A 57,671-nucleotide genomic window follows, 5' to 3' on the forward strand; every position below is an offset into this window, starting at 1 on the left:
TGAAGCTAAAGTTGGTATTATGCCAGGTTTCGTTTTCAAAAAAGGAACAGTTGGTATCGTTTCTAAATCAGGAACTTTAACTTACGAAGCTGCTGACCAGGTTGTAAAACAAGGTTTAGGAATCACTACAGCTATTGGTATTGGTGGAGATCCAATCATTGGAACTACAACTAAAGAAGCTGTTGAGTTATTAATGAACGATCCTGAAACTGAAGCTATCATTATGATTGGTGAAATCGGTGGTCAACTTGAAGCTGATGCTGCAAGATGGGTAAAAGCTGATGGTAACCGTAAACCAGTTATTGGATTTATCGCTGGAGAAACTGCTCCTGCTGGTAGAACAATGGGTCACGCAGGTGCTATTGTTGGAGGTTCTGATGATACAGCTGCTGCTAAAAAACAAATCATGAGAGACAACGGAATTCACGTTGTTGATTCACCAGCTGAAATTGGTAAAAAAGTAAAAGAAGTACTTGGATAATCTCCAAATTTCAAAATAATAAATTCCAAAAAAGTCTCAATATCTTGTTGAGACTTTTTTACATTTTAAAAACTGAGCAGTAAATAGAAAAAACTTAGCATCTTAGTTCCTCAGTATCTTAGAAGCAAGAAAAGAAAATATGAGTAAAGAATTAGAAAAATTTAAAGTAAGCAACAGTTTTACTTTTACAGTTGAAGATAGTTTAGAACAAGTTTGCAATGCTCCGGAAGGAAGTTCTGGAATCTTTATTGTTTATGCAGTTGAAGGTGATGCAAAAGAATTGATTATGGTAGGGTCTACTGGAACTGTTCAAAACGACGGAACACTAAAAAGCAAAAATGGCGGTTTGTATGATAAAATCGTAAACGGACATCAGTTTGCAAAAACAGGAAGAAAATATTCATGGCCGGCACAAATGAAATTAGAGAACATTTCTGAACTTGAAGTAGTTTGGTACGAAACTTTTACCGGAGATGTAAAAGCAATTCCAACTGCTGTTGAGGGACAGGTTTTGCAGAATTTCTTAGATGAGAATACTAAATTACCTAGATGGAATGTAGCTTTTTAAAAGCCATTTTCATTTCAAAGTATATTAAAAGCCTTGCTGATTTATTAGTAAGGCTTTTTTTATGAAACTATAGGTTTTGATTTGTTGTTTTTATATATTTAGAATCTAAAAACACCCCAAGTCTATGATGAAAAACTACCTAATTTTATTGATTTTGTGCTTTTTTTCTTCACTAAATGCTCAAATCATAAATTTTCCTGATCCAAATTTTAAGCAAAGATTAGTGAGTATAGACCGCGCTAGTAATAAAGCTAAAGATAAATTTGGAAATTATACTGCAGTAGATTTAAATGGGAACCGTGAAATTGAAGTTTCAGAAGCTGAAAATTTAATATCATTAGATGTTTCTACCGGGAATATTCTTAATTACATAACGAGTCTAGAGGGTATATCAAATTTTAAAAATCTAGTGACCTTAAATTGTAGTATGAATAGTATTGCAAATTTGGATATAAGAAGTTTAACGGTGCTAATGAATTTAAATTGCTCTAATAACAAGATTACATCTTTAAATGTTTCTGGTTTACTTGCCCTTCAGGATATTGATTGCGCATATAATGAACTACAATATTTGGATGTTAGTAATTTAACCGGACTTAAAATATTGAGTTGTTATAAGAATAAATTAAGTTCTATCAATTTGGATGGATGCAGTGAACTTTTCAATTTGAATGTAGAGCTAAATGAACTTACTGTCTTAGATTTAAGTACTATTACTAAATTAGACAGACTTGAATGTGCTTCTAATGAATTATCTTCTTTAAATTTTGACAAATGTCCAAAACTTGGTTATTTGAGTTGTGAGAAAAATTTCTTGACTACATTAAATTTAAGTCATTTAAAAAGACTTATGAGTTTAAAATGCGATTATAATGATGCACTAGTAAGTATTTTTGTAAAAAATGGATATACAGGTGGGGGAAGTCTAACCTTTAATTATTGCCCAAATTTAGAATATATATGTATTGATGAAAATAGTATATCTAGAGTGCAGACTCTAATTAAACAGTATAATTACACAAAATGCAATGTAAATTCCTATTGTACATTTGTTCCAGGAGTTGAGTTTTATACAATTCAAGGTAATAATAAATTAGATTTGTATAATGATGGTTGTGATGCTTCAGATCCGTATATGTCTAGTTTAAAGTACAGTATTTCAAACGGTACTGTTACAGAAGATTTATTTCCAAATAATACAGGCAGTTATAATATTGCGGTTCAGGCAGGCACTTACATCATAACACCTGTTTTGGAAAATCCGGATTATTTCAAAGTTTCGCCTGCTTCTCTTAAATTTACTCTTTCAGCTACAAATAATCTGAATGTACAAGATTTTTGTGTTTCGTTAAAAAGTCCTAAACCAGATCTGGAAATTATCATACTACCTTTGGAGGTAGCTCGACCGGGTTTTGATGTATCTTATAAAATTATTTACAAGAACAAAGGGAATGTTATACAATCGGGTGATGTGATTTTTAGTTTTGATGATGCTATTTTAGACTTGTTGATTGCTAAACCTCAGGTTTACAGTAAAAAAGAAAACCTGTTGTCTTGGAATTTTGTTGATCTTAGGCCGTTAGAAACAAGAGAAATTTTTGTCAATTTAAATTTAAACTCACCAACGGAAACACCACCAGTTGTAAACAATGATATAGTAAAAATTAATGTTTCTATTAATTCTTCACAAATTGATGCAACGCCAAAAGATAATTCTTTTACTGTGAGTCAAACAGTAGTAGGTTCTTTTGATCCAAATGATAAAACCTGTTTAGAAGGGTCCGTTATAACACCTTTATTGATTGGTGATTATGTTCATTTTCTAATTCGTTTTGAAAATACGGGAACGTACTTTGCGGAAAATGTTGTCATAAAGGATTTGATTGATTTATCGCGATTAGATATTTCTACATTAGTTCCAACTGGTGCAAGCCATGATTTTATAACCAAAATTTCAGATAAAAATAAAGTAGAATTTATTTTTGAGAATATAAATCTTCCTTTTGATGATGCTAATAATGATGGTTATATTGCATTTAAAATTAAAACATTGCCTAATTTAAAAGTTGGTGATTCTTTTACGAATGAAGCAAACATTTATTTTGATTATAATTTTCCAATCCTCACTAATAAAACTTTATCTGTTTTTAAGACTACTTTAGGAACTCAGGATTTTACATTTGACGAGTATTTTAAAATTTATCCGAATCCTGTTAGGGATTTTCTAAATATAGAATCAAAAAATGATATGTTAAAAGAATCCGTCAATGTGTATAATGTTTTAGGTCAATTAGTTTTAGCAATTCCAATCGCTGGTAACACCACAAAAATAGATGTCTCAAAATTTCAATCAGGTACTTATTTTTTACAGGTTAAAAGTTTAAAAGGAACTTCAGCTGTAAAGTTTGTGAAAATATAAATTTATAGTTTTATCTATTTGTTGAAAGCCTTACTTAAGTGAGTCTTTTTTTGTTGAAGTGATAATCTATTTTATTTATTCCTAAGTGAGATTCTAAAATTCCAAATTTCATTTAGTATATCAAATTTGTAGGAATTAATGAAAATGCCGCAATCGGTATTTTAAGAGATGAATACATAGAGCTGTTTAGTTAATTAAAATTTAACATATAGTAAATTTAAGATTAAGTAAAAAAAAGACCGCAATTACTGATGAATTTAGAAAAAGCCTTATTTTTTTTGTAATAATTGGGTTTTTATCATTTGCTTTTCTATATTTATCACACAAAAACAAAAAATAATGTTAAAATTTAGTTCATTTTGTATGAATTAGAGCTTCTGTTTGTGTAAAAATCTTGTTTAATTTTTGTTAAAATAAGGTTTGAGAATTAAGAAGTCTTTTCTTAAAAAGAATTAAATAGAAAGTCAATTTTAATTAATGTAATTAATTCGTTTTGTTTTAAAAAGTTTTCCTTTTTTAAATAATTTGATTTTTACGCCTCAAAGTTTCTGCATTATGAGCCACATTTTAAAAAACAAAGTGTTAGACGATTTTATTCTTTGGAATAATTTGAAAAATGGTGATGAAAGATCCTTCTCTTTACTTTTTGAAAAGTATTATAGAGATTTAATCAATTATGGAAATTCGCTTTGTCCATTTGCCGAAAAAGTTCAGGATTGTATTCAGGATGTCTTTGCAGATATCTGGCTTTATCGTGATTCATTGCAGGATAATGTAATAGTAAAAGCTTACCTTCTTTCTAGTGTCAGAAAGAGGATAGCCCGTTTACACGAAAGAGATTATGTATTTAAAAAAGCAACAACTACTGATGTTTTAGAGTTTTTATTTGATTTTTCTATAGAAAATGCTCTTGTTGAAGACGAAGTGACTGCAGAACGTGTTTTGCACTTAAATAAATTATTGAATGATTTACCAGGACGTCAGAAAGAGGCATTGTATCTTCGTTATCATCAAGGTTTAAGTGTTGATCAGATTGCAGAGCTTTTAGATGTCAATTATCAATCTGCAAATAACTTATTACACCGTGGTTTGTTAAGTCTTCGTAAAGAATGGAAGGGAAGTATACCGCTCTTAATCCTTATATCTGCAGGGGTTTTGTAGTTTTTTAAGAAAAAATCAAAAAAAAATCTTAAAATGGTGAGTATATAATATAAAAACTGTCCTCTATGTTTTTGTAACCTTAATAATAAGATGCAAAAACGTAACAATTATATCGAAATAGAAGACTTCTTAGCTAATGAATCTTTTCAATTATGGATTTTATCTAAAGTTGATGAACAAGGCTGGGAAGAATGGACGTTAGAAAACCTCGAAAGGGCAAAATTAGTAGAAGATGCAAGACTTTTACTTTTAGCCATGCGAGTTCCTGATTCTAAATTATCTTCAAACCAGGTTCATGAAGCTTTACAGGAAACCTGGAGAAAAATTGAACAAAGAGAAGCACTTTCTCAAAAAACTTCAAAAATTAAAAAACTAAGAACACAGCGATACTGGATAAGTGGTATTGCGGCAGCTGTTTTGGTTGGAATATTCTCTGTATGGTTTTTCAAAAACGATATTTTACCCAATGATAATGTGGTAACTTATAATGAACTGGTAGAAGAGAATAACGAAGGTTTGGTTGAACAAACTAATAATACCGAAAAATCTCAAATTGTCACTTTATCAGACGGTAGTTCTGTCTTATTACAGCCAAATAGTAAATTAAGTTATCCTAAAATCTTTACCGGAAACGAAAGAAAGGTGTATTTATCCGGCGAAGGTTTCTTTGAAATTAGTAAAAATCCTAAAAAGCCTTTTTTTGTTTACGCTAACGAAATTGTGACACGTGTTGTAGGGACTAGTTTTAGAATTAAAGCTTATCCGGACCAACAGAATGTTGAAGTTCTTGTTCGCACCGGTAAAGTAAGGGTAAAATCTAACGATCTGGCTCGTTCTGTTGAAAACGAAGAAATTGTATTGCTTCCAAATCAGGCAGTAAGATTCGCCCGTAAAGAGTTTATTTTTAATAAAATTACAAATATAACTGCAGATCCTGTTTTGGTAAACAGTGTTACAAATATTGAGCAGTTAAGTTTTGAGTTTACAGATATTCCGGTCGCTCAGATTCTTGAAACAATTGAACAGGCTTATTTAGTAGATATCGATTTTCCTCACGATAAATTAAAAGACTGTCGATTAACCACTTCGTTAAGTGATCAGCCATTGGCAGAAAAGTTAAAAATTATTTGTAAAAGCATTGGTAATGAGACCAGCTATGAAATGAATGGAAATCAAATTGTAATTACTACTTCCGGCTGTAACTAGAACTAGATAATTCAATTAAAAAATAAAATAAAAAAACCAAAATTAAACCGATTGTCTAAAACTAAAAAAAAGAATTAAGTGCCTATGTAAAAAATGAATGCATAAAAAAAGTGCCGAAGATGCTGTAACATTATCGACACTTAAATTTAGTAAATCACTCTCTGTAAAGAGTAATTTATGATGTTTCTTAAAATACACTCGAATAGTATTAATCAAAACAAACCAAAATTATGAAAAAACCTGTTGTCAAGCAACGATTACTTCACCAAATCATGAAAATAACGCTGTTTCAATTTGTGTTAGCACTTATATTTTCAAGTGTCACTTTCGCAAATAATGTAAATGGGCAGAAAAAACTAGATACTAAAGTTACAATTACAGTCGAAAATCTAACTTTAGACAATGCATTATCTAAAATTGAAAAATCTGCTCATGTAAAATTTTCTTACAATTCAAGACTTCCTCAGCTTACGCAAAAGGTTAGTATTGAAGCAAATCAGGAAACTTTATCAAGTATTCTAAGCAGAGTATTAGTACCATTTAATATCACTTTTTCTGAAGTTAGCAATCAGATTGTGCTTCAAAAAAGTGCTGTTAATTCGTTTTCAAATACCAATAATCACGATTCTTTGTTTGAACTGCTAACTTTTGGACCAATCATCAAAGGTAAAGTTACAGATCAGACAGGAAGTCCTCTTCCAGGAGCCACAGTTATGGCAAAAGGAACGAAAACGGCAGTTTTGACCGATTTTGATGGAAATTTCGTGATCGAAATGCCAGCTAACGTAAACCGTTTAGTTATTTCTTACGTTGGTATGGAATCTAAAGAAATTGGTATAGAAAACAATACACCAACTATCGTTTTAACAGAAGCGGGACAAAATCTTAAAGAGGTTGTTATCACAACTGGATATGAAAAAACTTCTAAAAGAACATTTACCGGAGCAATCAGTAAAATTTCTGGTGCTGAATTAAAGGTTGATGGAGTAGTAGACGTAAGTAGAATGATCGAAGGAAAAGCAGCTGGGGTTACTGTACAAAACGTAACAGGATCTTTTGGTTCTACTCCTAAAATTACAGTTCGTGGATCTTCTTCTATTTTTGGAGATACAAAGCCTTTATGGGTTATTGATGGTGTGGTTCAGGAAGATATCATCAACGTAACATTTGCAGATTTAGCTTCTGGTAACTCTGCAACATTATTAAGTTCTGCTGTAGCAGGATTAAATGCAAATGATATTCAAAGTATTGAAATACTTAAAGATGCTTCGGCTACTTCTATCTATGGTTCAAGATCATTAAATGGAGTTGTGGTTGTAACAACTAAACAAGGGCGTAGAGATGCTCCTTTAAAAATTACTTACTCTCTTGAAAATACAGTGAGAGCTGTACCAAGTTATACACAGTATGATGTTTTGAACTCTCAGGAATCAATGAGTGTTTTCCAAGAGATGAGAGAAAAAGGATATTTAACCCAAAGCTCATCGCTAACATCTAGATTTAGTGGTGTTTATGGCATTTTAGCAAAACAGGTTAATCTTTACGAATCTTCAAATGGTTTGTATGGCGTAAAAAACGATCAGCCTTATGTAAATGAATTCTTGAAAAAATACGAATTAGCCAATACAGATTGGTTCAAGGTATTATTCAGACCTGCTATCACTCAAAATCACTCATTAAGTTTTTCAGGTGGAGGAAAGAACAATACTTTTTATGGCTCTTTAGGATATTATACAGATCCAGGATGGACTATAGCGGATAATGTAAAACAATTATCATCAAACTTAAAAGGGACATTCTACATCAATGACAGATTGAATATTACTTTGTCAACACTTGCTTCTGCTCGTGATCAGGAAGCTCCTGGTACTTATGAAAGTAAAAATGATGTTGTATTTGGAAAAGTTACCAGAGATTTTGATATCAATCCTTTCAATTATGTTTTGAGTACAAGTAGAACATTGAGACCTTATGATGAAAATGGGAACTTAGAGTACTACCAAAACAACTGGGCTCCAATGAATATCATTAATGAGTTAAGAAATAATACTTTAGGTATTAAGGTTAAAGATATTCGTTTTCAGGGTGATTTAGAATATAAAATCAATAAAAATTTAACTTATAATTTTACAGGTTCAGCTCGTTATGCTACTACATCGAGAGAGCATAAAATTTATGAAGGTTCAAATGTTGTAGGAGCTTATAATGCTGGGGTGGGAGACAATCCAAATACACAGATTCAAACTGCTAACGTTTTCTTATATCAGAATCCAAATGACTTAACTGCTCCTAAAATTTCAGTATTACCAAATGGAGGATTCTTAAGAAAGTACACTAATGATATGACTTCATACAATGTTAGAAATAGTGTGAATTATAGAAATACATTTAATGATAAACATGAATTAGAAGGTTTCTTTGGAACAGAGTTTAGATCTGTAGATAGAAACAATGACAATTTTACAGCAGCAGGTTTACAATACGAAAAAGGTCTTAGTGCTTTTATTGATCCTAAGTTGATTGAAAAAATGGTTAACGAAGGAAATACATATTACGATTTTGGTGCAGAAAGAGAACGTACTGTTGGTTTCTTCGGAAAAGTGGGTTATACATACGATCGTCGTTATACAGCATCTGTTACAGGACGTTATGATGGTTCTAACAGACAAGGAGATACAGGTTCTTCAAGATGGTTGCCTACTTATACAGTGAGTGGGAAATGGAACATTAAAGAAGAGAAATTCATGAAAGATGTAGAATCTGTAAACAATTTAGCACTTAGAGCATCTTATGGTTTAACTGCAACTGCAGGTCCGGCAACTAACTCTTTAGCGATTTATAAAAGTTATATTACAGATCGTTTCGCAACAACAGATAGAGAAAATGCAATACGTATTCAGGATTTACAAAACCAGGATTTGACTTGGGAAAAACAATTTGAAACTAATATTGGTGTTGATTTAGGAATGTTTAGAAACAGAGTACAGTTTACAACTGATGTTTACAGACGTAAAGCTTTTGATTTGATTGATTATGTTATTACATCAGGAGTTGGAGGACAGGCTGTAAAAATGGGTAATAATGCTGATATGGAAACAAAAGGTATTGAGGTTGGTTTTACAACTCAAAATATCGTTACACCTGATTTTAAGTGGTCTACAACATTAAATTTCTCTATTTACGATCAAAAAATTACAAAACTAGCGAACAGACCTTCGGCATTCGATTTAATAGCGGGGAATGGAGGGAATACTGTTGGACATCCTAGAAACTCATTGTATTCATATCAGTTTACAGGTTTAAATAATCAAGGATTGCCAACGTTTAAATTACAAGATGGTGCTGAAAGTAACATTACAGATGCTGACTTTCAGGATACTAATGATGTTACGAAATATTTAAAATATGAAGGATCGGTTGAGCCAAATAAATCAATTGGTCTTGCTAATACTTTTACTTACAAAAGCTGGTCTCTTTATGTATTTATTGTAGGATCTGGAGGAAATAAAGTACGATTAAACCCAATATACAGTAACAAATATACTGATCTGACTGTTTTTACAAAAGAATTTGCTAACAGATGGATAAATCCAGGTGATGAAAATTACACTAATGTTCCTGTTATTGCTGATCAATTAATGAATAGAAATATTGGTGATAATAATCTACAGATTGCTTATAACACATACAATTTCTCTGATGTTAGAATTGCTAGTGGCGATTTTGTAAGATTAAAAAACATTTCTCTTGGTTGGGAGTTTCCAAGTGATTTTAAGAGAAAGTTAGGATTAAGTACTTTTAATTTAAAAGGTTCAGCGGTTAATCCATGGTTAATTTATTCAGATAAAAATTTACATGGTCAGGATCCTGAGTTCCGTAATACAGGAGGGGTAGCTTTCCCAATTACAGCACAATATACTTTTGCAATTAACCTTTCATTTTAACAATAAAATTGACTATGAAAAATATAAAAATAACACTATCATTATTATTACTTGTTAGTATTAGTAGTTGCGATGATTTTCTTTCAGAAATACCAGATAACAGAACACAAATAGATACTCCTGAAAAAATTTCAGAATTATTGGTTACAGCTTATCCTATGACCACTTATTTTGAAATTGCAGAGACAATGTCAGATAATATTTTTGATACAGAAGTTAAAACAAATGCTAATATAAGTAATGAACAGAGTTTTAACTGGGAAATGCAGACTCAGATAGATAAAGATACTGAAAATGGATTTTGGACTGGTTCTTATGAGGCAATTGCTGCTGCAAATCAAGCCTTACTTTCAATTGAAAAGCTAGGAAACCCTTCTAGTTTAAATCCTCAAAAAGGGGAAGCATTAATTGCAAGAGCTTATAATCATTTTATGTTGGTTTCTTTCTTTTCAAATCGTTACAATCCCGCAACGGCCGCAACAGATCTAGGAGTACCTTATGTTACAGAACCTGAAACTGCATTGTTAGGACAATACAAGCGAAACACAGTAAAAGAAGTTTTTGATCTTGTAGAAAAAGATCTTCTGGAAGGATTGAAATATGTTACGAATAATTATAAAGAACCTAAATATCATTTTAATGTAAATGCCTCTAAAGCTTTTGCATGTCGTTTTTATCTGATAAAAGGAGATTGGGATAAGGTATTGGAGTATTCTGAAGGACTTGGTTCTAAAACAGATAAAATTAGAAATTATGTTGCTTTTAGTAGCGCTGTTTTTGCTCAGATGCCAATAGAGTATTCTAAAGTAGAACAAGAAACTAATTTATTGGTAAGTTATCCTAATTCTACAGCAAGAAGAGCTGCATCATACAGGTTTGCTTTTCCATCACAAAAAGCGGATGAATTGTTGGGACCACAAACCAATATGTGGGGTAAGCAAAGTTTAATTAGAGCTGATGGTTATTACTATGGAGGTTCAAATGTTTTTATTCATAAACTTTATGAATATTTTAAAGTAACTAATGCTACGGCTGGTATTGGAGAAGCTTACACTTCAACAGTATTATTTAGTAATGATGAAATGTATCTAAATCGTATTGAAGCACTTGTAATGAAAAATAGATTTGCAGAAGTAAACACTGAATTAGGATACTTTTTAGGTACCAGAACTTCCGGCTATAATCCTGCAACAGACATTTTAGATCAAACAAGAGTGACTACAAAATATCCAGTTGTTGCTGATGAATTCACTCCTTTTTATCCACTAAGTGACCTTCAGACTTCTTACATTAAAGCAATTGCTGAAGCGAGAAGAAGAGATTTTATGAGAGAAGGGTTAAGATGGTTCGATATTAAACGTTTCAATCTTGTTGTAGAACATAATACTTTAGAATTTGGTAAAGTGGTTCGAAATAATGTTTTAGTAAAAGACGATAAACGTAGAGCATTACAAATTCCATTAAGAGCTTCAAGTAATGGTATTGAGAAAAATCCTAGATAATTTTAATTAGAAAGTATTATGAAAATAGCAAAAATATATAAAGCGGCATTAATTTCAGGAGTATTACTTCTATCTTCTTGTGCCCATGAAGATCAGCCGAAAGAAAGCTGGTTAGATTTTTCAGTGCCAAATAAAACGGATTTAGATAAATGGCTGGATTCTAGTTTTTTAGATCCTTATAATATTCACGTTTATTATTTATGGAATCAGAATTTGGTAGATAATAATAGATATTTGTATCCACCACAAGGTAATAAAGTGCAGCCAGCTATGGAAGTGGTTAAGAAAATCTGGATTGATAGTTATACTACTATTGGAGGAGCTGATTTTGTTAAAAAGATTGCCCCAAGAGAGTTTGTACTTGTTGGAGGGATAAACTTAAATACAAATGGTACAGTAACATTAGGACTTGCTGAAGCAGGTCAGAAAATTACTCTTTTTCAGGTAGATAATCTTAATAAGAAAAACAGAGCAAACGTAACACAGTTTATTCATACTATTCAGCATGAGTACGTTCATATTTTAAATCAAACAAAACCTTTTGATGAGCAGGCATGGGCAAAAATAACACCATCAGGTTATACAACTAGCTGGTATACTGCGGCAATTGCTACTTCCAGAAACTTAGGTTTCATAACAAGTTATGCCAGATTAAGTATCTATGAAGATTTTGCTGAAACGGCTGCTACAATCCTAACAAGCTCAAAAGCAGAATATGATGCCATTTTAGCAGGTGTAACAGATGCTACAGCAAAAGCAAATCTAAAAGCAAAAGAAGCACTTGTAGTTAAATATTACAAAGATGCTTACAATATTGATTTTTATGCTTTAAGAGATGAAGCTCAAAAAAATACAGATTTTGTAATAAATAATTAAGAGTAATAATTTTTCTAAAAATAGATATTATGAAAGTAAAAAAAATATACAAGTACTTAATGATTTCTTTTGGAGCTTTGCTTTTAGGATCATGTACAAGCACGGAGGTTGATGCGAAATTCGATGAAAACGCAACCGAAAGATTAAGCGGCCGCAAAAAAGAGTTGAATGATTTACTGCTTTCATCTGCGGATGGATGGAAAGCAGTTTACTATACAGATAGTACACAATTAGGAGGATGGACTCATCTATTTAAATTTCTACCTAAAGGAGAAGTAGATATGGCATCAGATTTTACTAAGTCAGATGGAAATACAGATACAGGTATTTACAGAAGCCAGTACGAAATGCAGATGGGAAGTACAGTGAGTTTAGTTTTTACTACACAAAACAGAATACACCTTTTGTCTGATGCAGGAAATTCACCAACGGCAGCGCTTTTGGCAAAAGGATATTTAGGTGATTTCCAGTTTTACTATTATGGGCAAAAAAATGGAGAAATTATTTTTAGAACAAATAGAAATGGACATTTTCTGCGTTTTGTAAAAGCTACTGCTCAGGATTGGACAGATTTAGCGAAGAATAAACCAATGATTAAGAGTTTAAATGGAGATATGTTTAGTCCTTTGTTTAGGTTAATGGAAACAAATGATGGAACCGCTACTCATAAATTTGAATTTGATTACAATACTAATGCTCGTTTTGGAACCGCATATTCTTTGGAGGCAGGTAGTCAGGAAGCGTATGATTTAGCATTTGCATTTACTCCTACAGGAATTGTTTCAAAGTTACCTGTTATTGTTAAAGGTCAGGAACTTACAAATTTTATTTATGATAGTGCTACCAATAATTTTGTTGCAACTGGAACAAATGGGGTTAGCGCAACACTTAAATTTACTAATGCGCCACCAACAGTTACAGATGATTACAAACTGTTATTAAGTGGAAAAGGAAATCCTCAAATAGTAGTGGGGTATATTGCAGCTAACTTAGCTACAGCTCCGACAACTTCAGATTATTTTAGATATTTAGTTAGTAGACTTAATGCAAGTTTAGCGGCTGGTCAATCTCTTTCCAGAATACAAATGTATTTCAATACTGCCGCTAACCAGACATACATTAATTATCAGTTTGTTGGCAAGACTGCTGTAAATCACATTGTGACATCATCAGAAGATCCAGTAAACAAAACTATCATTTTAACAAATCTTGGTTGGGCAACAGGAGCAACTGCTGCAGATGTAGCATTACTAAGAGAGATTGATAATGAATTAACAAACCCAAAAGGTTTATACATTAAAAAAGAGAGTTTTAGAATAACATACTCTAATCCTATTTATACTTTAGCAAGTGCTTCCAGCAGTTTCAGGATGACAACTTACCAATTATAAAATTTTAGTTTTATTTTAATTTTGGTTAAAAGCAGTCCTGATTTACTGGACTGCTTTTTTTCAAAAGAATGTAATCACAAGAAAAAGTAGGTCTTATAATTTTTAAATATTTAGATTATTATGAAAAAGTATATCACTGTGGTTAATATCGTATTTTTTTTATGAGGTATTGTTTATATTTTAATTTCTGTATTTTTTAGAGATTATGTTAGAGGGTATCTTTATTTATCAATCGCAGTTGTAATTCCTTTTATGATTTGGGATTTGATGAAAAAAAGAAAAAAAGATAAGATTGAAGGAACAAAAGATTTATATAATTCAATAAACAGAATGATGATTATGGCTGTAGTTCTTGTAATATTTTTTGTCATCACAAAGCAAAATCATCTATAAGAATTTTAGTTTTATTTTTTTATTTTGGGAAAGACAGCTCATTTATTGAGCTGTTTTTTGTATTTATAAATAAACAGAAATTCTAAACCATTTTTTATACGACAAATTTTATTAAACGCCCAAATACTCTATATTTGTATTTCAAAAAATAAAAACGAATACCTTAATATGAAATTACTAGAAGGAAAAGTTGCAATTATTACTGGTGCAAGCCGTGGAATCGGAAAAGGAATTGCTGAAGTTTTTGCTAAACATGGAGCTAACGTGGCTTTTACATACAGTTCGTCTGCAGCTTCTGCAGAAGCACTGGAAGCAGAATTAAATGCTTTAGGAGTTAAAGCAAAAGGATATCAGTCAAATGCAGCAGATTTTAACGAAGCGCAAACTTTTGTAGATGCTGTTTTAGCAGATTTTGGAACTGTAGATATCTTAATCAACAATGCCGGAATTACAAAAGACAATTTGTTAATGCGTATGTCTGAAGCAGATTTCGACCAGGTAATTGATGTAAACTTGAAATCGGTTTTTAATATGACAAAAGCGATTCAAAAAACATTCTTAAAACAAAGAGCAGGATCAATCATTAATATTAGTTCTGTAGTGGGAGTTTCTGGAAATGCAGGACAAACAAACTATGCAGCCTCTAAAGCTGGTGCAATCGGATTTACAAAATCTGTAGCATTAGAGTTAGGTTCTCGTAACATTCGTTGCAACGCAATCGCTCCAGGTTTTATTGAAACTGAAATGACTGCAAAATTATCTGAAGACGTAGTAAAAGGATGGAGAGAAGGTATTCCATTGAAACGTGGAGGAACTCCGGAAGATGTTGCAAATGCTTGTCTTTTCTTAGCTTCTGATATGAGTGCTTACGTTACCGGACAAGTTCTTAATGTTTGCGGAGGAATGCTTACTTAATAGTTTTCAGTGTTCAGATTTTAGTATTCAGTTTTTCTTTAATTCTTGAATAACTGAACACTTTAACAGTCGTAGTTACGGCTTTTTGAATCTGATCACTAAAAAACTGATTACTGAATACAAAAAAATATGACGACAAACACGATTCTTTTATTATTGCTTTCTTTAGTAATTGCTGGTGGTTTATCGTATTTTCAATATTTTTTCAAAGCCAAAAGTAAATCCAATGTGATTATACTTTTGGCTTTTTTACGTTTCTTAGCCATTTTCGGATTGTTGGTTTTATTGATTAATCCAATAATTTCGAAAAATTCACTTGAAATTACTAAAACACCTTTAGCAATTGTTGTAGATAATTCGAGTTCGATTACGGCTTTAAAATCAGATAAAAAAGCGCTAGAAATATATCAAAAACTGGTTTCAAAACCGGCCTTAAGAGAAAAATTCGAAATTCAATCCTATCAATTTGATAATGATTTTAAAACTTCAGATAAATTTGATTTTAAAGGGAATCAAACCAATTTAGACGAAGCGGCTAAAAATTTAAAGAGCATCAACAAAAATCTGATTTTCCCAACCGTTATTATTACAGATGGAAATCAGACTACAGGAAACGACTATGTTTATAGATTCGATCCTGTCAATAAAGTTTATCCTTTGGTTGTGGGAGATACAACCACTTTTTTCGATTTAAAAATCAATCAGCTTAACGTAAACAAATACGCTTTTCATAAAAATAAATTTCCTGTAGAAGTTTTTCTTCAGTATGCAGGTACAAAAGCTGTAAATGCTGACTTTACAATTACACAAGGAAATTCTGTTGTGGCTAAAGAAAAAGTTTCTTTTTCGCCTTCAAAAAAAACAGCTTCTTTAAATTTGCTTTTGCCTGCAGATAAAGTAGGATTACAAATTTATAAAGCAAATATTCAATCTGTTGCAAAAGAAAAAAACAGCTATAATAACATTAAGAATTTTGCAGTTGAAATAATCGATCAAAAGTCAACTATTGCAATTGTTTCTGCCATTAATCATCCTGATATTGCGGCATTAAAACGTTCCATAGAAGTTAATGCGCAACGTAAAGTAATATTATTTAAACCAAATCAAGTTAACGATTTACAAGATATTTCGGTTTTGGTTTTGTATCAGCCTACAACGGCCTTTAAAGCTATTTTTGACAATAACAAATTAGCAGGAACAAATAAATTTATTATTACAGGAAACAACACCGATTTTAATTTTCTGAATCAACAGCAAAATAATTTGATTTTTAAAATGAGTAATCAGCGAGAAGATTTTCTTTCTGAATTTCACCCCGATTTTAATCTTTTTGCGATTGATAATATTGGTTTTGAAAATTTCCCGCCTTTGCAGAATCCTTTTGGTACCATCAGTACTAATGGAAATGTATCCGTTTTACTTTCGTCAAAAATCAGAAATGTTGCTACAAATGCACCTTTATTGGCTTTCGCCGAAAATCAAGGAAAAAGAACTGCTTTTCTTTTAGGAGAAAACAGTTGGAAATGGCGTTTGCAAAGTCATGTAGATAATCAGTCTTTTGAAAAATATGATGTTTTTATTGATAAAGTTGTACAATATTTAGCTTCATCGGATTCAAAAAAATCTTTGGTTGTAACACATGAAAGTTTTTATAATTCTGGTGAAGAAATTATTATCAATGCGCAGTATTTCAATAAAAACTATGAGTTTGACGAAAAAGCCAGACTTACTATAGGTGTTGTAAATGCTGAAACAAAGCAGACTAAGAATTACGATTTGTTAAAAGGTAGTAATTCGTTTTCAGCCAATTTAGAAGGACTTCCAGCGGGAAAATACAATTTTACTGTAAAAGAATTAAATTCAAATACTTCATACGCAAGTCATTTTGAGATTTTAGATTTTGATATTGAAAAACAATTTGTAAATCCTGATGTTTTAAAATTACAACAATTGGCTTTGCAAACAAATGGAAAAGCTTTCTTTGAAGATCAAGCTGATAATTTGATAAACACACTTTTAGAAAACAAAGAATACAAATCGATTGAAAAAAATATTTCAACTAAAACTCCCATTATTGATTGGATTTGGTTATTAATTTTAATAGCTGTTTTATTGACTACAGAATGGTTTGTTAGAAAGTATAATGGGTTGTTGTAGTTAGTCGCAAAGTTTCAAAGTTAAAAAGATACAAAGGTTTTCAAATTAAGTTAAGTCATCGTGTCATGAATGATATTCAAAATATTTTAGATAGTACATTTCCTTTTGTAGAGAGTTTATTAAAAGAATATGGTGAATTTTATCCATTAGCTTCTGCGATAAATAGTGATGGTAAAGTAGAGCAGATTTTATTAGAAGAAGATGAAGAAATCGATTTTCCCGAATCAGTTTCTGTTTTAGGTGAATTAAAGAAAGAACTACGCTGGAGAAAAAATGATTTTAAAGCTGTTGCAATTTTTTATGATGTTAATTTGAAAGAGAATAACACTTCCGCAATAGCTGTTTCTGTTGAACATGAAAGAGAAAAAGAAGCTTTTATATTTTATTATCCATACCAATTAATTGATGGTAATTTGGTTTATGGAGAATCATGGAAAGTAGTAGCAGAAATGCAGATTTTTGGTAACTAGTTTAAAAAAAATTACTGAATGATAGTTGGAAAATTTGGATAGCATACTCTATAATTTCTGTATACCTTATTTTAATTTCAAAAACCTAAGTTTGTTGAATATGTGCAATCCTTTTAAAAAGAATAAGAAAGAAGACGTTGTTTTAAATAAGTTTAAAAAGCAACTAGAAAGTAAAGGTTTATTAATTGATTCTATTGATGAAGAAGGATTGATTCATATAAATGCAGAGGAATCCGATTTAAAAGTTAGTCTAGAAAATGTCAGACGAAATTATGAGAGAGACTCTGATGATAGCCATATTACTGATTTAGTTGATGTAGTCATTTCACATTTATCAAAGAAAGAAGATTGGGGAAATATCAACGATAAAGTAATTATTCAATTTTTTCCGAATGATTTTGAGTTTGATAATATAGTGCATGAAAAAGTTACTAATGAATTTAGTAAGGTTTTTGCATTAAATCTCAATAATGGTTTTTCATTCATAACTACAGATGATTTGTCAGACTGGAAAATAAATTTTGAAGAATTAAAAAAGCAAGCTGACGTCAATTTAGAAATCCTTCTGGATAAAGCAAAGATTGAATTTGAAGATATTGACAATCATAAATTAGGTATGATTAATATTGAAGAAATAGCGCTTAAAAGTTCATGTCTTTTTTCTCTGAAAATTAAAGATCTAGTTCAAAATACTATTGGTTTTCCCTTTTATGCGGTAATTCCAGTAAGAGACTTTTGTTATATTTTTGCTGAGGAAGATTTTGAATATTTCTCACAACGTCTTGGTTCTGTAGTTCTTGATGAGTATAATGGTTCAGGTTATCCAATTACAACTGAAATATTAAAATTTTCTGAAATGGGAGTTAAAGCTATTGGAAAATATTAAATAACAAATTTTTGCCTAAATGAAAAAGCTACCTCTTTTACTATTTTTACTTTTAGCATCAATTAATAGCATTGGTCAAAATACTGAAAATGCAAGTTCGAATTCAGTAAAAGTGAACCTAACACAATACAGGCAATTTTTTTGGGATAGTTTGCCTAGTCCAGTGGGATGGGTAAATGATTATGAAGGGATTTTTTCTGATACTGAGAAGTTTAAATTGAATAATCTTATAACCAAATTTGAAAAAGCAACTACAATTGAGTTTGGAATTGTAACTATAGATACTGTAAAAACTTCAAGAGATAAATTTGAAGCACTATCGCTTCATATTGCTAAAAATTGGGGTGTTGGTAAGAAAGGAAAAGACAATGGAGTTTTGATTGGGCTTTCGAAAGGCTATAGGAAAATCCGAATTGAACTTGGAAATGGAATTGCTAAGAAATTTTCTGATCAGGAGACAAAAGAGATTATTGAACAGGATTTTATTCCAGAATTTAAAAAAGGAAATTACTACCAAGGAATGCTTAATGGGATTTCAAAATTGATGGAAGTTTTAAGAATAAGAATGAAAGAAGAGTAAATTAAATACTCAAAAAACAAAAAAATGGATTTTAGGCTAAAAGTATTTTACACTGTTGCGCTCCGCCTTAATTTTACTAAAGCGGCAACAGAATTGTATATTACACAGCCGGCAGTTTCCAAACATATTCAGGAACTCGAAGAAACTTATAAAACCAAACTTTTTGAACGTAACGGTTCTAAAATTGCTTTAACTCCTGCTGGGAAGATTCTATTAAAATATACTAAGAGTATTTTTGATATTTACCGCGAAATAGATTTTGAAATGAGTTCTTTCAATAAAGAACGACAAGGTTTATTAAGATTAGGAGCTAGTACAACCATTTCGCAATATGTTATTTCTCCAGTTTTGGCCAATTTTCATCAAAAGCAAAAAGATATAAAAGTCAATTTGTTAAACGGAAATACAGAACAAATTGAAAATGCCCTAATCAATAAAGAAATCGAAATTGGAATTGTAGAAGGGCAGTCAAAAAATCAATCCATAAAATACATTCCGTTTTTAAAAGACGAACTGGTTTTGGTCTGCAACGGCAACAATGCTTTTGTAAAACAAAATGAAATTTCATTAAACGATTTAAAATCAATGAAATTCATAACCCGTGAACGCGGATCTGGAACACTTGAAGTTATAGAATTTGCATTGAAAAAAGCAGGTTTGAAATTTTCAGATTTACAAATAGAAATGCAGTTAGGGAGTACTGAAAGTATAAAATCATACCTGTTAAATTCTGATTGTTTTGCTTTTATGTCTATTCATGCCGTTAGTAAAGAGTTGAAAAATAAAGAATTGATTGTTTTAGATGTGGAGAAACTGTCAATTGAAAGATTCTTTTATATTGCTACTTTAGTTGGAAAATCAGATTCACTATCAGAATTGTTTATTCAAAATTTAGCTAGTCACTATAACTTGAAGTTATAGTCTATTGTAATTTACGATTGGCGTTTTCCGTTTAATCGACGGAACTTTGCAGGGTAATTATCAATTATCCTATTTTGAAAGCAAAACAACAAACATCGGCACATTTATTTGAAATTAACCATTCATTGCAACAGGTACTTTTTGTTGTAGTAATTCTTTTATGTTTGTTTTCAATTATTTCGCCTCCAATAGCTTTACTGTTAGGAGTTTTACTGGTAAACATTTTCGGAAACCCATTTGTAGAATTCAATCATAAAGCGATTACTTTTCTTTTACAGTTTTCGGTAGTCGGTTTAGGATTTGGTATGAATGCTCATAGTGCAGTTTCAGCAGGAAAAGAAGGTTTTGTTCTTACTATAATGTCAATCTTCAGTACTTTAGTTTTTGGTTTTCTTCTTGGAAAATGGCTGCAAACAGAGAAAAAAACATCACATTTAATTTCTTGCGGAACAGCAATTTGTGGAGGAAGCGCCATTGCAGCTATTGCACCTGTAATTAAATCAAATGAAAATCAAACTTCAATTGCTTTGGGAGTAATTTTTATATTGAATTCAATTGCTTTATTTGTTTTCCCTTTTATCGGGCATCAATTAGATTTATCTCAAAAAGATTTTGGCTTATGGTGCGCTATTGCGATTCATGACACTAGTTCTGTTGTAGGAGCAGCAAATAAATATGGGGCAGAAGCTTTACAAGTTGCCACAACTGTAAAATTAGCAAGAGCTTTATGGATTATTCCTATTTCGCTTTTAACGGCTTTTGTTTTTAAAAGTAAGAATTCAAAAATAAAAATTCCTTATTTTATTGGATTATTTATCTTGGCAATGCTTTTAAATACTTATATTCCTTCATTAAATGTTTTTGCTGGACATATAGTTGGCATTGCTAAAATCGGATTGACAATTACTTTATTTTTAATTGGTGCAACTTTAAATTTTGCAACTTTAAAAACGGTAGGAGTAAAGCCTTTGCTTCAAGGTGTGTTTTTATGGATATTTATCGCTGTTTTAGCTTTAGGATCAATTCTTTATTTGAGTTAAACTATTTTACATTTGAAAATTTGGCAACTGGTTTTCCAATCATTTGATATGATTTTCCTTTAAATGAATAACGTCTTTCAATTTCAAAATCAAATTTAGTTTTGGTTTTGGCCATTTCGGCTATCTCTTGAGGAATTGGTGCTTCAAATTCATCTTCTGCTTTTGCATCTTTATTAAAAGTGCCATTGGTGGTGATGATAATATCCCTAAAATGTTTTTTAGCCCCATCATCTACAACTTTGTAAGAGCCTGACCAATTAATACTGGCAACATTAGTCAAGTGGTAAGAAGGGACTTCCATAATAATTTGATATTTTCCATCGAATCCAGCCACAAGGTAGAGATAACCTTCATAAGGTCCGCCAGCTCCACCATTAATATGTGATAATGTAAAAGCAAATTGATCTTCTCCAATTTCTACAATTTTTGGAGTTGGACATTGTGCAAATGCACCAAAAGCGGCAACTGCAGGCTGAAAAGATCTCATTTCCCAAATCTTTCCATTTTTAGCAAATTTAGCTATACCCAGCAAACCACCGGAAAAACGACCCGTTTGTAAACCGTCTTCGTCATGAACAGAATGGTTAAAAGCGATGATTTTAAATTTATTTTCTTTGGAATCAGAATAATCGAGATTGGCTAGAAGTCTTGTGGCAACACCATTCGTATAAGGAAACATTTGATCGCCTTCGACACCATTAACATCTAAAAAAGGAGCAGGTTTACATGTTTTACAAGTCCAGCTTACAAAAGTATTTTTATTAGCAAGATGATATAATTTTCCTGGAAATAGTTTCTGCATTATTCTTTCTTCATTAAAAGGATCAGAAAACCTTAGCGCCCTTTTTGAATTTAGAATAGAGTCACTGACATTTTTGGGATTTATATCATTTTCCTGAGCAAAACAAATAGCTGACAGAAAGAAAATTACATTGAGAAAAGTAAAACGCATGTTTGTGAAATTTAGTCCATTAACAAACTTACGAAAGAAAAATCTTTTTTTGTATGAATTTATGTTACTTAAATGCTTTAAAAACTTCAAAAAAAATAATTTTAATAATCTTGAAAGGTTATTGTTTGAATTATCCATAAATAAGGTAAATTTGCCCCTCTAATAAAAAAACAAAAATGAAAAACTTCAAATCTAATCCAAAACTAATTGCTATTGGTGGTCTAATTATTGGATTTTTTACTTTATCCTGGGGAATTGTCGGACATGAAAGAATTAATAAAGCTGCTGTAATGGCTTTGCCTTATCCGCTTCAGGAGTTCTTTTATAATCATATCGATTTTATTACACAAGAAGCTTCAGTACCGGATATTCGTAAATATGCTTTAAGTTATAAAGATGAAGGGCCAAGACATTATTTTGATATGGAAAATTTTGGTTCTGCCGATAGTTTTCCACAAAATTTAGAAGAAGCTAAGAAAAAATACGATGCTAAATTCTTGAGCGATAACGGAATTTTGCCTTGGTACATTGAAGATATGATGGCAAAGTTAACCAAAGCTTTTAAAGATAAAAACAGAGCAGAGATTTTATTTTTGGCTGCAGATTTAGGTCACTATATTGGTGATGCACACATGCCGTTGCATACTTCTGCTAATCATGATGGACAACTGACAGATCAAAAAGGAATCCATTCTCTTTGGGAAAGCAGACTTCCGGAGTTATTTGCTAAAAATTACAAATTAAATGTTCCTTATGCTCATTATTATGATGACGTTCATAAAGCAATTTGGGATATGATTAATGATACACACAGTTTAGCACAGCCTTTATTGGATATCGATAAAAAACTGAGAACCGCTACGCCGGAAAACCAAGTTTTTAAAATGGATGCTGACGGAAAAGTACTGAAAAGCAAGTATAATACAGCTGTTTTTTCTGACGAGTATGCAAAAAAGCTACACGATCAGTTAAACGGCATGGTAGAAAGTCAAATGAAAAAAGCAATCACAGCAACAGCAAGTTTTTGGTATACGGCATGGGTAAATGCAGGAAAACCAGATTTAAGTACTTTAGATTCTCCCGAAGTAACAAAGAGAAATGCTAAAGCTTTAAAAGAAGATTGGGAACTTTTCCAAAAAGGAGATTTGTTTGGAGTGAAAAATCAGAATGATTAATATTTTTGTTTCAAGTTTAAAGTTTTAGGTTAAACTCAAACCTTAAAAAAACGCCTCAAGTTTATTGTACTTGAGGCGTTTTTTTCTTAGCGAACCTTTGCGTATAACTTAGCGCTCCTTGCGGTTAAACTTAAATCCTTAAACTGATATTCTTTTTTCTTTAATACATAAGAAGCAGATTGATAAAAAGCAATCGTTTCATCAACTAAATCTTTATTTTCTGATTTTAAAGGAATCTGATCGTAATAGATTTGAAATTCAGGTAAAACACTTTCTTTTTTATTCAATTTTAGTTGGAACTGTTTGATCTGTTGTTTTGGAGATAGAATAGTTAGAACATTATCTTTAATTAATCCCAAATCCTGATAAGTAGCAATAAGAGCTCTTGGCTGATAATCGGTTTTAAAAACGTCTTGTCCAAAGAATTTACTTTCGTAATCAAAATGCAGCAATCCGAATAAAGTTGGCATAATATCAATCTGTGACATTAATTGGTTGAATTTTTCAGGTTTAATGTCTGAAGAATAGATTAAAGCAGGAATTCTGTATTTGTCTAATGGAAGTTCCGTTTTTCCAGCGCTTGAAGCGCAGTGATCTGCCACAATTACAAAAACAGTATTTTTAAACCAAGGCTGTTTTTGGGCTTTAGCGAAAAACTGTTTAAGAGCGTAATCAGTATATTTTACACCACCGTCACGAGATTTAATATTTCCGGGAATATCAATTTTGTTGTTTGGATAAGTAAAAGGTCTGTGATTGCTAACTGTCATGATATGATTAAAGAAAGGCTTATTCTGCTTTGCTTCAGAATTCATGATTTTAATTGCCTTATTGTACATATCTTCATCGCAAACTCCCCATACATTCGAAAAAGTAATTTCGTTAGGTTCAAAACTCGATTTATCAATAATCTGATAGCCATTTCCAGAATAAAAATCCTGCATATTGTCAAAGAAAGCATCTCCACCGTACATGAATTTGACATTATAACCTTTTTTAAGAAAAACAGATCCTGTTGAGAATTTATTTTTATTGTCTTCTCTTTTCACTACACTTTCTCCGGCAGTTGGTGGCAAGCATAAAGTTACTGCTTCAAGACCACGAACAGTTCTGTTTCCTGCTGCGTAAGTATTGGTAAACAAAAGACTTTTTTGCGCTAAACTGTCTAAAAATGGCGTTATATTTTGTTTGTTTCCATACGCTTTCATGAAATCTGCACTTAGACTTTCAACTGTAATTAAAACTACATTTTTGTGCTTTTCTATTGAGTCATTGCTAACTTTTTGTAAAGTGTTTTGTCCTGAAATGGCTGGAATCTGCAATTTTAAAAGCGCAAAAGCTTTTTGATCCGGAATAGTTTTGTAGAATTTAAAATAATCCAGTTTATTATTCTGAAATGCCAGATAGAATTTATAAATTCCATTGGACTGCAGTTCATTAACAAAAATATTTTTTGAATTTTCTGTTTTGGCTAAACCCGGAACCGCAAACAGAGAGAAAACAAAAAATGTACAGTAAAGCGCAGTAATTTTTAGTTTTTGAGGAATGTTTGGTATTTCATCAATATAATTTCGTGAATATTTTATAATGAAGTAAGTAATCGTTCCAGTAATAATAAACAATACAGAAAATATTGGAACAACAGGATAAGACTGCATAATGTTTCCTATTACTTCATTGGTATAGATCAGGTAATTAACAGCAATGAAATTGTATTTTACTCCAAATTCATTCCAAAAGAAAAACTCACTGATTGCATTTTGTAAAATCAATAAAACATATAAAAAAATCACAAAAGCAAAAAGCCAGAACCTAATTTTAGTTCTCTGTTTTGGCAGAAAAAGAAATAATGAAAATAAAAAAGTTTTAATAGAAACAAAAATTAATACGATTTTAGGTAAAGCACCACCATATTCATCAAAAATGCTTTTTCCAGACGCGATATAAATTAAAAGTGTAATAAAGCCTCCAAGAATAATATAACCATACGGCTTATTATATTTGGAATTAGAAATAAGAATAAGATATAGCCACAAAAATGACGAAGCCAAAACAAATACAAAAAAATCTGAAATCAAACCTAAACTAAAGATTTTCAGACTTTCAGTAAATGTAAATGAACTTTGAGTAATAGGATGAAAAAGAAGTACTATTCTCAATACGAAACTTACAATAAAGTACAATAGGGCAAGATTGTAAAAAGGCGAAAGTTTTTTGTAAAAAGTCATTATAAATATTTTTTTACAAAATTAGTTTCGATTCATTAACGTGAGATTAAGTTCGACTTTAACCTTACTTAGCATTAACTTAAAGTTTGCTTAAGATATGAGTTTTCTTTATATCTTTATTCTAACAGTCTATCTGTGATTTTTAAAAAATATATCTTTGGTACATAAAAATGAATGCTAATCCTAATAAAATACGATAAATGCATATTTTGATAGTTGAAGACGAACTAGGAATTGTTCAGTTTCTTAAGCAAGGTTTACAGGAAGAAGGTTACCAGGTAACTACAGCAAATGACGGATCTAAAGGTTTTGAACTAGTTCAGGAACAAAAATTTGATCTGATTTTATTAGACTGGATGCTTCCTAAAATAAACGGGCTTGATCTCTGTAAAGCAATTAGAGTTAAAGATCAAGCGACTCCAATCATTTTTTTAACCGCTAAAGACACTGTTCAGGAAACTATTGAAGGTCTGAAAGCAGGAGCAAATGATTATATAAAAAAGCCTTTTAGTTTTGAGGAATTGGTCGAACGTATAAAAGTTCATTTCAGAAACAAAAAACAAACTGAAATTTTAACGCTCGGAACCATTACTATTGATTTGTCAAAACATATTGTTTTAAAAGGAGAAGAGGAAATTTCGCTTACACAGAGAGAATTCGAATTGCTAACGTATTTGATTCAGCATAAAGGAAAAGTCTGCACACGAAATCAGATTTTAAGGGATGTTTGGGAGATAAACTTCGAATATGATACTGGTGTAATTGATGTTTTTATGAATGCTATTCGTAAAAAACTGAACCTTAAAATCGAGGAAGATTATATTAAAACCATCCGTGGCATTGGATATATTGCCAATGATTAAAAACAATGACATCATTATCTTTTAAAAACAGAATTGCTCTAAATTATATTCTAACAACCGGACTTTTGGTTTTGGTAGCTTTTTCGGCTATTTATTTTATTGTAAAGCTTACAGTCTACAACCATATTGATGAAAATTTAAATATCGAGATTCAGGATCATTTAAAGGAAATCAGGATGGAGAAGAAAAAAGTAATCTTTATGGATGTTGAAGAATGGGAGGAACGAGAGCATAATTCGGTTGATGTGAATCCTGTTTTTGTTCAGTTTTTGGATTTGAACAAAAAAATAATTGAAAAATCTCCTAATTTGAAAAATGAAAAGCTGGTTTTTCATATTAAAAAGGAGGATTTTCATCCCTTTGATACTAAATTGTTAGGAAATAAAATTCGTCAGATTCAGGTTCCTCTTCATTTACAGGAGAAGAAAATTGGGTATTTGATTATTGCTATGTCATTATCAGATTCTTCAAAAGTTTTGGAGAATTTGTTGGATACTTTAATGATAGCGTTTCCAATTATTTTATTGTTGCTGTTTTTTTTGGCTCGTTTTTTTGCCGGAAGAAGTATAAAACCAATAAATGAGATCATAAACACCTCAAAAATTATCACAAAAGATAACTTAAAAACAAGGATTGCGCTTCCAAAAACAAGAGATGAATTGTTTACACTTTCTAAAACAATCAATAATTTATTAAACCGAATTGAAGATGCCATAGAGCGTGAAAAACAATTCACTTCAGACGCTTCTCATGAGTTGCGAACACCTTTAACCGTAATTAAAGGAACACTTGAAGTACTTATACGTAAACCAAGAGATAATAAGGAGTACGAGGAAAAAATAAATTATTGTATTAATGAAGTGGATCATCTAAATTCTTTGGTCGATCAACTATTAATGATGGCTCGTTTTGAGAATCAAAAACAGAATATTCGTCAGGAAAATGTTTATTTGAATGCGATCGTTTTGGATGTATTGACTTTGAATTCAGAGAAAATAAAAACCAAAAAACTAAATGTCATTTTAGATGCTACAGAAGAATTTAATATTTATTCTGATAATTATTTGATCGTTACTATTCTTCGAAATATTATTTCAAATGCAATAAAATATTCAAAAGACCAAACTGAAGTCAAGATTTCATTGTCTAGAGAGAACAATAAAATTAATTGTGTTGTTTTAGATCAGGGAATTGGGATTGCAAAAGAGGATTTAGAATCTATTTTGAATCCGTTTTTTAGGTCAGATTCCTTAAATCATTCCGAAATAAAAGGAACAGGACTTGGATTGTTTATTGTAAAACGTATGACAGACTTGCTTCAGGTTAAATTTAAAATAGAAAGTGAAATAGGCAAAGGAACCAAAGTTTTACTGGTTTTTAATGAGTTTGATAATTCGTTAAAGTAATTTAAAAATTAGTAAGCATATAGCAGTCTGAAATGTTTTTTAACAATAAACTATCGTTAAGTTAAAATAAAAATTGCTTTTTAATGAATTTATCTATTATATTTGCAACCGAATCAAAGAAGTAAAAAACAAAACAAATCATGATTTCAATTCAATTACATCATCATCATTTACATTATTGCTCTCAAGCGATGTGTTAATGGTATGCATGTAAATCATCATATTTTAAAACCCGTTTGAGTACATCAAACGGGTTTTTTAATTCTAACTCTCTTTGTACTCAAACTATAAACCCAAAACAAACAACTAAAAAAATGAGTACTTTAAAAATTGCAATTCAAAAATCAGGTCGTTTAAACGAAGACAGTATCCAAATCTTAAAAGACTGCGGAATCTCAATCAACAACGGAATTGACCAGTTAAAAGCAGAAGCTTCCAATTTTCCTCTTGAAGTTTTATATTTAAGAAATTCAGATATTCCGCAATATTTAATTGATGGAGTAGTAGATTTAGCTATTGTTGGCGACAATCTTTTAGTAGAAAAAGGAAAAGGAATTGAAGTAGTTCAAAAACTGGGCTTTTCTAAATGTAAGGTTTCGGTAGCAGTTCCTAAAACATTTGAATACAATTCTGTACAAGATTTAGCAGGTTTAAGAATTGCAACATCTTATCCGAATACAGTTAACGAATATTTTAGTAAATTCGGTTTAACTGTAGATATTCACCAAATTTCAGGTTCTGTGGAAATTGCACCAAATATTGGTCTTGCAGACGCGATTGTAGATATTGTTTCAAGTGGCAGTACTTTGTTTAAAAACAATTTAAAAGAAGTTGAAGTTATCTTAAAAAGTGAAGCGGTTTTAGCTGTTTCTCCAAAAGTTTCTCCGGAAATCCAAAAACACATTGATACTTTGAAATTCAGAATTCAGGCGGTTTTAAGAGCAAGAAATTCTAAATATATTTTGATGAACGTTCCTAATGATAAAATCGATGCAGTTGGAAAAATTCTTCCGGTTTTAAGAAGTTTAACGGTTCTTCCTTTGGCACAAGAAGGTTGGAGCAGTGTTCACTCTGTAATCGATAAAGATACCTTTTGGGATGTAATAGATCAATTGAAAGAAGTAGGAGCAGAAGGAATTTTAGTTTGTCCAATTGAGAAAATGGTACTATAAACAAAAGAAATTCCAATTATAAAAATCCAAATTCCAAAATCAAATTTTAGGCAACAGCTTTGCGAACTTTTTTAGACAAAGCAAATAAAAAAAACCTTGCGCACTTTGCGGTATAAATTTTAGGCAAAGAATTGGAATTTGAGATTTTAAAAAATTGGAATTTAATATAAAATATTATGAATAAAATCAACAATCCAAAACCAGAAACCTGGTCAGATATATTAAAAAGACCAACGCAGACCATTGACGATATTGAGGTTACGGTAAAAGAAATCTTCAGAGAAGTTCAGAAAAAAGGAGATGAAGCTGTAGCAAAATACACTTCAATTTTTGACGGAATTTCATTAGAGAATTACGAAGTAACTTCAGAAGAAATTTCAGAAGCAGTTAATTTGATTCCAAGTGAATTAAAAGAAGCAATTGAATTAGCTAAAAACAATATCTATAAATTTCACAAAGCTCAGAAAACCGATAGAGTTGAAGTTGAAACTATCGAAGGCGTAAATTGCTGGCAGGAAAAAAGACCAATTCAAAAAATTGGTTTATACATTCCAGGCGGAACAGCTCCTTTGTTTTCAACAGTTTTGATGCTGGCAGTTCCTGCAGAAATTGCAGGTTGTAAAGAAATCGTATTGTGTTCTCCTCCTGATAAAAAAGGAAAAATTAATCCTGCAATTCTATACGCTGCGAATTTATGCGGCGTTACTAAAATCCTAAAAGTAGGCGGAATTCAGGCTATTGCCGGAATGACGTTTGGAACGCAATGCATTCCTAAAGTATATAAAATCTTTGGCCCAGGGAATCAGTTTGTGACTGTTGCAAAACAATTAGCAACTCAGTTTGGCGTTGCAATCGATATGCCGGCTGGACCATCAGAGTTGTTGATTGTGGCTGATGATACTGCAGTTCCAGCTTTTGTAGCTTCAGATTTATTATCTCAGGCAGAACACGGAACAGATAGTCAGGTAATATTAGTTTCGACTTCAAAAAAACTGATTGATGAAGTCGAAAAAGAAGTTCAATCACAGTTAGAAGTATTGCCTAGAAAAGCCATTGCTGAAAAAGCAATAGAGAATTCGAAATTAATTTATGTTGAAAACGATCAGACTGCTTTGGATTTAATCAATGAATACGGGCCAGAACACTTTATTATCTGTTCAGAATACGATGATTTCTACTGCAATGGAATCGTAAATGCGGGCTCTGTTTTTATTGGAAATTACACGCCGGAAAGCGCTGGAGATTACGCTTCAGGAACCAATCATACGCTTCCAACAAACGGTTATGCTAAAAATTACAGTGGTGTAAATCTGGATAGTTTTATGAAATCGATGACATTCCAGAAAATATCGGAGAAAGGAATTCAAAATATTGGAAAAGCCATTGAAGCTATGGCTGAAGCCGAAGGATTACAAGCGCATAAAAACGCTGTGACATTACGCCTGCAGTCCTGCGAGGTTTCCAAAACCTCGTAGGTCTAAATAGATTTCCGATTTAGAAGCTTAATAAATAATGCCTACAAGGATTTAGAAACCTTGCAGGAATAAAGAAAATAAAATGAGTACGTTCGATATAAATACAATAACAAGAGAAAACGTAAAATCCTTAAAACCTTATTCTTCCGCGAGAGATGAGTTTGAAGATTTTGATACAGCTGATATGATTTTTTTGGATGCCAATGAAAATCCGTATCAAAATGGGGTAAATCGCTATCCGGATCCACAGCAGAATTCGGTTAAAGCGATTTTAGCTAAAAATAATAACACCAAACAAAGTCAGATTTTGTTAGGAAACGGAAGCGATGAAGTTTTAGATTTACTTTTCAGAGCTTTCTGTGAACCTAAAAAAGACAATATTATTTCGTTACCGCCTACTTATGGAATGTATGGTGTTTTGGCGAATATCAATGCAGTAGAAAATAGAGAAATTCTTTTAACTACAGATTTCCAGCCACAAGTTGAAAAGATTTTAGAAGCAGTTGATGAAAATACGAAAATCATTTTTTTGTGTTCTCCAAACAATCCAACAGGAAATTCATTTTCAGATGAAAGTGTGGTAAAATTACTTCAAAACTTTAAAGGTTTGGTGGTAATTGATGAAGCTTATATTGACTTTTCAGATAAAGAAAGTTGGTTGACAGAAATTGATGAATATCCAAATTTAGTCATTACACAGACACTTTCAAAAGCCTATGGTTTGGCTGGAATTCGTTTAGGAATTTGTTATGCTTCTGAAGAAGTAATTTCAATTCTGAATAAAATTAAACCGCCTTATAACGTAAACGAACTGACACAACAAAGGGCTAAAGAACGTTTAAAAGATTCGGATAAAATAAAACAGGAAATAGCTTCTATTATAAAACAAAGAGAAGATTTAATTAAAGTTTTACTTGACGTGAATTTTGTTGAGAAAATCTATCCGACAGAAGCCAATTTTGTTTTGGTAAAAGTAGATGATGCTAACAAAAGATACGATCAGTTAATCGAAAAAGGCATTGTAATTCGCAACAGAACCACACAGCCTTTATGCGAAAATTGTCTTCGTTTCACAATTGGAACAGAAGAAGAAAATGCTGTTTTAATAAAAGAATTGAAGTTGTTAAACTAAAAAATATTTAGTCGCAGATTATACAGATTAAAATGATTTTTCTGTCGCCACGAATTTCACAAATTAGCACGAATTAAATTAGTGGAAATTCGTGTAATTCGTGGCAAAGAATAAACTCAACAGAAGAAAATCCTTTAAATCTGAGTAATCTGTGGCAAAAAAATAAATTATGAAAAAAGTACTTTTTATCGATCGTGACGGAACGATTGTTTTAGAACCTGAAAATTATCAATTAGACAGCTTAGAAAAGCTGGAGTTTTATCCAAAAGCTTTTCAATATCTGGCTAAAATTGCCAATGAACTAGATTACGAACTAGCAATGGTAACGAATCAGGACGGATTAGGAACAGATAGTTTTCCTGAAAATACCTTTTGGCCAACGCAGAATTTTATTCTGAAAGCTTTTGAAAATGAAGGTGTTGTTTTTGATGAAATCTTTGTTGACAGATCTTTTCCGGAAGAAAATGCACCAACTCGTAAACCTAGAACGGGAATGTTGACAAAGTATTTGAACAATCCCGAATATGATCTAGAAAATTCTTTTGTTTTAGGAGATCGTTTAACTGATGTTGAACTGGCTAAAAATCTTGGTGCAAAAGCCATTTTTATGAATGATACTGATGGAGCAGGAAGCAATGAAATTTCAGCAAAACGTGAAGAATTAGACGAAACAATTGTTTTACAGTCAATGGATTGGAAAACGATTTATGAGTTTTTGAAATTAGAAGCGCGTTCAGCATCGATTACCCGTAAAACAAATGAAACCGATATTTACATCAATCTAAACCTTGACGGAACAGGAAAAAGCAAAATCGATACCGGAATTGCCTTTTTTGACCACATGTTGGATCAAATCTCGCGTCACGGACAAATGGACCTGGAAATCCTTGTAAAAGGCGATTTAGAAGTTGATGAGCACCATACAATCGAAGATACAGCTATTGCTTTAGGAGAAGTTTTCGCGAAAGCGTTAGGAAATAAATTAGGAATTGAGCGCTACGGATTCTGTCTTCCAATGGATGATTGTTTGGCACAAGCTGCAATTGACTTCGGAGGAAGAAACTGGTTAATCTGGGAAACGGAATTCAAACGTGAAATGGTAGGAAAAATGCCAACAGAAATGTTCTATCATTTCTTTAAATCATTTACAGATGGAGCAAAAGCCAATTTAAATATCAAAGCAGAAGGAATCAACGAACATCACAAAATCGAAGCCATTTTTAAAGCTTTCGCGAAAGCCATAAAAGTAGCCGTAAAAAGAGATACTGAAAAAATGATTCTGCCAAGTACCAAAGGTATGTTGTAAAAAAGTTTTACCGCAAAGTACGCAAAGATTTACGCAAAGCACACAAGTTTTTTGCGTTCTTAGCGTAAATCTTTGCGAACCTTGCGGTTAAGAAAAATAGTATTAATGATTTTACATTGAAGAGAAATCTAAAATCTAAAATCTAAAATCTAAAATTAATTTTGAAAATAGTAATTATAAATTACGGAGCAGGAAATATTCAAAGCATTATGTTTGCTATTGAAAGATTGGGTTTTAAAGCTGTTTTGAGTAATGATCCTGAAGAGATTAAATCGGCTGATAAAGTGATTTTTCCTGGTGTAGGCGAAGCAAGTTCTGCAATGAGTAAACTTCGTGAAAGCGGTTTGGATAGTTTAATTCCCGAATTGAAACAACCCGTTTTAGGAATCTGTCTTGGAATGCAGTTAATGTGTAACAAAACAGAGGAAGGAAATACAGAAGGGTTGGGAATTTTTGATGTTGATGTTTTAAAATTCTCCAACAAAGTAAAAGTTCCGCAAATGGGCTGGAATCAGATTTATGATTTAAAGTCAGATTTATTTAAAGAAATTTCAGAAAATGAATTTATGTATTTGGTTCATAGTTTTTATGCGCCAAATTGCGAAGAATCTATTGCTACAACAAATTATGATGTTGAATATGCATCGGCTTTGCAAAAGGATAATTTTTACGGAACTCAGTTTCACCCAGAAAAAAGTGGTGATGTTGGGGAAAAGATTTTGGGTAATTTTCTAAAGCTAAATTCCAATTAATAAAATTCCAAATTCCAATTTGAAATTTCAAAAATCAAAATATCAATTTCAGTTTTAGAATCTAAAATCTAAAATCTAAAATCTGAATTCTAAAATAACAAGAAATGAGAATAATACCAGCCATAGATATCATTGAAGGAAAATGTGTTCGTTTGTCCAAAGGTGATTATGATACCAAAATAATTTACAATGAGAATCCGCTTGAAGTGGCGAAATCATTTGAAGCTCACGGAATTGAATATCTGCATTTAGTAGATTTAGATGGTGCGAAATCAAGTAAAATTGTTAATTATAAAATCTTAGAGCAAATTGCCACACAAACCAGTTTAAAAATTGATTTTGGGGGCGGCTTAAAATCGGATGATGATTTGAGAATTGCTTTTGAAAGCGGTGCAAATCAAATTACAGGTGGAAGTATTGCAGTAAAAAACAGAGCGATTTTCGAAAAATGGATTTCAGAATATGGATCAGATAAAATTATATTAGGAGCTGATGCAAAAGACGAAAAAATTGCGGTTTCTGGTTGGTTAGAAGAATCAAACGAAGATTTAGTGCCGTTTATTCAAGACTATCAGTCAAAAGGAATTCAGTACGTTATATGTACTGATATTGCTAAAGACGGAATGCTTCAAGGCCCAAGTTTTGATTTATACAGCAAAATCTTAGCAGAAGCTAACGGAGTAAAACTAATTGCTTCAGGCGGAATTTCAAGTTTTGATGAACTACCAAAATTAGCTGAATTAGGTTGTGAAGGAACGATAATCGGAAAAGCGATTTACGAAGGAAGAATTACATTAAAGCAACTTGAAAATTATATTTTAAATAAATAGAAATTTCGCAAAGATTCACAAAGCAAAATGCAAAGATTCACAAAATTTTGCGTAGCTCTGAGAATCTTTGCGAATCTCTGTGAAACAACAAAAAAAATGCTTGCAAAAAGAATTATACCTTGCTTAGATATAAAAAACGGAAGAACTGTAAAAGGTGTTAATTTCGTTGACTTACGTGATGCCGGTGATCCGGTAGAATTAGCTGAAATTTATTCGGCAGAAGGCGCAGATGAATTAGTTTTTTTGGATATTTCAGCAACTGAAGAACGACGCAAAACACTGGTAAATATGGTGCGAAGCGTTGCCGAGAAAATCAACATTCCGTTTACTGTTGGTGGTGGGATTTCATCTGTTGAAGACGTCGATGTTCTGTTGAATAACGGAGCTGATAAAGTTTCTATCAATTCATCGGCAGTAAAGAATCCGCAGTTGATAAACGATTTAGCACAGAAATTTGGAAGTCAGTGCGTTGTTGTGGCTATCGATGCCAAACAAATTGACGGACAATGGATAGTGCATTTGGTTGGTGGAAAAGTACCAACGGAACTGAATCTATTTGACTGGGCAGTTGAAGTTGCTGAACGGGGAGCAGGAGAAATTTTGTTCACTTCAATGGATAACGACGGAACCAAAAATGGTTTCGCCAACGAAGCTTTGGCTAAACTTTCCCAATTGGTAAATATTCCAATTATCGCTTCTGGTGGCGCTGGAAATATTCAGCATTTCGTAGATTCGTTTCAAAAAGGAAAAGCGGATGCGGCTTTGGCGGCAAGTGTTTTTCATTTTAAAGAAATTGAAATTAAAGCTTTGAAGCAAGAATTAAGAAATAATAATATAGAAGTTAGAATTTGAGAAGAAATTCAAATTTTTAAAATCCAAGAATCTAAGTTTAGAAATTAATCTAAAATCTGAACTCTAAAATCTAAAATCAACTATGGATATCGATATCAAAAGCGCGCACGGATTGATTCCGGCTATCATTCAGGATTCAGAAACAAAAAATGTTCTGATGCTGGGTTATATGAACGAAGAATCGCTTCAAAAAACAATTGAAACGCAAAAAGTAACTTTTTTCAGTCGTTCCAAACAAAGACTTTGGACAAAAGGTGAGGAGAGTGGCAACTTTTTAAATTTAGTAAGTATCAAAAATGACTGCGATGGCGATACACTTTTGATTCAGGCAAAACCTGTTGGGCCAACTTGTCACACTGGTGCAGATACTTGCTGGCAGGAACCAAATGAGGCGAACTATGGTTTTATTTCTCAATTAGAAAACACGATCAAAACACGCAGAGAAAATGCTGATTCAGAGAAAAGTTATGTAGCTTCTCTATTCGAAAAAGGAATCAATAAAATAGCTCAAAAAGTAGGAGAAGAAGCTGTAGAAGTGGTTATTGAAGCAAAGGATGATAATGATGATTTATTCCTTAGCGAAAGCGCCGATTTACTGTTTCATTACTTGATTTTATTGCAGGCAAAAGGATTTCAATTAAATGATGTTATTGAAGTTTTGAAAAAACGTCAAAAGTAATATTTAGAACAAGTCTTGTCATTTCTGACCGAAGGGAGAAATCGCACTAGAAACTCCGCAAAGTATATCTCCAATCTTTGTCGATTAACTGGTGTGATTTCTCCCTTCGATCGAAATGACAGAAAAATGTATTATTTTAGTATTAAATAATATTGATATGAGATTACTTGTATGCTTGCTTTTATTTTTAGTTTCGACTTTAAACTATGGTTTTAAGAAAAATGTTACCCCATATTCAATAGTTATTTCTAAAGCTGTTTTAATAGTTGATGGAACTATCTCTAAGGTCTCAAAAAACGAATATCAATTTACAATAACTGAATTTGTTAAAGGAAAATCAAACTCAAAAATAAATGTCGTTATTTGGGAAGAATGGTTATGTGATCCTAGAATTAAAGAATTAAAAAAAGGACAGAGATTAATTTTGTTTTTAGAAAAACTGCCAAATGGTATTTTTTATCCAGTTAATGAAAGTACTGGAGAATTATATGTAGATGATAATAGTTTACCAAATATATTTCTTCCTAAGGATTTTTCAAATCCAACAGTTTTAAAGAAAGGTATTGCTATGTTTTTGGAAACCTATACATTTTATGGGAATTTTAATGATAGATTTTATCAAAATATAAATTTTGTACGCAATAAATCTATTTTTGAAGTTTATAAAATGGCAAAAAATAATACAGCTTTTAAGTTTTTAGTTGATAATGCAGAGTATTATAAGCCAAGTGAAGTACTGCAATTTTTCTACTAGATAAGTTAATTATTCCAAAAACTCAAAAACAGCAAATTCTTCCGGCTGATGAAAACCAAACTTTAAACTCTTATAAGGTTGTAAAGCTTGATATTCAATCGTTTTTCCATAATCAATTCTAAAGGCATTTGCTTTCCATTTTGTACCAATTTTAGGTTTTGTAAAGTTCGCATTTCTAATCTTTTCAAGACTTGCGAAGGGAATTTTAATTTCCACAGTATATCCATCTAAATTGATATTGCTAACAGTTTCCATTCCTTTAATGTTAAAGCCTGTTTCTGTTTTCCATCCTCCACATTCAGGGGAAATACATCTTAAAAGCAGATCATAATTTGTCGAAAAGGCATTTACTCCAATCTCAACATAATTTTGTCCGTCTCCGTCGGGATCTATAAAAATTTCCACCAAATCATCAGTATAAAATATTTGTGCATCTTTAGTTTGAGGTTTTCCGACTATATTAGAATCGGTACAATTGTAGGCGATGTACAGATTTTCATCATTCCATAAAAAAGAAACATAAGTATTTTGCAAAGCTTTTTCTCCTGAATTGTGAATGACAAAAGGCCCTAAAAAAGGTTTATCCCAGTCAGATAAATTTCCATCAATTCTTATTGGATTATTGGTTTTATATACAGGAATGTTTTGTGAATTGATAACTATAGAAAACATTATTATTAAAAAGGAAATCAGTTTCTTTAATCTCATACTTATGAAATCTAAAATTTTAAAAGCACTAAAATAGAGAAGAATAATGAATTTGAACGTTGTTTGTTTGTATTGAAATGATAATTTTCTAAAAAACTTGATTCGAATGTTTACATTTGTTGAAGATTAAGCTGGTTTAATTGCCTTATTATTTCAAATTTATAAATAATGAAAAAATACTTCGGTGGCGTAGTTTTCGCCTTTTTGATTGGTTTTACCGCCAATGCTCAGGGACTTTTGAATAAGTCAGAAACTGTTTTTACACATCAGGATACTTTACGCGGAAGCATCACAAAAGAAAGAGCCTGGTGGGATTTAAAATACTATCATCTGAACGTAAAAGTAAATCCTTCTGAAAAATCAATTTCAGGTTCAAACACGGTTCGTTATACTGTTTTAACAGAAAACAACAGAATGCAGATCGACTTGCAACAACCAATGAATATTAAAAAGGTAACTCAGAACGGAAAAGAGCTAAAGTTTGAAAGAGACGGTAATGCTTTCTTCGTTACTTTGAATGAAAAACAGAAAGTGGGCGACACAAAAGATATTATAATTTCATATAGCGGAAAACCAAAAGAAGCGGTAAGAGCGCCATGGGATGGAGGATTTTCATGGAAAAAAGATAAAAATGGAAAAGATTTTATCGCAACATCTTGTCAGGGTTTAGGCGCGAGTGTTTGGTGGCCGTGTAAAGATCATATGTATGATGAAGTGGAAAATATGTTAATCAGTGTAAATGTTCCAGGAGATTTAACTGAAGTTTCTAATGGAAGATTGCAAAGTGTCAAAAAAGAAAAAGACGGAACTAAAACTTTTAATTGGTATGTTTCAAACCCAATTAATAATTATGGTGTAAATATTAATATTGGAGATTATGTAAATTTCTCTGAAGTATTTAAAGGAGAAAAAGGGAACTTGGATTGTAATTATTATGTATTGAGAGATAATTTAGCTTTAGCTAAAGAGCATTTTAAAGATGCTCCGAAAATGCTGAAGGCTTTTGAAAACTGGTTTGGACCATATCCGTTTTATGAAGATAGCTATAAATTAGTGGAAGTGCCGTATTTAGGAATGGAACACCAAAGTTCAGTAACTTATGGAAACCAATACAAACAAGGTTATTTAGGAAAAGATTTAAGCGGAACTGGCTGGGGATTAAAATTTGATTTCATTATTATTCATGAGTCTGGTCACGAATGGTTTGCAAATAATATTACGTATAAAGATATTGCTGATATGTGGATTCATGAGAGTTTTACAAACTACTCTGAAAGTCTTTTTGTGGAATATTATTATGGGAAAGATGCCGGTGCTGAGTATGTTATTGGCTGCAGACAAAATATCGAAAATGATAAACCAATCATCGGACATTATGATGTAAATAATGAAGGTTCAGGTGATATGTATCCAAAAGGAGCAAATATGCTTCATACAATGCGTCAGATTATTAATGATGATGCAAAATGGAAATCTATTCTGAGAGGTTTGAACAAAACATTTTACCATCAGACAGTTACTTCAAAACAAATTGAAGATTATATCAACGAGCAATCAGGAATTAACTTTAACAGAGTTTATGCTCAGTATTTAACCACTACTCAAATTCCGGTTTTTGAATATATGTTTAAAAACGGAACTTTAGGTTATCACTGGACCAATTGCGTTTCGAAATTTGATATGCCTGTAAAAGTTAAAATTAACGGAGTGGAAACCTTGTTGAAACCAACTACAGAATGGCAGTCTGTCAAAACAGAGAATGAAGACAGAAAACTGGAAGTAGATAAAAACTTCTATGTAACAACTTCTAATATTATAGAATAAATTTAAATTCTTTAAAAAGTTCTGACGAATGATTCGTAAATTATTTTTAGTACTAATAAGCATATTTTTAATTTCTTGTATATCTAAAAGAAAAGAGACAAGTGATGTTGTATTAGAGAAAAAAGATTCAGTTGTTGTTCGTCAGGATTTAAAAAAATATTTTGATTCTTGTGGAGTTACTGGCTCAATTGTCATTTATGATAATGTAAAGCATAAATGGATTTTATCTGATAACGTTGATACGAATGTTGAGACATTACCGGCTTCTACTTTTAAAATTGCGAATCTTCTCATTGCACTTGAGACAAAAACAATTAGCAGTGAAAATGATGTCGTAAAATGGGTAGGAACAACAGATACTGTAAAATATGGTTACAGGCCTGAAATCTATCATGATATGACTGTAAAAGAAGCTTTTGAAGTTTCTGCGGGCTGGGTATTTATAGAATTGGCAAAGAAAATTGGCAGAAAAAATTACGAAAAGTATCTAAAGTTATGTCATTACGGAAATGTCAATCTCTCTCAAAAAGACAATGATTTTTGGAATTTTGGTGATTTTGGAATTTCTCCTGTTAATCAGGTTGAGTTTGTAAAAAAGCTATATGATGAAAAGCTGCCTTTTTCAAAGAGAAATATGCAGATTGTAAAAAACGTTATGCTTGGTGAAAAAGGTTCTGGTTATGAAATTCATTCCAAAACAGGATGGACCAGAGAAAAAGGATTTAATATTGGCTGGTGGGTAGGATACATTCAAAAAGAAAATGGAAGTTATTTTTTTGCTACCAGACTTTTACAGAACAGAAATAGTAATAGAGCTGATTTTGGCAGTTGCCGAAAGGATATTACAAAAAAAGTATTTAAGGATTTGAAAATTACGAGTTTTTAGAAATTGTTCTTTAAAAATATAAAACCCGACAGGTTTTTTAAAAACCTGTCGGGTTTGTTTTTTTACACAGAGTTTATTGTGATTTATATCTAACGATTGTTCAGCTTCGCTTTTTCTTTAATTATATCAGCGATTTTTCGGTTTTCAATTTTGCTTTCGAGCCACGAAATGATATCTAAATATAAGAAAGCTCTTTTTTCGTAAGTATTCTTTTCAAGCTCAACAAAACGAGCGTGCATTTTTTTGAATTCTTTCTTGATATCAGCAGGATAAAAGTTATTTAAATTTCTTAGAAACTTAATGATTTCTTTTTGAACTTCATGTAAATCATTCATTTTTAGCAAGAACTTATAGGTACTTTTGAGATGATTTTCTAAATAATAATCTTTTCCTAATTCATAATGTGCAATTAAAGACAACAATCTCGCAAAACACATTAAATCTTCACGCATCGTTAAGTTTTTGTTATTGATTATTTTGTCTAAATAATTGATGCATTCGTTATATTTTTCAACACCAAAATAAATAGAAGCAATTTTATAGAAGAACACCATTTCGTGATGTTCATCAAGATGTTCGCTATGAATTTTAATCTTACTTAAAATTTCAGGAATCAAATATTCGCTTTCTGCAAATGTACCTTCTAAAATATGCAGGTTTAATTTGTTATTATACACGTACAGAAAAGATAACGAGGCAAGATTATCATTCACGGGAAATTTAGGATCTGCAATGGTTTCTTCGAGAAGATTCAGGTATTTCTTGAAATTCGATTTATACTTTAACATATAAAGCGATTCCAGGAAATAATGATTTCCTTTCAAGAAAAACACAGGATTTAGATAAATCATATTAGGATTATCATAAAAAAGCTGAACCCATTTATAAGCGAACTTATAACTGGCTAAGAAATCCTGAACCAGAAAGCTTCGCCAAAGATTAGCGTTATAAAACCAATATTTTTCGCGGAAACCAAATTTGCTTTCATCCAGTTTTGCAATATGTCTGTTGAAATAATCGTCTATATATTTATATTCGGCATCACTTTTTACGTATCCTGTTTTTAGCATTATTCCGTATAATTGAAGTGATAAATTGGAAAGCTTGCTTGAAATAGTGTTACGATAATTTAATTCTTTCGCCTGAACCACTAATTCATCAGCACGCCCCTGAATACTTCGGGTAATATATTGGGATTCGATTAATTTTTCAAATTCAACAATTTCATACGCCATATATTTTTCATCATTTTCAAGCGCCTGTTGTTTGGTCTTGTCTAAAATTTTCAAACTCTGTTTGTACAATCCTTTATTATAAAGAATAACAGCAAAATCCATCTGTTCACGAAGCTGATAACGAATATTCTGGCTCGGAATATTCAATCGGATACTAACTAAAATTTGTTTGTATAAGTATGATTTTAAGTTAGATAACTGAACTTTTTGGATAACGCCACTCTTAAGAATAAGTTTTTCATCATACACTTCAGATTTATCCAAAATATTGAATAATTCGATAAATTTTGTATTTGAACTCGTCTCTAATCGGCTTGCAAAAATTTTAAACTGCCTTTTTTCTGATTTCGAAAGTGATTTGATTAAAACAAATAAGAAATCTTTTTGATGGTTAGCCATTGTAAAAAATAATAATGTAACTTATTGATAATAAGGTATTTAATAAGATATAAATCGTTTTATGAGCAGTATAATTTCATTAAAATGAATTTCATACTGCGATAGTACAATATATATTTGTTATCAAGATGTGAAATTACATTAAATTAATGAATATGAATAGAGAGAAAGTTCAAATTTTTGACACCACTTTGCGAGATGGTGAACAAGTTCCAGGATGCAAGTTAGATACTAAGCAAAAATTAGTTATCGCAGAACGACTAGACAAAATGGGAGTTGACATTATCGAAGCAGGTTTCCCTGTGTCAAGTCCGGGCGATTTTTTATCGGTCTCTGAGATTTGTAAAATTGTAGAAAATGCAACCGTCTGCGGACTAACAAGAGCCGTAAAAAACGACATTGATGTTGCTGCAGCTGCTTTAAAGCATGCTAAGAAACCTAGAATCCATACAGGAATCGGAACTTCAGAATCTCATATACTCCACAAATTACAAACTACACCGGAAGATATTATTGCGAGAGCAAAATATGCGGTAGCTCATGCTAAATCTTATGTTGAAGATGTTGAATTCTACGCAGAAGATGCAGGTAGAACAGATAATGCATTCTTGGCTAAAGTTTGTGAAGAAGTTATCAAATCCGGAGCTACAGTCTTGAATATTCCTGATACAACTGGATATTGTCTTCCAGAAGAGTATGGAGCAAAAATTAAATATTTAAAAGAAAACGTAAAAGGAATCGAAAACGTAATCCTTTCATGTCACTGTCATAATGATTTAGGAATGGCTACTGCAAACTCTATTGCCGGAGCTATCAATGGAGCAAGACAAATTGAATGTACTATTAATGGTATTGGCGAAAGAGCGGGAAATACAGCGCTTGAAGAAGTGGTAATGATTTTCAAACAACACCCTTACTTAAATTTAGATACAAACATCAATACAAGAGAATTAAACGAAATGAGTCGTTTAGTTTCTGAAAGTATGGGAATGATTGTACAGCCAAACAAAGCAATCGTAGGAGCTAATGCTTTTGCACACAGTTCCGGGATTCACCAGGATGGTGTTATCAAAAACAGAGCAACTTACGAGATCATGGATCCGCTTGAAGTTGGTGTAAACGAATCCTCAATTATTTTGACTGCAAGAAGCGGAAGAGCTGCTTTGGCTTACAGAGCTAAAAAAGTAGGTTATGAGCTTACAAAAACTCAATTAGACATTGTATATGTTGAGTTTTTGAAATTCGCAGATATCAAAAAAGAAGTAGTAGATGCAGATATTCATCAAATCATCGAAGCTTCTAAAATTGAAGGAGAATTAATTAGAAGCTAATTAAACAAGAATAGGAACAATATTAGGATTTAAATACATAAAGAACGAGACGTTATGAATTTGAAAATTGCAGTTTTGCCGGGAGACGGAATTGGACCTGAGGTTCTTTTACAAGCAAAAAAAGCTTTATACGCTATTGCTGAAGTTTACAATCATGAATTTGTTTTTGAAGATGCGCTCATGGGAGCAGTTGCAATTGATAAAACAGGAAATCCTTTGCCGGAACAAACACTTAATCTGTGTTTAAATACAGATGCAGTTTTGCTTGGAGCAATTGGCGATCCAAAATATGATAACAATCCAAATGCAAAGGTTCGTCCGGAACAGGGATTATTAAAGCTTCGTAAAGAATTGGGTCTGTTTGCTAACATTCGTCCAATTAAACCTTACAAAGCGTTAATTGAAGCTTCTCCTTTAAAAAGAGAAATTATTGAAGGAGCTGATTTTACAATTTTCAGAGAATTAACTGGTGGTGCTTACTTTGGTGAAAAAACACTGAATGAAGCAGGAACACACGCCTCAGATTTATGTGAATATTCAGAAGAAGAAATTACCAGAATTGCACATTTAGCTTTTAAAGCGGCTCAAAAACGACGCAAAAAGCTAACAATGGTTGATAAAGCAAATGTTTTGGAAACTTCAAGATTGTGGAGAAAAGTAGTTCAGAAAGTGAGCGAGAGTTATCCGGATGTTAAACTTGATTTCTTATTTGTTGACAATGCGGCAATGCAGTTAATTTTAAATCCAAAACAATTTGACGTGATTTTGACTGAAAACTTGTTTGGAGATATTTTATCTGATGAAGCAAGTGTAATTACAGGATCTATTGGTTTATTGCCATCAGTGTCTTTAGGAGAAAAGAATGCTTTGTTTGAACCAATTCACGGATCATATCCTCAGGCAAAGGGAAAAAACATTGCCAATCCGATTGCTTCTATTTTAGCAGCAGCCCTTTTGTTAGAGCATTTCGGGTTAACTAAAGAAGCTAATGTGGTTTATAAAGCAGTAGAAAAAGCAATTGAATACAAGGTAGTTACAGTTGATTTAAAACCAGACTCTAAATTCGGTACAAACGAAGTAGGGGAATTTGTTTCGAATTTTATTTTCAGTAAAGATGATTTACTGTATTTTAATAATGATAATGTAAGTATTGGACAATCTACAATTGTTTAATATTTTTTGTTAAAAAGTGAAGATAATCACAAGAAGTATTTGAAATGTTGAGATTATATTTTTTTAGTTCCAAAGGTTTGTCTACCTTTGTGACACTAAAAAAGTAAATGATGCAAATCTCAATTATTATTATTTCTGTCGTTGTTGTCAATGTGATTCACACATCTGCATCGGGAATGTTATAAATATAATTGAAAAACTATATTACAAACCTTCCAAATACTGGAAGGTTTTTTTTTGAATAAAAAATTAAAAAAAAATAAAACTATAATGGAATTAAATAAGTACAGCAAGACCATCACTCAAGATCAAACACAGCCTGCGGCGCAAGCGATGTTGTACGGAATTGGTTTAACTGAAGAAGATTTGAAAAAAGCACAAGTAGGTATTGTGAGCATGGGTTACGATGGTAACACTTGTAATATGCACTTGAATGATTTAGCAAAAGATGTTAAAAAAGGTGTTTGGGATGCAGATCTTGTCGGACTTATTTTTAATACTATTGGAGTTAGTGACGGAATTTCTAACGGAACAGAAGGGATGCGTTATTCTTTGGTTTCTCGTGATGTAATTGCAGATTCTATTGAAACGGTTGCAGGAGCACAATGGTACGATGGTATTATTGCAATTCCTGGCTGTGATAAAAATATGCCTGGAGCATTGATTGCGATGGGTAGATTAAACCGTCCGGCAATGATGGTTTATGGAGGATCTATTCACTCAGGAAAATGGAAAGGAGAATCTTTAAATATCGTTTCTGCTTTTGAGGCTTTAGGAAAAAAAGTAAAAGGCGAAATTACTCCGGAAGATTTTAAAGGTGTTATTCAAAATGCTTGCCCGGGTGCTGGGGCTTGTGGCGGTATGTATACTGCAAACACAATGTCTTCTGCAATTGAAGCATTAGGAATGAGTATGCCATACAGTTCTTCCAATCCGGCTTTAAGTCAGGAAAAAAGAGATGAATGCGTTGCTGCCGGAGCTGCAATGAGAGTTTTATTAGAAAAAGATATTAAGCCAAGAGATATCATGACTCGCAAAGCTTTCGAAAATGCTATTACAATTGTAGCAGTGTTAGGAGGTTCTACAAATGCAGTTATGCACTTAATCGCAATGGCTCACTCTGTTGGTATCACAATCACTTTGGACGATTTTCAGGCAATTAATGACAGAACTCCTGTTCTTGCTGATATGAAACCAAGTGGCAAATATATGATGGAAGATATTCATGAAGTTGGAGGTATTCCTTCGGTTATGAAATATTTATTAAAAGTAGGACTTATTCATGGTGATTGTTTAACTGTAACAGGAAAAACAGTGGCAGAGAATTTAGCATCTACTCCGGATTTACAAGATGGACAAGAAGTAATCCATGAAATTCAAAAAGCTTTAAAACCAACTGGAAATATTCAGGTATTATACGGGAATCTTGCTTCTGAAGGTGCTGTTGCAAAAATCAGTGGCAAAGAAGGGGAATATTTCGAAGGTCCAGCTGTAGTATTTGAAGGTGAATTTGAAGTAATTCCAGGTCTTCAGGCCGGAAAAATTAAACCAGGTAATGTAGTCGTCATCAGGTATTGCGGACCAAAAGGTGGTCCAGGGATGCCTGAAATGCTGAAACCTACATCTGCTATTATTGGTGCCGGATTAGGAAGCAGTTGTGCTCTGATCACAGACGGTAGGTTCTCTGGAGGTTCGCATGGCTTCGTGGTAGGACACGTTACACCAGAGGCTTATGATGGTGGTGGTATTGCACTAGTACAAGATGGAGATATAATCGCTATCGATGCTGTAAAAAATACAATCGACCTGAAAATATCTGAAGAGGAATTTGCAGCTAGAAAAGCGGCTTGGGTTCAGCCGCCTTTAAAGGTGCAAAGAGGAGTTTTACTTAAATATGCAAGATCGGTTTCTAGTGCATCAACTGGCTGTGTAACCGATAATTAATTTTAAAATAACAATATCAAAAATCAATAGCAATGACAATATCAAAAAGCAATAGCAATAAAAAATAAAAATTTAAAAATCAATTTAAAGTTTAAGATTGAAATTGAATTTTATGATTACCATTGAATTTTGAAATTGAAATTTGACATTGAAAAAACAATATACTATGAAAATATCAGGGGCAGAAGCCGTTATAAGATGTTTGTTAGAAGAAGGAGTAGATTTAATTTATGGTTACCCGGGTGGTGCTATAATGCCGGTTTACGACGAATTATATAAATTTCAGGATCAGTTACACCATGTTTTAGTTCGTCACGAACAAGGTGCAACACATGCAGCTCAGGGTTATGCAAGAGCTACAGGAAAAGTAGGGGTGGCAATTGCTACTTCGGGACCAGGAGCAACTAATTTAGTTACAGGTATTGCCGATGCACAAATTGACTCAACTCCAATGGTGTGTATTACAGGTCAGGTTGGAAGACATTTATTAGGTTCTGATGCTTTTCAGGAGACTGATATTATTGGAATTTCAACTCCGGTTACAAAATGGAATTTTCAGGTAACTGAGGCATCTCAGATTCCAGAAATTATGGCGAAAGCCTTTTATATTGCACGTTCTGGACGTCCAGGTCCAGTATTAGTTGATATTACTAAAAATGCTCAGTTTGATGAGTTTGAATTTAGTTATGAAAAATGTACTGGAATTAGAAGTTATACTCCGGTTCCAAAATTGAATTTAGATAAAGTTGCTGAAGCGGCGGCTTTAATTAATAGTGCTAAAAAACCGCTTATTGTTTTTGGTCAGGGAATTATCTTGGGTCAGGCCGAAGCAGAATTCAAAGCTGTAGTAGAGAAATCAGGAATTCCGGCTGCGTGGACCATTCTAGGTTTGTCAGCATTGCCAACAGATCATCCTTTAAATGTTGGAATGTTAGGAATGCATGGAAATTATGCGCCAAACTTAATGACAAATGAGTGCGATGTATTAATTGCTTTCGGAATGCGTTTTGACGACCGTGTTACTGGAAATCTTAACACTTATGCAAAACAGGCAAAAGTAGTTCACTTTGAAATTGATCCGGCTGAAATTGATAAAAACGTTAAAACAGAAATCGCTGTTTTAGGTGATGTAAAAGAATCTTTAGCTGCTTTATTACCATTGATTGATGCTAAATCGCATGATTTATGGCACAATGAATTCAAAGCTTTAAAAGAAGTTGAATTTAATTCTGTTATTAAAGAAGAATTAAATCCAACAAATGGCAAAGGAATTTCAATGGGTGAAACTGTTGAAATGATTAACAAACATTCAAAAGGTGATGCGATTATTGTTACTGATGTTGGTCAGCACCAAATGTTTGCTTGTCGTTATGCAAAATTCAATTCAACAAAAAGTAATATTACTTCCGGCGGATTAGGAACAATGGGATTTGCTTTACCAGCTGCTATCGGAGCTAAAATGGGTAAACCGGAACGTGAAGTAGTAGCGATTATTGGCGATGGAGGCTTTCAAATGACAATTCAGGAATTGGGTACAATTTTCCAGACTCAGGTTCCGGTTAAGATTGTTATTTTAAATAATGAATTTTTAGGAATGGTACGTCAATGGCAGGAATTGTTCTTTGACAATCGATATGCATCAACAAAAATGATCAATCCAAATTTTGTTGCTATTGCAGAAGGATACCATATTAAATCTAAAAAAGTAACACAACGTGAAGATTTAGACGAAGCAGTTGCAGAAATGCTGGCTTCAAAAGATTCTTACTTCTTAGAAGTCATGGTGGAAAAGGAAAACAATGTTTTCCCTATGATTCCAACAGGAGCATGTGTTTCAGAAATTAGATTAAGCTAAAAAAAGTTTCAAGTTTCAAGTTTCAGGTTTCACGTTCTCACCAGAACTTGAAACCTGGAACCTGAAACAAATAAAACTAAAAAACAAAATGGAAGATAAAACATTTACCATATCGGTATACTCAGAAAATAACGTGGGATTGTTGAACAGAATATCGGGGATATTCTTAAAGCGTCACATTAACATATTAAGTCTAAATGTTTCTGAATCAGAAATAGAGAATGTTTCAAGATTTATCATTGTAGTAAATACAACAGAGAAATGGGTTCAGAATATTGTTGGACAAATTGAAAAACAAATTGAAGTTATAAAAGCATTTTATCATACAGATGAAGAGACTATTTTCCTGGAAAATGCTTTATTTAAAATCGCTTCAAGTTTGTTGTTTGACGAGAAACAAATTCAGAATATCATCAAGGAGAGTCAGGCTACGATTGTAACTGTTTCTCGTGATTTCTTCGTGATTTCGAAATCAGGAAGACGTTCTGAAATTGAAGAACTTTATGCAAAATTCAAACCATACGGAATTATGCAGTTTGTACGTTCAGGAAGAATTTCGGTTTCTAAACAAAAAATGGAAATTTCAAGTTTGTTGGAATCGTTCAAATAAAATTAGTATTAGCTATAAATTAATCAATTATAAAATTTCATTTCATTAAATATTAAAACAAAAATGGCAAATTATTTCAATACATTACCACTTAGATTACAATTAGAACAATTAGGGGTTTGCGAATTTATGGAGCAATCAGAATTTGCAGACGGAATTGCAGCATTAGCTGGAAAGAAAGTTGTGATCGTGGGTTGTGGAGCACAAGGTTTGAATCAAGGATTAAATATGAGAGATTCTGGTTTAGATATTTCTTATGCATTACGTGCAGATGCAATAGCTGAAAAAAGAGCTTCTTATAAAAATGCGACTGAAAATGGTTTCAATGTAGGAACTTATGAAGAATTGATTCCAACTGCAGACTTAGTTTGTAATCTTACACCAGACAAACAACATACAGCTGTGGTAACTGCTATTATGCCATTAATGAAAAAAGATTCTACTTTATCTTATTCTCATGGATTTAACATTGTAGAAGAAGGAATGCAGATTCGTAAAGACATCACTGTAATTATGTGTGCTCCTAAATGTCCAGGTTCTGAAGTACGTGAAGAGTACAAAAGAGGATTTGGAGTTCCAACTCTTATCGCAGTTCACCCGGAAAATGATCCAAACGGATTTGGTTTAGATCAGGCAAAAGCTTACGCTGTAGCAACTGGAGGTCACAGAGCGGGAGTTTTAAGATCATCTTTCGTAGCTGAAGTAAAATCAGATTTAATGGGAGAGCAAACTATTCTTTGTGGTTTATTGCAAACAGGATCTATTTTGTGTTTCGATAAAATGGTTGAAAAAGGAATCGATGCTGCTTACGCTTCAAAATTAATTCAGTACGGATGGGAAACTATTACTGAAGCTTTGAAACACGGAGGTATCACAAACATGATGGATCGTTTAAACAATCCTTCAAAAATTGAAGCTTACGAATTAGCTGAAGAATTAAAAGATATCATGCGTCCATTATTCCAAAAACACCAAGACGATATCATTTCTGGAGAATTCTCTAGAACTATGATGATTGACTGGGCAAATGATGACGTTAACTTGTTAAAATGGAGAGCTGCAACAGGAGAGACTAACTTCGAAAAAACAGCTCCACAAGAAGCTCCAATCTCAGAGCAAGAATATTTTGACAATGGAGTATTAATGATTGCAATGGTAAAAGCTGGTGTAGAATTAGCTTTCGAAACAATGACAGAAGCTGGTATCATCGAAGAATCTGCTTACTACGAGTCATTACACGAATTGCCATTAATTGCTAACACAATTGCAAGAAAGAAATTATTCGAAATGAACCGCGTAATTTCTGATACAGCTGAATACGGATGTTATTTATTTGATCATGCATGTAAGCCATTATTGACTGAATTCATGAAAAAAGTAGATACTAATATCATAGGAAAACCGTTTTCAACTTCAAATGCAGTTGATAATGCAGTATTAATTGCTGTAAATAGAGAAATTCGTCAACATCCTATCGAAGAAGTGGGAGCTTGGTTGAGAGAGTCTATGACAGCTATGAAGAAAATTGGATAATTAAAAAATTGGGAATTCCCGCAAAATTGGATTTTGCGGGATTTGCACTGTATCAATGATTTGTAATATTTTGAATTAGTAAGCACTTATTAAAGAGAATAGATATAGATGCATATTGCATTCACTTAGCTTCCGCGAGTGTAAGTTAAGTGAAGCTGATCCCTTATATTGGGGTATATTTGAAAAAATATACTTGTTGAAATTTCTGTTTTAATTAATAATGATGCTGCTATTTTCAAAGTAGAGAAAAGTATTGTAAAGCAGTTTACAAGATTAATTGTTATTGAAATTTGTTAAATTAAAAAAGGCATAATATCTATTTATTATGCCTTTTTTTGCCTTTCTATTTTGGTTTAAAAAATAAAATTTTAATTCAAATGCAAATAATTGTCATATTTTATTAAAAAAATGCTTTTTTTTGGTAAAATTTATGAATTAAATTGTTTTAAGAATACATTCAGATTTAATACATTTATAAAAAAATTCAACAACAAAGATGAGCTATTACAAAATTGAAAATTTAGAACAATATTTCAAGCATTACAATAAGTCAATAAGAGAGCCAAGAAAATTTTGGGGAAAAATAGCCGAAGAAAATTTCACATGGTACCAGCAATGGGAAAAAGTAGTTGATTTTAATATGGCTGAAGCTGAAGTAAAATGGTTTACAGATGCTAAAGTTAACATTACCAAAAACTGTATCGACAGACATTTAAGCAAAAGAGGAGACAAAACGGCAATTATTTTTGAGCCAAATGATCCTTCTGAAGAAGCTTTACATATAACGTATAACGAATTATACGAAAGAGTATCGAAAATGGCAAACGTTCTTCGCGAGCAAGGTGTTCGTAAAGGAGACAGAGTTTGTATTTATTTACCAATGATTCCTGAGTTAGCTGTTTCTGTTTTAGCCTGTGCCAGAATTGGAGCAATACATTCAGTTATTTTTGCAGGATTTTCTGCTTCTGCAGTTTCTGCCAGAATTAATGATTGTGAATGTAAAATGGTTATCACATCAGATGGTGGTTATAGAGGAAATAAAACAATTGACTTAAAAGGAATTGTTGATGAAGCTCTTGAAACTTGTCCTTCTGTAACTAAAGTTTTAGTAGCTAAAAGAACTAAGACTGAAGTTAAAATGAAAGAAGGCCGTGATATTTGGTTACAGCCATTATTAAACGCAGCTCTTGACAATAGCGTTGCTGAAATTATGGATGCTGAAGATCCGTTGTTTATCTTGTATACATCAGGATCAACAGGAAAGCCAAAAGGAATGGTGCATACTACAGCTGGTTACATGGTGTACACAGCTTATACTTTTAAAAATGTTTTCAGTTATGAAGAAAATGATATTTTCTGGTGTACAGCAGATATCGGATGGATTACAGGACATTCTTATATATTGTATGGACCATTATTAAATGGTGCGACTACTGTAATTTTTGAAGGAGTTCCATCTTATCCAGATTTCAGTCGTTTTTGGGATATTATCGAAAAACATAAAATTACACAATTCTATACAGCGCCTACAGCAATCCGTTCATTAGCAAAAGAAAGTTTAGATTATATCCAAAAATATCCTCTAAAATCGCTTAAAGTTATTGGATCTGTTGGAGAGCCAATTAACGAAGAAGCCTGGCACTGGTTCAATGACCACGTTGGTGATAAAAGATGTCCGGTTGTGGATACATGGTGGCAGACAGAAACAGGTGGAATTATGATTTCTCCAATTGCTTTTGTAACGCCAACAAAACCAACGTACGCAACATTGCCTTTACCTGGAATTCAGCCAGTATTGATGGATGAAAAACGTAACGAAATTGAAGGTAATCAGGTTGTTGGTAGTTTATGTATTAAATTTCCATGGCCTGGAATTGCCAGAACAATTTGGGGTAATCATGAACGTTATAAAGAAACTTATTTCTCTGCTTTCCCTGGAAAATACTTTACAGGTGACGGAGCTTTAAGAGATGAAGTTGGTTATTACAGAATTACCGGTAGAGTAGATGATGTCGTAATCGTTTCAGGACATAATTTAGGAACTGCTCCAATTGAGGATGCAATTAACGAACACCCTGCTGTAGCAGAATCTGCTATTGTAGGATTCCCTCATGATATTAAAGGAAATGCACTTTATGGTTATGTTATTCTGAAAGAAACCGGAGAGGTTAGAAACAAAGAGAATTTATCTAAAGAGATTAACCAGTATATTGCGGATCACATTGGTCCAATTGCAAAATTAGATAAGATTCAATTCGTTTCAGGTTTGCCAAAAACGCGTTCGGGAAAAATTATGCGTAGAATTTTACGTAAAATAGCTGAAGGAGATTTTTCTAATTTCGGAGATACTTCGACTTTATTGAATCCTGAAGTTGTAGAACAAATTATGAAAGACAGAATTTCTTAATTGAATATAATACTAAATAAAATGCCTCTTAATTTAAGAGGCATTTTATTTATATTTCAAAATTGATAATAGATTTAGCTTTCAGCTATTATGGTATTTTTAAATTAACATCATTTACAAAAACAAGAGATTGATTATTGCTTAAGTTGATTAGTGATAAAATACCATTTTTATTTTCGTTTATTCCGTTTATTTTAAAACAAAATTCATTTCCGTCTTTGTCCCTTAAAGTTATAAATTCGGCTCTGTCATCAGAGTAGTTTTGGCAATTATGTGAAATAGTATATTTATACATCACAGTCATTCTATCCTGATTATAATTATAAACTTTTCCATCCTGAGTAAAATACCATTTTATATTACGGTTTGTGTTTGAAAACCAATTTCCTACAATACGCTGTGATGAAGATTCCTGGTTTTGTGCAAAAACTCCTGAAACAAAGAATGATATTGGCAATATTAATAAGAGCTTTTTCATAGATTTTTGAATTTAAAAATGGATTACATATTTATTTTACTACTAGTATTCATTATAAAAGTACAGTTTTACTCAATCTAAAGAGTTCATGTGCCTGTAATTTTTGTTTAATACTGTGCTTGTTCTATCAAGTATTTAGTTTTATTACAATGATTCAAAAATACTTATTATAATTAATTTCGGTGTCTCTTAAAAGTCTAAATAATGTTGAAATAGGATTTTTGATGGTACCTGTTTTTGTAAATTTTTTACTTCTTCGAAGAAAAAAAAAGGAGCTATTTTAGAAAACAGCTCCTTTTATATTTTATGCGAAATTAAATTTTAAACTTTTCCTAAAGTATAAAGTTGTTCCATTGTTGGAGTTGGACTTCCGCCTGCAGGCTCTAAAGTAATTCCAAAAGCTTCCGCAGAATCGGTTTGGCTTACAGCAAAGATTTTTTGAGTATTTCCTTCAAAATTATCAAGTAAACCAATGCTGGTTGGAGTAAGAACCGGGCTTAATTTTAAAGACCAAACCTGATAAACCATTCCTTTAGGTGGTGTTGGAAGACCTGCGGCATCAATGTAGGTCGTTTTAGTTTGCTGGTTCCAGTATACTTTTGCAAAAGAAGTTGGAGAAACTGCCTGACCGCCAAGAGTAACCCCGGTGTTTTTAATGTCTCTAACAATACTTAAGTTCTTTTCAGTTTGCTTATTCTGCTGATCTAAGAAAGCATATTCCTTTTGAATTTTATTTTTCTCATTTCCAACTGTAGAAATAGCATCTTTTGTTTTAGATAGTTCTAAAGTTTGATATCCTAAACCTAGCAATAACAATACGGCAGCTGCCCAGCCTACATATTGAGACCAGTTTGAAGCTGGTTTCATATCGACTACTTTTCCATGTTTCAATTCCAGACGAGCTTTAATCTTCTCAAAATTCTCAACAGAATGGAAAGGAGAGAAGCTCGATGATAAAGCTATAACAGCTTTTTCTATTGAAATAATTTCCTGATCTACCTCAGGGTTGTTTTTTGCCAGTTCAGCTATTTCCAGATTTTCTTTTTCGCTTAATAAGCCGTAAACGTACAACTCTAGAATTCCTGATTCTATATATTCTTGTGCTTCCATTAGATTTTCAAATAATTACGTAAATCGTTAATACAGTTTCTGTTTTGTGTCTTGATAGTCCCCAGTGGCATTGCCAATTCTTCTGAAGCTTCTTGCTGGGTATATCCTTTAAAGAATAATAAATTAATGATCTCAATACATTTTGGTTTCAGTTTTTTGACAAATTCCTGAATTCCGATTGCATCAAGTTTATTGGTTAATTTATTACTGTCATCTAACAGATTTACGAAATTATCCGAGGAAAGGTTTTTTTGACTGTTATTAAAGTTTTTCGAACGAAGCTTGTCGATTGATGTATTTCGCGCAATATTAAGTATCCAGGTGTAAAATCGGCCTTTACTTTCATTATAAGAATCGATATTTTTCCAGATTTTGACGAAAACATCCTGAAGAACATCTTCTGCTTCTTCTCGATTTTTGATTAAGACGTGTATGACGGCAAATAAGCTTTTAGAGTACATATCGTACAAGTGAGTAAAAGCTTTTTCGTCTTTTTTGTAAATTAAAACTAATAATTCTTCTTGACTCATAGATTTGGATTTTTAGGTTTAAACTTGAAAACTTAGACATTTAGTGGTAACTGTTATAAAGATAATTCATTTTTTTTGGATTTTTTTTATTTTTTTTTGTAGTCCAAACCCTAGATAAATAAAGGGTTTTGAAAAAAACGATGTTTTTTTTTATTTTTTTTAAAACCAAAAACAATCCAATTACGTAAATGATTTTATAAGTAAGAAAAAGATCATAATAATTTGATTCTGAAATAACACACTTTAAAGAGTATATCGAAAGTCGTTCTTAAAAAAACAATATTATGGATAGCAAGCAAATAATAAAAATACTCATCGTCGGATTAACCACTGTATTAGCGATGACCGTTTTTAATGAGAACGACTTTAAAAAAGAATTGACTATTGTAAGACAATTTGAAATTTAGTTGAGATTGAAGAATTTATTATAAATAGATAAACTTTTAAGATTATGGATTTTATAAAAATATTCGATTTACTGGTTTACATTATAGTGTTTATTAAGCTCTATAGACAGTGAACTTTAATAATGTTCTTTAAATTTTTAGATAGAAAAAATAATATAGTTGATGTGCCCGGACTTCCAGATTGAAGACTTTTTAGTATGTCATAACGATTAAGTTAAGATTCAGATAGATACAATATTACAAGCCATTTGAAAATATTTTGAAAAGTGCGTTAGGCATTGGGGGATAAAAAGATTTTCGATATAACCGGGTCATCAACTATAATTTTTGAAGAGATATTTTACTAATAAGAGATTGCATAATAATTAATTCATGGTTTGATTTGTTTGTATGGGGGGAAGCCTAACGTCTGATTAACGTTAGGCTTCATTTTTTATTTAACTTTTGATTAATAAAATTTAAGTTTTAGTGAAATGTATTTTAGTTAATTTTATAAAAAATTATACGATGAAAAATATAGCAATTTTAGTTTGCAGTGCATTATTTATGATGGCCTCGCAAGTTCAGGCTCAAACGAGTCATAAACCTAAAAAAGAAATTATGGTAAAAGAAAACATTTATCAGTTTAAGGTCGAAGATTTATCCGGAGATACTTTTGACTTTGCGTCCTTGAAAGGCAAAAAAATAATGATTGTAAATACAGCTTCAAAATGTGGTTTAACTCCCCAATACAAAGATTTAGAAGCGATTTACAAAGAATATAAAGATAAAGGTTTTGTAATTGTAGGTTTTCCAGCCAATAATTTCGCTTCACAAGAGCCAGGAACAGCAAAAGAAATTGAAAGTTTCTGCCAGCAGAACTACGGTGTAACTTTCCCGATGATGAACAAAGTTTCAGTTAAAGGAAATGATATGTGTGAAGTATATAAATTCTTAACTCAGAAATCTAAAAACGGCTTACAAGATTCTGAAGTAGAATGGAATTTTCAAAAATACTTAATCAACGAAAAAGGGGAATTAGTAAAAGTAATTAAACCCAAAACTTTACCAACAGATCCGGAAGTTATCAATTGGATAAAAAGTTAAAATAACTTTCAAAACAAAAAAAGCCACAAATTTGTGGCTTTTTTGTCATTCTGAGGAACGAAGAATCACATTAGAAACTCGACAAAGATTGGAGAATTACTGAACGGAAATACTAGTGTGATTCTTCGTTCCTCAGAATGACAAAAAAATAAACTTTGCGAACTTTGCGTTTATCTTTGTGTCTTTGCGGTAAAATCACTTCAAAATCAGTTGCATAAAAACCAGATCCAGCCAGTGATCAAATTTATAGCCGACTTCCCGAATTGTTCCGGTTGCTACAAAACCAAATTTTTCATGAAAGGCAATACTTCCGGCATTATCGGCATCAATTGCACCAATCATAACGTGGAAACCTTGCTCTTTGGCTAAACGAATTAATTCTGTTAAAAGTTTAGAGCCAATTCCTTTTCCAATAATATTATCTACTACATAAACAGAATGCTCTACAGTATATTGATAGCCAATCTTTTCGCGAAACTGGCCATAACTCCCAAAACCAACGACTTCGCCATCTAAATCGGCAACCACAACAGGTAGATTTTTAGCCTTTTTATCTTCAAACCATTTTTGTTGCACTTCTAAGGTCTGAATTTCATAGCTATAATTGGCTGTTGTATGTAAAATGGAATGATTTACTATTTTTAATATCTTTTGCAAATCGTTTTCGGTAGCTGATCTTAAAATGATGCTCATTGTGTTTAGGTAATTATTTTTTGTTTAGTTCTGCCAGTAATGCATCTACATCTTTAGAATCCCAGCCCATTTCTTTAGCAAAGGCTTTGGCTTCTTTAGCGTATTCTAAAGCTTTCTTTTTATCTTTTATTTTGTTATAAAGTTTGGCTTCAAGCAAATTTCCATCATAAGAATCATTCAATTCTAAGGAATGATTTACCCAATAAATCGCTTTTTTTAAGCTTTCTGTATCGTTAATATGCTTCAAGTAAGTATTCCCGATATCTTTAAGAAAGCTCGCATCTTTCCAGGCCAATTTCTCAGTATCTTCAAGAGTGACTTTTTTGTAAAAATCCCATTTTTCAGTTCTTTCTGCCAAAGTTAAATCATATTTGAAAACTAATGAATCTGTTTTCTGCAAACGAATCGATTTTGCAACTTCTCTTTGTTTATAATAGTTTACAGTATCTAAATTATCTACTAAAGGACGAAGCAATTCATTAACAATACTTTCAATTTTTCGATCAATTCTACTTTGAGAAGCAACCGCAGCAAACTCTTTTTGATGTTTTAAAACATACTGAAATTCTCTTGATTTAATATCGGTAACACCATTTGCAATAACCCTCCAATTTAGTTCGCTGACCAACTGATTATCAGACTGTGTATTTAAATAGGTATGAGTTGCCGGAGATAATTCTGTTCTGTCTTTTCCTTTCTTTAAAGTATTTAAATAAGTGAAATATTTATCTGAATTACTCGGATCAATCATGAATTCCTTTTCTAAATACGGTAGCTGCATTTTCGGATTTAAAGAATATTTAAGCTCATTTAGAAACTCCGCTTTTTTCATTTCCCCTTTTAAGGCATAAATCAGCGTTTCATTGGCGTCTAAAAATAAAAAAGTTGGAAGTGATTTGGTACTGAATTTAGTCTTTAGCGCAATTCCTTCCTCTTTTTCGATGTTTTTATAAGTACAAACAAAATTTTTGTTCAG

Annotated in this window: 48 protein-coding genes (2 of these 48 only partly in view); 39 read left to right on the forward strand and 9 right to left on the reverse strand. The window is 32.0% G+C overall.

The genetic code is table 11. The features are described from left to right. From sucD to HYN56_RS17730, 16 genes are all read left to right on the forward strand, one after another. A protein-coding gene (sucD, locus tag HYN56_RS17655) for a succinate--CoA ligase subunit alpha (protein ID WP_057118027.1) crosses the window boundary here: on the forward strand, nucleotides 1-481 show its 3' portion. Its footprint begins 392 nt before the window's first position; only the last 481 of its 873 coding nucleotides appear in the window; its start codon lies off the left edge, out of view; it ends in the stop codon at nucleotides 479-481. Between the two features lie 139 nt (nucleotides 482-620). Next, nucleotides 621-1,049, forward strand: a complete 429-nt coding sequence (locus HYN56_RS17660) for a hypothetical protein (RefSeq protein WP_109193378.1) — start codon at nucleotides 621-623, stop codon at nucleotides 1,047-1,049. A gap of 124 nt (nucleotides 1,050-1,173) precedes the next feature. Further along, complete coding sequence (locus HYN56_RS17665; protein WP_109193379.1) at nucleotides 1,174-3,468, forward strand: T9SS type A sorting domain-containing protein; 2,295 nt, start codon at nucleotides 1,174-1,176, stop codon at nucleotides 3,466-3,468. A gap of 555 nt (nucleotides 3,469-4,023) precedes the next feature. Then, nucleotides 4,024-4,629 carry an RNA polymerase sigma factor gene (locus HYN56_RS17670; protein ID WP_109193380.1) on the forward strand — a complete coding sequence of 202 codons (606 nt, stop codon included), beginning with the start codon at nucleotides 4,024-4,026 and terminating at the stop codon, nucleotides 4,627-4,629. 90 nt (nucleotides 4,630-4,719) lie between these two features. Further along, nucleotides 4,720-5,835: a FecR family protein gene (locus tag HYN56_RS17675; protein WP_109193381.1), complete on the forward strand. Its 1,116-nt coding sequence runs from the start codon at nucleotides 4,720-4,722 to the stop codon at nucleotides 5,833-5,835. 230 nt (nucleotides 5,836-6,065) lie between these two features. Next, nucleotides 6,066-9,779 (forward strand): SusC/RagA family TonB-linked outer membrane protein, encoded by a 3,714-nt coding sequence (locus HYN56_RS17680; protein WP_109193382.1) that lies wholly within the window; start codon nucleotides 6,066-6,068, stop codon nucleotides 9,777-9,779. 14 nt (nucleotides 9,780-9,793) lie between these two features. Then, nucleotides 9,794-11,281: a RagB/SusD family nutrient uptake outer membrane protein gene (locus HYN56_RS17685; RefSeq protein ID WP_109193383.1), complete on the forward strand. Its 1,488-nt coding sequence runs from the start codon at nucleotides 9,794-9,796 to the stop codon at nucleotides 11,279-11,281. An 18-nt stretch (nucleotides 11,282-11,299) separates the two neighbouring features. Continuing rightward, nucleotides 11,300-12,157: a zinc-binding metallopeptidase gene (locus tag HYN56_RS17690; RefSeq protein WP_109193384.1), complete on the forward strand. Its 858-nt coding sequence runs from the start codon at nucleotides 11,300-11,302 to the stop codon at nucleotides 12,155-12,157. Between the two features lie 29 nt (nucleotides 12,158-12,186). Then, nucleotides 12,187-13,548, forward strand: coding sequence for a DUF4302 domain-containing protein (locus HYN56_RS17695; protein ID WP_109193385.1), 1,362 nt, complete (start codon nucleotides 12,187-12,189; stop codon nucleotides 13,546-13,548). A gap of 561 nt (nucleotides 13,549-14,109) precedes the next feature. Beyond that, nucleotides 14,110-14,856: a 3-oxoacyl-[acyl-carrier-protein] reductase gene (gene fabG, locus HYN56_RS17700; protein ID WP_091497713.1), complete on the forward strand. Its 747-nt coding sequence runs from the start codon at nucleotides 14,110-14,112 to the stop codon at nucleotides 14,854-14,856. Nucleotides 14,857-14,985: 129 nt separating this feature from the next. Then, nucleotides 14,986-17,013 carry a hypothetical protein gene (locus tag HYN56_RS17705; RefSeq protein WP_109193386.1) on the forward strand — a complete coding sequence of 676 codons (2,028 nt, stop codon included), beginning with the start codon at nucleotides 14,986-14,988 and terminating at the stop codon, nucleotides 17,011-17,013. A gap of 65 nt (nucleotides 17,014-17,078) precedes the next feature. Then, nucleotides 17,079-17,483 (forward strand): hypothetical protein, encoded by a 405-nt coding sequence (locus HYN56_RS17710; RefSeq protein WP_109193387.1) that lies wholly within the window; start codon nucleotides 17,079-17,081, stop codon nucleotides 17,481-17,483. Nucleotides 17,484-17,583: 100 nt separating this feature from the next. Then, the gene (locus tag HYN56_RS17715) at nucleotides 17,584-18,369 is read left to right on the forward strand and encodes a hypothetical protein (RefSeq protein ID WP_109193388.1); all 786 of its coding nucleotides are present in this window, start codon (nucleotides 17,584-17,586) and stop codon (nucleotides 18,367-18,369) included. A gap of 19 nt (nucleotides 18,370-18,388) precedes the next feature. After that, the gene (locus HYN56_RS17720; RefSeq protein WP_109193389.1) at nucleotides 18,389-18,949 is read left to right on the forward strand and encodes a TPM domain-containing protein; all 561 of its coding nucleotides are present in this window, start codon (nucleotides 18,389-18,391) and stop codon (nucleotides 18,947-18,949) included. A 24-nt stretch (nucleotides 18,950-18,973) separates the two neighbouring features. Beyond that, a complete protein-coding gene (locus HYN56_RS17725; protein ID WP_109193390.1) occupies nucleotides 18,974-19,870 on the forward strand; it encodes a LysR family transcriptional regulator in 897 nt (298 codons plus the stop codon). 74 nt (nucleotides 19,871-19,944) lie between these two features. Next, nucleotides 19,945-20,910 (forward strand): YeiH family protein, encoded by a 966-nt coding sequence (locus HYN56_RS17730; RefSeq protein ID WP_109193391.1) that lies wholly within the window; start codon nucleotides 19,945-19,947, stop codon nucleotides 20,908-20,910. Between the two features lies 1 nt (nucleotide 20,911). Here the strand turns inward: HYN56_RS17730 and HYN56_RS17735 are convergent, their stop codons facing one another. Next, nucleotides 20,912-21,712 carry a hypothetical protein gene (locus tag HYN56_RS17735; protein ID WP_240622581.1) on the reverse strand — a complete coding sequence of 267 codons (801 nt, stop codon included), beginning with the start codon at nucleotides 21,710-21,712 and terminating at the stop codon, nucleotides 20,912-20,914. A 326-nt stretch (nucleotides 21,713-22,038) separates the two neighbouring features. Here HYN56_RS17735 and HYN56_RS17740 point away from each other — a divergent pair, with 326 nt between their 5' ends. Then, nucleotides 22,039-23,037, forward strand: a complete 999-nt coding sequence (locus tag HYN56_RS17740) for a zinc dependent phospholipase C family protein (RefSeq protein ID WP_109193392.1) — start codon at nucleotides 22,039-22,041, stop codon at nucleotides 23,035-23,037. Between the two features lie 86 nt (nucleotides 23,038-23,123). Here HYN56_RS17740 and HYN56_RS17745 read toward each other — a convergent pair whose 3' ends face one another. Then, nucleotides 23,124-25,265, reverse strand: coding sequence for an LTA synthase family protein (locus HYN56_RS17745; RefSeq protein ID WP_109193393.1), 2,142 nt, complete (start codon nucleotides 25,263-25,265; stop codon nucleotides 23,124-23,126). A 200-nt stretch (nucleotides 25,266-25,465) separates the two neighbouring features. On the opposite strand from HYN56_RS17745, the gene HYN56_RS17750 reads away from it, so the two are divergent. From HYN56_RS17750 to HYN56_RS17800, 11 genes are all read left to right on the forward strand, one after another. Next, a complete protein-coding gene (locus HYN56_RS17750) occupies nucleotides 25,466-26,128 on the forward strand; it encodes a response regulator transcription factor (RefSeq protein WP_109193394.1) in 663 nt (220 codons plus the stop codon). Nucleotides 26,129-26,133: 5 nt separating this feature from the next. Then, on the forward strand, nucleotides 26,134-27,534 hold the full coding sequence (locus HYN56_RS17755) for a sensor histidine kinase (RefSeq protein WP_109193395.1): 1,401 nt from the start codon (nucleotides 26,134-26,136) through the stop codon (nucleotides 27,532-27,534). 314 nt (nucleotides 27,535-27,848) lie between these two features. Next, nucleotides 27,849-28,706, forward strand: coding sequence for an ATP phosphoribosyltransferase (gene hisG / locus HYN56_RS17760; protein ID WP_109193396.1), 858 nt, complete (start codon nucleotides 27,849-27,851; stop codon nucleotides 28,704-28,706). Between the two features lie 176 nt (nucleotides 28,707-28,882). Beyond that, on the forward strand, nucleotides 28,883-30,181 hold the full coding sequence (hisD, locus tag HYN56_RS17765; RefSeq protein WP_109193397.1) for a histidinol dehydrogenase: 1,299 nt from the start codon (nucleotides 28,883-28,885) through the stop codon (nucleotides 30,179-30,181). 82 nt (nucleotides 30,182-30,263) lie between these two features. Then, nucleotides 30,264-31,313, forward strand: a complete 1,050-nt coding sequence (gene hisC / locus HYN56_RS17770; protein WP_109193398.1) for a histidinol-phosphate transaminase — start codon at nucleotides 30,264-30,266, stop codon at nucleotides 31,311-31,313. Nucleotides 31,314-31,482: 169 nt separating this feature from the next. Then, nucleotides 31,483-32,619, forward strand: a complete 1,137-nt coding sequence (gene hisB / locus HYN56_RS17775; RefSeq protein ID WP_109193399.1) for a bifunctional histidinol-phosphatase/imidazoleglycerol-phosphate dehydratase HisB — start codon at nucleotides 31,483-31,485, stop codon at nucleotides 32,617-32,619. Nucleotides 32,620-32,780: 161 nt separating this feature from the next. Then, on the forward strand, nucleotides 32,781-33,371 hold the full coding sequence (gene hisH / locus HYN56_RS17780; RefSeq protein ID WP_109193400.1) for an imidazole glycerol phosphate synthase subunit HisH: 591 nt from the start codon (nucleotides 32,781-32,783) through the stop codon (nucleotides 33,369-33,371). Between the two features lie 104 nt (nucleotides 33,372-33,475). Then, the gene (gene hisA / locus HYN56_RS17785) at nucleotides 33,476-34,201 is read left to right on the forward strand and encodes a 1-(5-phosphoribosyl)-5-[(5-phosphoribosylamino)methylideneamino]imidazole-4-carboxamide isomerase (RefSeq protein WP_109193401.1); all 726 of its coding nucleotides are present in this window, start codon (nucleotides 33,476-33,478) and stop codon (nucleotides 34,199-34,201) included. Nucleotides 34,202-34,297: 96 nt separating this feature from the next. After that, nucleotides 34,298-35,053, forward strand: a complete 756-nt coding sequence (gene hisF, locus HYN56_RS17790) for an imidazole glycerol phosphate synthase subunit HisF (protein ID WP_109193402.1) — start codon at nucleotides 34,298-34,300, stop codon at nucleotides 35,051-35,053. Nucleotides 35,054-35,135: 82 nt separating this feature from the next. After that, complete coding sequence (hisIE, locus tag HYN56_RS17795) at nucleotides 35,136-35,732, forward strand: bifunctional phosphoribosyl-AMP cyclohydrolase/phosphoribosyl-ATP diphosphatase HisIE (protein WP_109193403.1); 597 nt, start codon at nucleotides 35,136-35,138, stop codon at nucleotides 35,730-35,732. A 157-nt stretch (nucleotides 35,733-35,889) separates the two neighbouring features. Then, on the forward strand, nucleotides 35,890-36,486 hold the full coding sequence (locus HYN56_RS17800) for a hypothetical protein (RefSeq protein ID WP_146194607.1): 597 nt from the start codon (nucleotides 35,890-35,892) through the stop codon (nucleotides 36,484-36,486). A gap of 9 nt (nucleotides 36,487-36,495) precedes the next feature. On the opposite strand, the gene HYN56_RS17805 is transcribed toward HYN56_RS17800, so the two are convergent. Continuing rightward, complete coding sequence (locus HYN56_RS17805; protein ID WP_240622582.1) at nucleotides 36,496-37,158, reverse strand: carbohydrate-binding family 9-like protein; 663 nt, start codon at nucleotides 37,156-37,158, stop codon at nucleotides 36,496-36,498. Between the two features lie 204 nt (nucleotides 37,159-37,362). On the opposite strand from HYN56_RS17805, the gene HYN56_RS17810 reads away from it, so the two are divergent. Together HYN56_RS17810 and HYN56_RS17815 are read left to right on the forward strand one after the other, a co-directional pair. Further along, entirely contained in the window at nucleotides 37,363-39,018 is a 1,656-nt protein-coding gene (locus HYN56_RS17810; RefSeq protein WP_109193406.1) for a M1 family metallopeptidase, read from the forward strand. Nucleotides 39,019-39,046: 28 nt separating this feature from the next. Next, nucleotides 39,047-39,904 (forward strand): penicillin-binding transpeptidase domain-containing protein, encoded by an 858-nt coding sequence (locus HYN56_RS17815; protein ID WP_109193407.1) that lies wholly within the window; start codon nucleotides 39,047-39,049, stop codon nucleotides 39,902-39,904. Nucleotides 39,905-39,993: 89 nt separating this feature from the next. On the opposite strand, the gene HYN56_RS17820 is transcribed toward HYN56_RS17815, so the two are convergent. Then, nucleotides 39,994-41,538 carry a hypothetical protein gene (locus HYN56_RS17820; RefSeq protein WP_109193408.1) on the reverse strand — a complete coding sequence of 515 codons (1,545 nt, stop codon included), beginning with the start codon at nucleotides 41,536-41,538 and terminating at the stop codon, nucleotides 39,994-39,996. Nucleotides 41,539-41,693: 155 nt separating this feature from the next. Here HYN56_RS17820 and HYN56_RS17825 point away from each other — a divergent pair, with 155 nt between their 5' ends. The 7 genes from HYN56_RS17825 (at nucleotide 41,694) to acs (ending at nucleotide 52,391) form a co-directional block, all read left to right on the forward strand. Further along, complete coding sequence (locus HYN56_RS17825) at nucleotides 41,694-42,869, forward strand: 2-isopropylmalate synthase (RefSeq protein WP_109194862.1); 1,176 nt, start codon at nucleotides 41,694-41,696, stop codon at nucleotides 42,867-42,869. 54 nt (nucleotides 42,870-42,923) lie between these two features. After that, a complete protein-coding gene (gene leuB / locus HYN56_RS17830) occupies nucleotides 42,924-44,042 on the forward strand; it encodes a 3-isopropylmalate dehydrogenase (protein WP_109193409.1) in 1,119 nt (372 codons plus the stop codon). A gap of 270 nt (nucleotides 44,043-44,312) precedes the next feature. Then, nucleotides 44,313-45,986 (forward strand): dihydroxy-acid dehydratase, encoded by a 1,674-nt coding sequence (gene ilvD, locus HYN56_RS17835; RefSeq protein WP_109193410.1) that lies wholly within the window; start codon nucleotides 44,313-44,315, stop codon nucleotides 45,984-45,986. Nucleotides 45,987-46,152: 166 nt separating this feature from the next. Further along, nucleotides 46,153-47,841: a biosynthetic-type acetolactate synthase large subunit gene (gene ilvB / locus HYN56_RS17840; protein WP_109193411.1), complete on the forward strand. Its 1,689-nt coding sequence runs from the start codon at nucleotides 46,153-46,155 to the stop codon at nucleotides 47,839-47,841. Between the two features lie 88 nt (nucleotides 47,842-47,929). Continuing rightward, complete coding sequence (ilvN, locus tag HYN56_RS17845; RefSeq protein WP_091497929.1) at nucleotides 47,930-48,451, forward strand: acetolactate synthase small subunit; 522 nt, start codon at nucleotides 47,930-47,932, stop codon at nucleotides 48,449-48,451. A gap of 63 nt (nucleotides 48,452-48,514) precedes the next feature. Beyond that, nucleotides 48,515-49,984 (forward strand): ketol-acid reductoisomerase, encoded by a 1,470-nt coding sequence (ilvC, locus tag HYN56_RS17850; protein ID WP_109193412.1) that lies wholly within the window; start codon nucleotides 48,515-48,517, stop codon nucleotides 49,982-49,984. 496 nt (nucleotides 49,985-50,480) lie between these two features. Further along, nucleotides 50,481-52,391 carry an acetate--CoA ligase gene (gene acs / locus HYN56_RS17855; RefSeq protein ID WP_109193413.1) on the forward strand — a complete coding sequence of 637 codons (1,911 nt, stop codon included), beginning with the start codon at nucleotides 50,481-50,483 and terminating at the stop codon, nucleotides 52,389-52,391. Between the two features lie 88 nt (nucleotides 52,392-52,479). On the opposite strand, the gene HYN56_RS17860 is transcribed toward acs, so the two are convergent. From HYN56_RS17860 to HYN56_RS17870, 3 genes are all read right to left on the reverse strand, one after another. After that, a complete protein-coding gene (locus HYN56_RS17860) occupies nucleotides 52,480-52,869 on the reverse strand; it encodes a hypothetical protein (protein WP_109193414.1) in 390 nt (129 codons plus the stop codon). A 321-nt stretch (nucleotides 52,870-53,190) separates the two neighbouring features. Continuing rightward, nucleotides 53,191-53,979 (reverse strand): anti-sigma factor, encoded by a 789-nt coding sequence (locus HYN56_RS17865; protein ID WP_109193415.1) that lies wholly within the window; start codon nucleotides 53,977-53,979, stop codon nucleotides 53,191-53,193. After that, nucleotides 53,979-54,509, reverse strand: coding sequence for an RNA polymerase sigma factor (locus HYN56_RS17870; RefSeq protein ID WP_109193416.1), 531 nt, complete (start codon nucleotides 54,507-54,509; stop codon nucleotides 53,979-53,981). Before HYN56_RS17870 ends, HYN56_RS17865 begins: the two co-directional genes overlap by 1 nt. 284 nt (nucleotides 54,510-54,793) lie before the next feature. On the opposite strand from HYN56_RS17870, the gene HYN56_RS25250 reads away from it, so the two are divergent. Further along, nucleotides 54,794-54,916, forward strand: a complete 123-nt coding sequence (locus HYN56_RS25250; protein WP_262510124.1) for a hypothetical protein — start codon at nucleotides 54,794-54,796, stop codon at nucleotides 54,914-54,916. A gap of 507 nt (nucleotides 54,917-55,423) precedes the next feature. Next, a complete protein-coding gene (locus HYN56_RS17875) occupies nucleotides 55,424-56,002 on the forward strand; it encodes a glutathione peroxidase (protein ID WP_109193417.1) in 579 nt (192 codons plus the stop codon). Between the two features lie 195 nt (nucleotides 56,003-56,197). Here HYN56_RS17875 and HYN56_RS17880 read toward each other — a convergent pair whose 3' ends face one another. Next, entirely contained in the window at nucleotides 56,198-56,695 is a 498-nt protein-coding gene (locus HYN56_RS17880) for a GNAT family N-acetyltransferase (protein WP_109193418.1), read from the reverse strand. Nucleotides 56,696-56,708: 13 nt separating this feature from the next. Next, nucleotides 56,709-57,671: the 3' portion of a thioredoxin family protein gene (locus tag HYN56_RS17885; protein ID WP_109193419.1), read on the reverse strand. Its footprint extends 213 nt past the window's final position; the window shows 963 of its 1,176 coding nt (coding positions 214-1,176); the start codon falls outside the window, past its right edge; its stop codon occupies nucleotides 56,709-56,711.

It is taken from the genome of Flavobacterium crocinum, assembly GCF_003122385.1.
Classification (GTDB): domain Bacteria; phylum Bacteroidota; class Bacteroidia; order Flavobacteriales; family Flavobacteriaceae; genus Flavobacterium; species Flavobacterium crocinum.

Bases quoted from the DNA above. Each gene is read 5' to 3' on its own strand.
- HYN56_RS25250 (WP_262510124.1), top strand. From the start codon at position 54,794: ATGGATAGCAAGCAAATAATAAAAATACTCATCGTCGGATTAACCACT.
- HYN56_RS17825 (WP_109194862.1), top strand. From the start codon at position 41,694: ATGAATAGAGAGAAAGTTCAAATTTTTGACACCACTTTGCGAGATGGT.
- hisG (WP_109193396.1), top strand. From the start codon at position 27,849: ATGAGTACTTTAAAAATTGCAATTCAAAAATCAGGTCGTTTAAACGAA.
- HYN56_RS17695 (WP_109193385.1), top strand. From the start codon at position 12,187: ATGAAAGTAAAAAAAATATACAAGTACTTAATGATTTCTTTTGGAGCT.
- HYN56_RS17735 (WP_240622581.1), bottom strand. From the start codon at position 21,712: ATGCAGAAACTATTTCCAGGAAAATTATATCATCTTGCTAATAAAAAT.
- HYN56_RS17875 (WP_109193417.1), top strand. From the start codon at position 55,424: ATGAAAAATATAGCAATTTTAGTTTGCAGTGCATTATTTATGATGGCC.
- HYN56_RS17705 (WP_109193386.1), top strand. From the start codon at position 14,986: ATGACGACAAACACGATTCTTTTATTATTGCTTTCTTTAGTAATTGCT.
- HYN56_RS17805 (WP_240622582.1), bottom strand. From the start codon at position 37,158: ATGTTTTCTATAGTTATCAATTCACAAAACATTCCTGTATATAAAACC.
- ilvD (WP_109193410.1), top strand. From the start codon at position 44,313: ATGGAATTAAATAAGTACAGCAAGACCATCACTCAAGATCAAACACAG.
- hisIE (WP_109193403.1), top strand. From the start codon at position 35,136: ATGGATATCGATATCAAAAGCGCGCACGGATTGATTCCGGCTATCATT.
- HYN56_RS17750 (WP_109193394.1), top strand. From the start codon at position 25,466: ATGCATATTTTGATAGTTGAAGACGAACTAGGAATTGTTCAGTTTCTT.
- HYN56_RS17725 (WP_109193390.1), top strand. From the start codon at position 18,974: ATGGATTTTAGGCTAAAAGTATTTTACACTGTTGCGCTCCGCCTTAAT.
- HYN56_RS17710 (WP_109193387.1), top strand. From the start codon at position 17,079: ATGAATGATATTCAAAATATTTTAGATAGTACATTTCCTTTTGTAGAG.
- leuB (WP_109193409.1), top strand. From the start codon at position 42,924: ATGAATTTGAAAATTGCAGTTTTGCCGGGAGACGGAATTGGACCTGAG.
- HYN56_RS17715 (WP_109193388.1), top strand. From the start codon at position 17,584: ATGTGCAATCCTTTTAAAAAGAATAAGAAAGAAGACGTTGTTTTAAAT.
- HYN56_RS17690 (WP_109193384.1), top strand. From the start codon at position 11,300: ATGAAAATAGCAAAAATATATAAAGCGGCATTAATTTCAGGAGTATTA.
- ilvB (WP_109193411.1), top strand. From the start codon at position 46,153: ATGAAAATATCAGGGGCAGAAGCCGTTATAAGATGTTTGTTAGAAGAA.
- hisC (WP_109193398.1), top strand. From the start codon at position 30,264: ATGAGTACGTTCGATATAAATACAATAACAAGAGAAAACGTAAAATCC.
- HYN56_RS17745 (WP_109193393.1), bottom strand. From the start codon at position 25,265: ATGACTTTTTACAAAAAACTTTCGCCTTTTTACAATCTTGCCCTATTG.
- HYN56_RS17680 (WP_109193382.1), top strand. From the start codon at position 6,066: ATGAAAAAACCTGTTGTCAAGCAACGATTACTTCACCAAATCATGAAA.
- HYN56_RS17820 (WP_109193408.1), bottom strand. From the start codon at position 41,538: ATGGCTAACCATCAAAAAGATTTCTTATTTGTTTTAATCAAATCACTT.
- hisA (WP_109193401.1), top strand. From the start codon at position 33,476: ATGAGAATAATACCAGCCATAGATATCATTGAAGGAAAATGTGTTCGT.
- HYN56_RS17870 (WP_109193416.1), bottom strand. From the start codon at position 54,509: ATGAGTCAAGAAGAATTATTAGTTTTAATTTACAAAAAAGACGAAAAA.
- HYN56_RS17755 (WP_109193395.1), top strand. From the start codon at position 26,134: ATGACATCATTATCTTTTAAAAACAGAATTGCTCTAAATTATATTCTA.
- ilvC (WP_109193412.1), top strand. From the start codon at position 48,515: ATGGCAAATTATTTCAATACATTACCACTTAGATTACAATTAGAACAA.
- hisD (WP_109193397.1), top strand. From the start codon at position 28,883: ATGAATAAAATCAACAATCCAAAACCAGAAACCTGGTCAGATATATTA.
- HYN56_RS17665 (WP_109193379.1), top strand. From the start codon at position 1,174: ATGATGAAAAACTACCTAATTTTATTGATTTTGTGCTTTTTTTCTTCA.
- HYN56_RS17810 (WP_109193406.1), top strand. From the start codon at position 37,363: ATGAAAAAATACTTCGGTGGCGTAGTTTTCGCCTTTTTGATTGGTTTT.
- HYN56_RS17720 (WP_109193389.1), top strand. From the start codon at position 18,389: ATGAAAAAGCTACCTCTTTTACTATTTTTACTTTTAGCATCAATTAAT.
- acs (WP_109193413.1), top strand. From the start codon at position 50,481: ATGAGCTATTACAAAATTGAAAATTTAGAACAATATTTCAAGCATTAC.
- HYN56_RS17860 (WP_109193414.1), bottom strand. From the start codon at position 52,869: ATGAAAAAGCTCTTATTAATATTGCCAATATCATTCTTTGTTTCAGGA.
- HYN56_RS17880 (WP_109193418.1), bottom strand. From the start codon at position 56,695: ATGAGCATCATTTTAAGATCAGCTACCGAAAACGATTTGCAAAAGATA.
- fabG (WP_091497713.1), top strand. From the start codon at position 14,110: ATGAAATTACTAGAAGGAAAAGTTGCAATTATTACTGGTGCAAGCCGT.
- HYN56_RS17815 (WP_109193407.1), top strand. From the start codon at position 39,047: ATGATTCGTAAATTATTTTTAGTACTAATAAGCATATTTTTAATTTCT.
- HYN56_RS17675 (WP_109193381.1), top strand. From the start codon at position 4,720: ATGCAAAAACGTAACAATTATATCGAAATAGAAGACTTCTTAGCTAAT.
- HYN56_RS17685 (WP_109193383.1), top strand. From the start codon at position 9,794: ATGAAAAATATAAAAATAACACTATCATTATTATTACTTGTTAGTATT.
- HYN56_RS17740 (WP_109193392.1), top strand. From the start codon at position 22,039: ATGAAAAACTTCAAATCTAATCCAAAACTAATTGCTATTGGTGGTCTA.
- hisF (WP_109193402.1), top strand. From the start codon at position 34,298: ATGCTTGCAAAAAGAATTATACCTTGCTTAGATATAAAAAACGGAAGA.
- HYN56_RS17660 (WP_109193378.1), top strand. From the start codon at position 621: ATGAGTAAAGAATTAGAAAAATTTAAAGTAAGCAACAGTTTTACTTTT.
- HYN56_RS17865 (WP_109193415.1), bottom strand. From the start codon at position 53,979: ATGGAAGCACAAGAATATATAGAATCAGGAATTCTAGAGTTGTACGTT.
- hisB (WP_109193399.1), top strand. From the start codon at position 31,483: ATGAAAAAAGTACTTTTTATCGATCGTGACGGAACGATTGTTTTAGAA.
- ilvN (WP_091497929.1), top strand. From the start codon at position 47,930: ATGGAAGATAAAACATTTACCATATCGGTATACTCAGAAAATAACGTG.
- HYN56_RS17800 (WP_146194607.1), top strand. From the start codon at position 35,890: ATGAGATTACTTGTATGCTTGCTTTTATTTTTAGTTTCGACTTTAAAC.
- HYN56_RS17670 (WP_109193380.1), top strand. From the start codon at position 4,024: ATGAGCCACATTTTAAAAAACAAAGTGTTAGACGATTTTATTCTTTGG.